The sequence below is a fragment of the Bacillus sp. SH7-1 genome (assembly GCF_008042405.1).
GTDB lineage: Bacteria > Bacillota > Bacilli > Bacillales > Bacillaceae_G > Bacillus_A > Bacillus_A thuringiensis_N.
Genome location: NZ_QNUD01000027.1, coordinates 57,672 through 100,514, shown reverse-complemented (window position 1 = coordinate 100,514; position 42,843 = coordinate 57,672). Strand labels below are relative to the sequence as shown.

The following is a 42,843-nucleotide window of genomic DNA, read 5'->3' as shown; positions in this document are numbered from 1 at the left end:
CCTCTTTTTTTAGTTTAATAAAGTATTTATTTATAAAATACTTCCAAAATAAAGGTGAAAATATGTTAATATTTTGTTATTGTAATTCAAAAACGTATATACCAATTTTAATTTTTATATTATTATTCGTGAATAGTTGTATAGTGTGCTCGAATTTCTATTTCGCTAGTAAAGTAAAGAGGTTAGATGTGGGCGGGATTAGTAGGAAACAATGGTCGTATAGAGCTAGTTATAAAGGAATGTAAGAGAATGGATAAGGTATAATAAAGTAAGGTAATTATAGCGATAAGAAACTACTATTTATAATTGAACCGGTATTATATTGCTTTTTATTACAAATAATATTATGTTATTTTAATCGTCATATTTCAAAATGTGATTTATGTAAAGGACGATTATTAGGAAATGAAATATCTCTATTTCTATGAAAAGAAACAAGTTGTGTTTTAGTCAGATAGGAAGCAAGGAGAGATGCGCATGCTAGAACAAAGAGGTCATGCATTATATGACTCTTCATTGCGAGATTTAAAGTTAGCATTAGATGAGTCTTCAATTGTTGCGATTACAGACCGAAAGGGTCTTATTACATATGTAAATGATAAGTTTTGTGAAATCTCCAAATATACAAGAGAAGAGTTAATAGGGAAAGATCATCGTATTTTAAATTCAGGATATCACCCGAAAACATTTTTTCAAATTCTATGGAAGCGCATTTTGAGCGGAAAAGTGTGGAGAGGTGAGATTCGAAATCAAGCAAAAGATGGGACATATTATTGGGTTAAAACAACAATTGTTCCATTTTTAAATGAAAAAGGAGAGCCATATCAATTTATTGCGATCCGAAATGATATTAGTAGTAGGAAAGAAGCCGAACGGAGGTTGCGGGTAAGCGAAAGTCGTTATAGGGAGCTTGCGTATCATGATGCTTTAACGAGTTTACCGAACCGATTGCAGTTAATAACGACTGTAAACGAGATGATTGCAGACAAAAAAGAATTTGGTATGATTTACTTTGATTTGGATCGTTTTAAATTAGTAAACGATACGCTCGGTCATATGATAGGAGATTTACTTTTAAGCGAAGTTGCTTCACGGTTGCATTATGTGCTAGGAGAGAAAGATGTTCTGGCTAGGCTGGGTGGCGACGAATTTGTGTTGTTAACAAAAAATCATACACAAGATGAGATGAGGCAGCTAGCGACATCTGTGTTGTCATGCTTTCAGGCACCATTTATGCTTGAAGGTCATGAGGTATACATTTCAGCTAGTCTAGGACTTTGCTCATATCCGCAAGATGGACAAGATGTAGAAACACTATTAAAAAATTCGGATTTAGCTATGTATAGCGCGAAAGAACAGGGCAGAAATGCAGCGTGTTTCTTTACAGATGAGTTACGTGCGAAAATAAATCGTAGAATGAAAATTGAATTCGCTTTGCAAAAGGCAATTCGTGATGAAGAGTTAGACGTGGTACTGCAGCCTATTATTGATTTGAAAACGAAGAAATATACTGGTATTGAGGCTTTAGCACGTTGTTCGACAGAAGAAGGGCCTATTTCGCCAGGCGAATTTATTCCAGTAGCTGAAGAATCTGGACTTATTATAAAATTAGGAGACTGGGTATTAGAAAAGTCATGTCGCTTGTTTAAAACATTGCCAAATTATCAAGAAGGATTAAAGTTATCTGTGAATTTATCTATACAACAATTAATGCAGAAACGTTTTATTTTGTCTGTACGTAGCATTTTAAAGAGAACTGGCTTTCCTCCGAATCGTTTAATTTTAGAAATAACGGAAAGCATTGCTGTTCGCCATTTTGATTATATTATTGCTACATTACAAGAATTAAGAAGTATGGGCGTTTTAATTGCTTTAGATGACTTCGGAACGGGCTATTCTTCCTTATATTATTTAAAACAACTACCACTAGATATAGTGAAAATTGATCGTAATTTTATTCGTGAATTTCATTATGATCACGCACAGCCAGAACGAACGATTGTAAAGTCTGTTATTGAAATTGCCCATAGCTTAAATTTAGCCGTAGTTGCTGAAGGGGTAGAAACAGTAGAGCAAGAAAGCTTATTACAATCTATGGGTTGTGATTATGTACAAGGATTTTATTATGCGAAACCTTTATCTGTAGGAGAGTTAAAAGAAAAGTTAATTACAGATTTTGAATAAAAAAAGAGAAGCCGGTAGCTTCTCTTTTTTAATTCACTTTTTGTGAGTCTTTCATTAGTACTGGATAAAGAATAAGACCTAATACGAATAATCCAATTCCTAAGAAGAATGTTTTTAAATCAGCAGTTCCCGTTTTGATAACCCAAATAGAGTATACAAATGCTAATGTAGTAATGATCCCATCCTTTATTCGAGAGCCAGGCATTATATCATACGTTTCTCCTGTAATAACCAATTTGAATTGGTACAGCGTCGAAACAAGGTATGGAATTAAATAAGCTAATGTTGCTACAACGATAGCAAAATTATAAGCTTCTGATACAGTACCAGAAATCGTTGAGAATAAGAAAATTTGCGTCATCACATTTGTAATAAATAATGATTTTGAAGGACTACCTTTTTTATTTGTTTTTGCGAACAACTTAGGGAAAAGTCCATTCTTTGCTGCCTGGTAAGGTACTTCTGAACTAACAACGATCCAGCCAACTGTAGATCCAAATAAAGATACAAGTGCAAGTAAAGCCATGATATATGCGCCTTTATTACCAATTGCTAAATTTAATGCGTCTACTAATGGTTTTTGAGATTCTTTTAAAGCATCTTGTGGAAGAGCTCCCATTGTAAGTAGCGTAATTGACATGTAAATAAGAAGAGCGATAATTAATCCGAAAATAGTAGCTTTTTTTACATCACGCTGAGATTTTGCGCGGTTAGAAAGCATTACGGCAGATTCAATACCGATAAATGCCCAAAGTGTTGCAATAGCAGCTGAATTGATTTGTCCACCTAACGAAATTGATTGTCCTGCTTCATTCATAAATGTTTGGCCGTCTCCGAAATTAGAGGCATTGAAAATGAATAATGTGATTACAATAAACATTGTAAATCCGATAATTTTTGCAATGGTAGCAAGCAGATTCATATTTCCAGCTCGGTCAATATTTTGAGAAAGAATGTATTGAATTCCCCATAACATAAGGCTACATACGAGGAAAGTTAATCCTTTTCCGAGTTCTAATGAAAATCCGTTCGTTGAAAAGAGAATTTGCTTACTTTGTAAAACTGGAAAGAATGTTGATAAATATCCAGCAAAGGAAATAATAACAGATGCTGTTGCAGCCCAGTTCGCAGCCCAATATCCCCAGGCCATGCTATATCCTGCAACTTTACCCGCTTTTTTTGAAGGGAACATTGCTTGAGCGTAACTTTGTGGTCCTGCTTTTAATTCTGGCTTGCGAATTGCTAAATTTCCAAATACGAGTGCAATCATAAATACGCCAAGTCCTGTAATACTCCATGCAAGTGTAGAACCCATTGGACCTGATACTTGTGCTAAATTTGCTGGAAGCATAAATACGCCACCGCCAACCATATTTCCGATAACAAAAGCTGTTAAAATCCATAATCCCCATTTTTTCGTTTCCATTTTTGTTAACTCCTTTGTAGTAAGATTTGCTTAAACATCATTTTTTACTAGCTTTTTGGCAATAAAAAAAGAGCCATGTAGATAAAAAATACCTACATGGCTCTTCGCCTAACGTAGGTACAACGGGAATAACCCTTGTACCTACGCGTAATTTTTCCGCTAGGTTTCAAGGGTTACGTATGATGATGATGTTTTTGTGCAAATGTAACTACAATTGTTGTATAAGTAAGCATAGTTCTTTGCTCCCTTTCTCCTCTGATTTTGAAGTTAGTATACTACATGTTTTTTTGAATGAAAAGAAAAATATAAAAATTTTTATAAAAATACGTTTTAGAGATTAAATATTTACCTGTATTTTTCCTATACTGGAAAATAAGTGAGAGATTGGCAGAAGAGTATAGCGTGGTATAATACATATAGAATTAGAAGGTGACAAGGGGCTATTGTAGATGATGAGTAAGTATGAGCAAATTTATACAGAAATCAGTAAGTCTATTGACAATAAACAATTAAAAGAGGGATGCAAAATCCCATCAGAAACTGAATTAATGAAGCAGTATGAGGCAAGTCGAGGTACTGTAAGAAAAGCAGTAGATTTATTGCAAGAGCGTGGATATGTTCAGAAAATACATGGAAAAGGTGTTTTTGTTTTAAAGCGAAAAAACATTGAATTCAACTTTGGTGGTATTGTAAGTTTCCAAGAAGAAAATGAACGTTTAGGACGTCATTGTATTACAGAAGTCGTAGAAATAGAGAAAGTAAAAGCGACAAAAGAAGTTGCAAAACTATTAAACGTGAAAGAAAAAACAGAAATAGATCATATTAAACGCGTACGAAATATTGATGGAGAAAAAGTAATTTTGGATATCAATCATTTTGTGTCGGAATATATTCCAGGATTAACGAGTGAAATTGCGACGGAGTCCATTTATAAATACATTGAAAAAGAACTAGGGCTTCATATTAGTTACTCACAGAGGGTAATTGAAGTGCAACCATGTACAGAGGACGATAGAAAGTATTTAGATTTAAATGGGACAGACTATGTTGTCGTTGTGAAAAACTTTACACATTTTTATGATGGAAGTCAGTTTGAATATACAGAATCACGCCACCGCTTAGATATTTTTCATTTTTCGGATGTGGCGCGGAGAAAGTAAAGAGGTGGAACAAACTATTGTTTCATCTCTTTTTTTATAAAAAAACACAAACTCGTATATACGAGTGTTGACTAACTTATATATACGAGTTAATATGTAAGTGTAAACGGTATCAAAAAAAGAAAAGAGGGACGGGAATATGGGGAAAGACTATCGTAAAACAGCAGAGGAAGTGTTGCAGTATATTGGTGGGAAAGACAATATTGAACAAGCTGCGCACTGTGTAACGAGGCTCCGTATCGCTTTAAAAGATGAAAGCAAAATAGATAACGATAAATTGCAGTCTGTTTCATTAGTGAAGGGAGCGTTTCATAACGCTGGGATATTTCAAATTGTAATCGGCCCGGGAGATGTTGATCGAGTATATGCCGAATTGATAACGCTTGCAGGTATGAAAGAAGCGACAGTAGCTGACGTAAAAGATTCTGGAAACCAAAAGTTAAATCCAGCTCAAAAGTTTGTAAAAGTATTTTCAGATGTATTTATGCCGATATTACCAGCAATCGTAACAGCTGGTTTACTAATGGGAATTAACAATCTATTAGGGGCAAAGGACTTATTTTTTGAAGGTAAAAATTTATTAGATGTGTATCCAAACTTAAGTGGGCTTTGGGATTTAATTAATATGATGGCGAATACAGCATTCGTATTCTTACCAGCACTTGTCGGTTGGTCAGCAACGAAGCGTTTTGGTGGTAGTCCGATATTAGGGATTGTTATGGGGTTAATGCTTGTGCATCCTGCCTTATTAAACGCGTGGGATTATGGAAAAGCAGCGACTGGTTTAGATGGACAAAAGATTGAGTACTTCGATATTTTAGGATTATTTCAAATTGAAAAGGTAGGGTATCAAGGTCAAATCTTGCCTGTCTTAGTAGCAGCATTTGTATTAAGTAAAGTGGAAATCTTCTTAAAGAAACATGTACCAAATGCAATACAATTATTAGTTGTACCAATTACAACGATTGTCGTAACAGGTGTGTTGGCGTTAGGGATTATTGGTCCAGTTACACGTCATATTGGAGATTTATTAACAGCTGGATTAGTAGGTGTATATGAAACTGTGCCAGTAGTTGGAGCAGTATTGTTTGGAGCATTATATGCACCGCTTGTAATTACAGGTATGCATCATATGTTTATTGCTATCGACTTACAATTAATTGCACAGCACGGTGGTACATTCATTTGGCCAATGATTGCTCTTTCTAACATTGCGCAAGGTAGTGCAGCACTTGCAATGTTCTGGATTTCTAAAAATCAAAATGATAAAAGCATGGCATCGACATCAGCGATTTCAGCATATTTCGGTATTACAGAGCCAGCTATGTTTGGTGTGAACTTACGAAATAAATTCCCATTCTATGCAGCAATTATAGGATCGGCTGTGGCAGCGATATTTATTACGTTAAATGGTGTATTAGCACCTGCTATCGGAATTGGCGGATTACCAGCATTTATTTCTATCATTCCGAAATCGATTCCAATGTTTATTGTAGGAATGGTTATCGCAGTTGTAATCCCGTTTACGTTAACGTGGTTATTTGCAAAACGAGTAAAACAGAAGTAGGAGGAAGTTAAACATGAAGGATTGGCATAAAAGTGTAGTTTATCAAATTTATCCGAAGAGCTTTAATAGCTATTACAATAAAGAAACCGGTGATATAAAAGGGGTTACAGAAAAACTAGATTATTTAAAAGAATTCGGAGTAGATTATATTTGGTTAACACCGATATACCAATCACCACAAAATGATAATGGATATGATGTAAGTGATTACTACAGTATTGATCCATCTTACGGAACGATGGAAGAGTTTGAAGAGCTTTTAGAAGAAGCAAAGGCACGTAACATTGAAATTATGCTGGATATCGTTGTAAATCATAGTTCGACGGAACATAAGTGGTTTAAGGAAGCGAAGAAAGATAAAAATAGTCCATATCGTAATTACTATATTTGGCGTGATGAAAAAAATAATTGGCAATCTAAGTTTGGTGGATCTGCTTGGAAGTATGATGAGAAGACAGAGCAGTATTTTTTACATCTATTTGATGAGACACAAGCTGATTTAAATTGGGAAAATGAAAAGCTTCGTGAAGAAGTATATGATATGATGCGTTTTTGGCTAGATAAAGGGGTAACTGGATTCCGATTAGATGTTATTAATTTAATTTCAAAAGATCAACAGTTCTTAAATGATGACGGAAGTACGGCGACAAGCGATGGTCGTAAATATTATACAGATGGTCCGCGTGTTCATGAATATTTACAAGAGATGAACCAAAATGTTTTTGAAGGGAAAGATGTCATTACAGTTGGAGAAATGTCATCTACGACAATTGATAATTGTATTAAATATTCGAATCCTGATCGTAATGAACTGAGCATGACATTTAGTTTCCATCATTTAAAAGTAGATTATCCGAATGGTGATAAGTGGACGAAGGCTAATTTTGATTTCATTAAATTAAAAGAGATTATGTCTAATTGGCAAATTGAAATGCAAAAGGGCGGCGGATGGAATGCGTTATTCTGGTGTAATCATGACCAGCCTCGTATTGTGTCACGCTTCGGTAATGATGAGAAGTATAGAAATGAATCTGCAAAAATGTTAGCGACAGCTATGCATATGTTGCAGGGCACACCTTACATTTATCAAGGCGAAGAAATCGGTATGACGAATCCTAAATTCGAGTCTATTGAGCAATATCGCGATGTGGAATCGTTAAATATATATGATATAAAGCTAGAAGAAGGATTATCAAAAGAAGAGATTATCGGGATTTTAAAACAAAAATCTCGTGACAACTCCCGTACTCCAATGCAGTGGAATGAAGAGATGAACAGTGGCTTTACAACAAGTACACCTTGGATTTCAGTTGCTGAAAACTTTAAAGAAATAAACGTAGAGAAGGCACTAGAAGATAAAGAGTCTGTATTTTATCATTATAAAAAACTAATTGAACTAAGAAAAACATATGATGTAATTACAGAAGGAAAATACGCTATTTTGGATGAAAATGATCCTAAAATTTGGGCATATACTCGTACTACAGAAAGTGAAGTGCTACTTGTTATAAATAACTTCTATGGAGAAGAAATAACGTACTCTGTACCAGCGAACGTTCAATTAGATGGAATGAAACAAGAAGTACTACTGTCGAATTATAAAGATTCCAGCAAGGATATTATAAAACTTAACTTAAGACCATATGAATCAATTGTGTATCGATATACGAAATAAGAAGGTTGTATGCCCGCGTGGCATACAACCTTTTATTTTAAGACACCGCTGTATAAAATATTTACTTCTACCTCTGGTTTGAATTTTACTTTTGCATAATCTTTATTCCAATTTTTTTTCTTCCATAAGTCAGGATGATAGGCGATAAGATGTCTTCCAATACCGAAAGCATCACAATTTGCCTTTTGTAGTTTGTTTGTTATTTTTTTCGCTTCTTTCGTGAGTTGTTTAGAAAGTTCTTTATTTAACTTTTCTCTGTCAGCCATTGTATACAGATTATCTCGCGGGGATTCAAGTGCTATCACTTTTAGTTGAAGCTTAATGTGAGCATAAACATTTCCTTTTTTATCTGTTGTTATTTGTAAGTCTCGTTTTAATTTTCGATTGCTAATTTCCATTGTTAAATAATCAGATGTTTTCTCTGATTCATCACTAGTAAGTTTTTGGGTTATACGGGCACTTGTTCCCATTTTTCCGGTTAATAACACGAATAAAACAGAGTGTCTCAAAGGTAAATGCCCAGTTAATTTATCATTGTTAAATAAAGCTAATCCGTTTGTAATTACTTCTTTTCCTTTTATTTTTATAGAAGGGAGGGTAAAGTCTTTACCGGGATCTAACATTTTTGTAGCAGCTGTTTCTAAAGTTTCTTTTGGAAATACACTCATATCTTCTAAGCTTTTCACTTTTTTCTTTAGAAAATCTCCAATTAGTAAATTTCCTACTTTCTTTTTTTCTAGTATCTCGGATGTTTCACCATCTACTGCAATAAGTTTTACTAAAGCAGTTGGGTTTGTTGGGTCCCGAAAGCTGACATCTAAATAGGGGAGTATACCTTTTTTTAGAATTTTGGTTCCTAGTAATTGAACACCATATTTGAAGTAGCGAATATTTCCAGTTACATTTTTTTTTAGGGCATCGCTTGTATCCCTTATGTTATGCCCGGTTGCTGAATGTATTTCATTTTCGAATGAAGATTGCTCTCCGCTTGAACTTTTTACGAGCTCGATTGTTTGCTGGAGTTTATTCTCTTCCGTAATATCAGATCCAATACTATAAGCTAACCTCGCCTCCCTTAATGGTTCTTGATCCCAGCATCCAGAAAGGAATGAACAAGCACATAATATAGAAAGTAATTTAACTCTTTTTTTGAACATACTGTTCTCCTTTCTTATTTCTTATTACTGAATAAAGTAGAAATAGAAGAGGGAGGACAACAATGAAAATATAGGTGAACTTATCAGTGAAAGTTGAAATTACTTTTAATTCTTCCGGTGTATCTATAAATAAGGCTACACTAAAAGTAATAATACCAACGATTGGAACAGCTTTTTTATGATTAGCAAGATTGAATATATGTCCAATTCCGATTGAAGCAGCACAATAATAACTAGCAATAGAAGCCACAACTGTTATCATCCATATTGGTATGAATAGTAAATCAGTCCGATCTATAATCCCGATATGTAGAGAACGCAATAAGTAAGCAACTGGCTCTGGAATAAGTTCAATTTGCTTTGGACTAAATACGATAAAGCAAATCCAAACAGTAAAAGTATAAAAAAGAGTTACAAATCCATTAGCGATAGAAATGGCCTTCAGTTTTGCGACAGAACTGCCATTTACTTTTGGGAAAGCGATAAGAATGATTTCAAAACCATACATGGCTGTAATTGTTTCCTTGGATGCTTGAATTATATTCCACCAGCCGGCTTCTGTAATGGGAAAAATATAAGAGAAATCAGCTCGGGAAAGCCCTAAGGCAATTAAAAGGGCCATTGGAATAATGAGGATAGAGGCCATGACATAAAATCGTACGATGACTTTAAAAGTGTTATAAGCTACATAACAACAAGCTATTGTAAATAGCATGAGAATGGCAGACCAAGGAGTAGCTTGTAATATCCAAACTTTAATGACATTACAAGCATTTAACATAACCGTCATACCGATAAGGGTGAAATAAAAAACATAAGCTAAGCCTAATAGTTTTCCAAACTTATTACCAAATAGCATACAAACACTTTCATACATATCTGCATCAGGAAATCGTTTTAAGAAAAGCCACATAAGTAAAATAATAAGTTGAATTGCAAGCCCGGCGATGAGGGCAGAAATCCATCCGCCACCTTTTGCTATCGGATGAAGACGGTTAGGTAGAGAAAGTATACCAACCCCAATTTGGCATTGAATAACGAAAAAGGTAAATTGAACAAGTGAAATTTTACTTTGCGTGTTTGTCACCGTCCTCATCCTCCCTCGCTACATGTTGGCGTTGCATTTTTTTCGGTTTTGGATCATGTGGCCGTTCCCAAAATGACCAAATTGGTAGTCTTACAAAAGAATCTTTCATATCTTTAATCCGCATTGGGGCAACAGGAGAAAGATATGGTGTATGAAATGAATGTAGCTGACATAAGTGAACGAAAGTTATAATTAGGCCGAACGATATTCCTACATATCCGAATAGGGCAGCAAGGAGCATTAACGGAAAACGGAGAATCCGGACTGCTGAGCTCATATCGTTTGATGGAACGAGAAAAGATGAGATTGCAGTTAAAGCTACAACGATAATCATTGTGTAAGAAACGAGTCCGGCTTTTACAATTGCATCACCAATTACTAAACCACCTACAATACCAATTGTTTGTCCAACTCGGCTCGGCAGACGAATACCAGCTTCTCGTAATAATTCAAAAATCAGTTCCATTAAGAGAGCTTCAAAAATAGGAGGGAGCGGTACTTTTTCTAATGAAGCTTTAATTGTATAAACGAGTTCAAGTGGCAACACATCAGGATGAAAAGCAACCGTTGCGATATATATAGCTGGTAAGAGAAAGGCTATTAAAAAACTCACTAAGCGAATCATTCGGACGAAAGAACCGACAATCCAGCGATTATTATAATCATCTGGTGATTGATAGAAAGCAAATAGTGTAACAGGTACGATGAGCGCTGTTGGATCTCCGTCAGATAGAATAGCAACTCGTCCTTCCATTAAATTTGCTGCGACTCTATCTGGACGCTCTGTATTTAATTGCTGCGGAAATGGTGAAAAAGACGTATCCTCTATAAATTCTTGTATATATCCCGGAGGCATAAGTGCATCTGTCTTAATCGTTTCTAACCTTCTTTTTACTTCTGTAACTAAATCGTCATTTGCTATGTTTTGCATGTAAGCAATTGCCACTTTCGTATGCATTTCTTCACCCAGTGTGAAATATTTAACGACGACGTTTGGACTTTTTATGAGTTTACGAATGGAAGCTAAATTGGTTGCTAAATCTTCTACAAAACCAGTATGTGGTCCACGTACAATGCCTTCATTATCAGGCTCTGCTATATCTCTCTTTAAAGATAAAGCTGTTTCGAAAATACAAAAACTGTCGACTTGTTCATGAAAATATAATGATTTTCCTTGTAATAAAAGCTGCACACCATACTTTAAATTCGTTTCTTTTTTCATATTTAATGTGGCAAAAACTTTACTTAAAGACAAATCCGACCGAGTTAATAAAGGATCAAGAGCTAATTGGTGAATTAAATTTGGGTCTGCTAAAGATTCGATATATAAGATTGTTCCTTTGCCACTTTGAAATGGGACATCTAATTTTTTTATATCATCTGAGTGACATAGCTTATTTTCAATGTAATTAATATTTTCCGGAAGTGATGGAAACATATGCTTTTTGTTATTATCTTGTTGTGAACTTTCCTGTTCGGTCATAATTTCCACCTCTTTTAAAGTGCAATTGTTTCTGTTAATTTTTGTCGTTTGTGAGAAATTTATGCTTGAATTATTTTTTTAAAAAGAGGGTTGAAAGTTACGTTACATTGTCTTTTGTATATTATTCAATTTTATAGCAGTACTTCTAACATTTTTGTCGAATTAAGAAGATATATAGGAGGGATACATATGGAAATAGCTGTAGAACGAGTTTTTACAAAAGAGATTTTAGCAAGAGCAGCAAAGGCATTTCATGTAACAGTGGAAGAAAAGCCGCTTGGAGATTTTGAGAATTATATTTTTAAGGCGAAGGATGATAATGAAGAAGACTATGTATTACGTTTAACACATTCTTCGCATCGCTCTAAACAAGAGGTAGAAGCTGAACTAGATTTTTTACGATATGTTGCGGAGAATGGGGCAAAGGTAGCAGGACCTCTTTACTCAACTTCTCAAAATCTTGTAGAAGAAATTGGAGCGGAAGATAGCACTGTCTTTTTTGCATCTTTATTTACATATGCAAAAGGTGAGCAAGTAAAAGGAGAAGAATCGCCTTATTGGGGAGAGACTTACTTTGAAGCGTGGGGAAAAGCAATTGGCCAACTGCATCGCCTAACAATGAACTACCCTAAAACAGGCTATCGTGATACGTGGGAAGAAGATGAGAGCGGGATTGTTAATGAATTAGAAGATGATCAAGTGAAAAAGATTGCAGCGATATTAATGGATGAAATAAAGGCTCTTCCAATTGAAAGAGAAACGTTCGGTCTTATGCACGGTGACATTCATCCAGGTAATTTTCATTATGATGGAAAAGAGCTAACTATCTTTGATTTTGATGATGCGGCCTATAATTACTTTATACACGATTTAGCGATGGTTCTCTATTACTCTGTTCTATTTACACCGTGGACAGCGGAAGAGAAGACAGACTTTGCTCGTAAACAGTTACAAGCGTTAAGGAAAGGCTATGAGTATGAGCACAGACTGGCGGATAGTTGGTATGAATCGATACCGTTGTTCTTACGTTTGCGTGACATAGGTCTATACGGCACGCTTCAAAAGAAGTTTAAAGGGAAAGATATGCCAGATAACTTCCGGAAATTATCTGAAGAATTATATAAAAGAATTGTAAGCAAAGAAGCAATTGTGAATATATAATACATTTTGTTCAAAACAAAGCATACAAAATAAATGTATGCTTTGTTTTTTTATACAAAAATATGTTTGTTTTATTAAAATAATATTGTTATAGATTCGGTATACACTTATAATTTTATATATATTCTGAATATTCTTTATAAAGAAGGGGGAGGAATGGTGGAAGCTTTCGTAAATTGGTTAAATAATATTGTTTGGAGTCCCGCACTTGTTTATTTATGTTTAGGAGTAGGTTTATACTTTTCCATTCGAACGAAGTTTTTACAAGTAAGACATGTAGGAGAAATGGTGAAGCTGACATTTCAAGGAGAAAAATCAGAGGCTGGTGTTTCTTCATTCCAAGCGTTAGCACTTTCGTTATCAGGGCGCGTTGGGACAGGGAATATAGCTGGGGTAGCAACGGCAGTTGCATTCGGTGGACCAGGAGCTGTATTTTGGATGTGGGCAGTAGCTTTTTTAGGAGCAGGATCAGCTTATGTAGAGTCGACACTCGCACAAATATATAAGACGAAACATCAAGGACAGTTTCGTGGTGGACCTGCTTATTACATTGAAAAAGGTTTAGGTGTGAAATGGTATGCTTTAGTATTCGTTGCAGCTACAATTCTGGCAACTGGGCTTTTACTACCAGGTGTGCAGGCGAATAGTATTGCTGTAAGTTTAGAAACGGCTTTTGGAATTGACACTACAGTATCAGGAGCTTTATTAGTAGTTGTATTAGCTCTTATCATTTTCGGTGGAGTAAAGCGAATTGTTAACGTTGCACAAGTTGTCGTACCGTTTATGGCTGTTGGTTATATTTTAGTAGCTTGCGTCATTGTTGCTATGAATATTGAAAAATTGCCAGAAGCATTTATGTTAATTATAAGAAGTGCATTTGCATTAGAAGCAGCATTTGGTGGTATTATCGGTTTAGCAATTTCTTGGGGAGTAAAACGTGGTATTTATTCTAATGAAGCAGGGCAAGGAACTGGGCCACATGCAGCGGCAGCAGCTGAAGTATCACATCCAGCTAAGCAAGGCTTAGTGCAAGCATTTTCCGTTTACATTGATACATTATTTGTTTGTTCAGCAACAGCATTTATGATGATTATTACAGGCATGTATAACGTATTTGATGCAAGCGGAAAAAACTTTATCGTAAATAAATTAAATGGTGCACAGCCAGGACCTGGATATACACAGGCAGCAGTAGAGTCTGTTTTCCCTGGATTTGGAAACGGTTTCGTTGCAATCTCGTTACTATTCTTTGCATTTACAACAATTATGGCGTATTACTACATTGCAGAAACGAATATCGCGTACTTAAATCGTGATAAAGACCGTCCGTGGTTGTCTATGGTATTAAAATTTGTATTTTTAGGAACTGTATTCTACGGTTGTATAAAAACAGCAGCAACGGCTTGGGCTTTAGGTGATATCGGTGTAGGGATTATGGCATGGGTAAATATCATTGCGATTTTATTGTTACAAAAACCTGCATTAGTTGCATTAAAGGATTATGAAAAGCAGAAGAAAGAAGGAAAAGATCCAGTATTTGATCCAGGGCCATTGGGAATTAAAAATGCTGATTTCTGGGAACATGAATACGGAAAAGATAAGAAAGAAGAAGTATCTTAACTTAATAGAATAGAAATGAAAAAGCAAAGGGAAAATGCCTTTGCTTTTTTTTATGGACAAAATGAGGCTGGAAGTTATTTTTTTGCCTATTTTTGAATATAAAAAGAATGTACATGCTTTGTTAGAGGGAGGGGGGAGTATGTTGATAGAATTTCGTAATGTAAATAAATATTATGGCAACTTTCAAGTTTTAAAAGATATTAATGTGCAAGTGAAAAAAGGTGAAGTGGTAGTAGTTGTTGGGCCTTCTGGATCAGGAAAAAGCACGTTGCTTCGGTGTATAAATCAATTAGAGACAATTACAGATGGAGAGTTAATTGTACAAGATACGGATGTACACAATGCCAAAACGGATATGAATGAATTACGCCGAAATATCGGGATGGTTTTTCAGCATTTTTATTTATATCCACATAAAACGGTTCTTCAAAATATTACACTAGCGCCTATTAAAGTAAATAAAGTTTCAAAAGAAGAAGCGGAGAAAACCGCAATGTTTTATTTAGAGAAAGTAGGGATTCCAGAGAAGGCTAGTGTATATCCGCATCAATTATCCGGAGGACAACAGCAAAGGGTGGCAATTGCTAGGGGGCTCGCAATGCAGCCGGAAATTATGCTATTCGATGAACCTACGTCTGCTCTTGATCCAGAGATGATCGGGGAAGTACTTGATGTTATGAAAACGCTAGCTAAAGAAGGGATGACGATGGTTGTTGTCACGCATGAGATGGGATTTGCGCGAGAAGTAGCAGATCGGATTTTATTTATGGATGATGGCAAGATTATTGAGGATACAACACCGGCGCAATTTTTTGCGAGTCCTGAACAAGAAAGAGCACGTTTATTTTTAAGTCGAGTGTTAAATCATTAAAGGAGGAATTTTATGATTAAAATGAAAAAGTTGTTTACCTTAATCGTATTTTCATGTTTATTCGTACTTGTCGTTGCTGGGTGCGGAAGTAAAAAAGATGAGGCGAAAGAAACGAATACGAAGCAAGGCGGGGCCATTGAGCAAATTAAGAAGCGTGGGAAACTAGTAGTTGGGGTGAAGAATGATACGAACTTATTCGGATTGAAAAACCCTTCAACAGGGCAGGTAGAAGGATTCGATGTTGATGTTGCAAAGGCGCTTGCGAAAAAAATTCTCGGAGATGAAAAGAAACTAGAATTAAAAGAAGTAACGTCTAAAACGCGTATTCCACTATTGAAAAACGGTGACATTGATGCAATTATCGCAACAATGACAATCACAGAGGAACGTAAAAAAGAGGTAGATTTTTCAGAGGTATATTTTAAAGCAGGGCAGTCGTTGCTCGTGAAAAAAGGGAGCGATATTAAAAGTATTGATGATGTGAAAAAGGGTGTGAAAGTGTTAGCAGTAAAAGGTTCAACATCTACAAATAACATTCGTCAAAAGTCACCGGAAGCGACTGTATTAGAATTTGAAAATTACAGTGAGGCATTTACGGCGTTAAAAGCAGGAAAAGGTGATGTTTTAACGACAGATAATGCAATTCTTTACGGCATGGCAAAACAAGATTCGAATTATGAAGTTGTAGGGAAAATTTTTACGGATGAGCCGTACGGGATTGCGGTGCAAAAAGGTGCGGATGATTTAACGAAAGAGATTAATAGCTTGCTAAAAGATATGAAGGCGAGTGGGGAGTACGACAAACTGTATGAGAAATGGATTGGGCAAAAACCAGAGAAGTAAAGTGAAACTTGATTTCTAGTGATAAATAGTAAAAGCGAGAGGATGAGAGTACTCATCCTCTTCTTGTAAAGAAAGAGGGGAGAGTATGTGCCTGATTTTTCTATATTAACGAATAACATTGATATGTATTTAGAGGGCTTTAAATATACAGTGTTGTCTAGTGTAATTGCATTAATAGGCAGTTTTATTTTAGGGGTAGTATTGGCGGTAATGCGTATTGCACCGATTCGCATTTTAAATTGGTTGGGAGCTGCTATTGTAGAATTTGTAAGAAATATTCCGCTCGTATTAATTGCATTTATATTCTATTTCGCTTTACCTGTAGTAGGAATTACTTTAAATGGTTTTGTAGCAGGAACAGTTACGCTTACGGTATATACTGCAGCATTTATTGCCGAAGTCATTCGCGCAGGTATTTTATCAGTCGCGAAAGGCCAAATGGAGGCAGCACGTTCTTCAGGATTGACTTATACGCAAGCAATGTACTATGTCGTTTTACCTCAAGCGATGAAAATCGTAATCCCTCCTTTAGGAAATCAATTTCTCAATTTAGTAAAAAACTCTTCCATACTCGGAATTATCGCTGGTACGGATTTAATGTATCAAGGAGATTTAATTTCAACGAAAACATTTGTTACGTTCGACGTGTATATATTTGTTGGGATGTTTTATTTAATATTAACGATTCCGCTCAGTATGCTAGTGCGTTATTTAGAAAAACGCTTGGCAAAGGAGGCGGTGTAAATGGATTTTAAGGGAGCAATAACAGGTGATCATATTCTCTTTTTATTAAAAGGATTGCTTATAACGTTAGAGGTAGCGCTCGTAGCAATTGTACTTAGTTTTATTATTGGTAGTGTAATAGGGATTGTGCGGTACACAAAAATACCGGTCGTCTCACAAATACTAGGTTTTATCGTTGAAGTGATTCGGAATTTACCGTTACTTTTAATTATATTTTTTACTTATTTTGCACTACCTGAAGCGGGCTTGAAATTAGAAATTATAACAGCCACAATTGTCGCTTTAACAATATTTGAAGCTGCAATGATATCTGAAATTGTTCGAAGCGGTCTATCATCTATCGAAAAAGGGCAAATCGAAGCAGCGAGGTCTTCCGGATTAACGTATGTTCAAGCGCTATGGCATATTATTTTGCCACAGGCATTAAGAAGAATGGTTCCGCCGCTTGTTAGTCAGTTTATTTCATTACTGAAAGATACGGCGCTCGCAGTTGTTATATCATTACCAGAACTTATGCATAACGCTCAAATTATTAGCGGACAGAATGTAAATTATATGATTCCGACTTTTATAGTAGTAGCTTGTATGTACTTTATCGTAAATTATAGTTTATCAATTTTATCGAGAAGATTAGAACTTCGTTAACCCTTACAAAATATGTAAGGGTTTTTCCTTGTTTACCCTTATTTTCCTCTAAATAGAATCTGAATCTTACAATAATTCGATTTTTTATATTATTTTATCAGAAAAGTTTTAATTTTATATAGAAATTGTAACCGCTTTCGTGTATATTTTTATTATCAGAAAATTTTAACAAGATATAGGGGTATTGGTAGGGGGAGGATTTAGATGCAGCAACCAACGAACGAGCAATTACATCGTACGATGAAGAGTAGACATTTATTTATGATCGCACTAGGTGGTGTAATCGGGACTGGTTTTTTCTTAGGTTCAGGTTACACCATTAATCAGGCTGGACCAGGGGGAGCCATCCTTTCATATTTAGTAGGCGGATTTATTATGTATTTAACAATGCTTTGTCTTGGCGAATTAACGGTAGCGATGCCAGTTTCAGGTTCTTTCCAAAAGTATGCGACGAAGTTTATTGGACCAGGAACGGGCTTTATGATCGGCTGGCTATATTGGCTTGGCTGGGCAGTAACAGTAGGACTAGAATTAACGTCAATCGGTTTAATGATGAAAAGATGGTTTCCGAATGTTGATGTTTGGGTATGGTGTCTCGTATTCGGCGTTATTCTATATGCGTCAAATGCAATTTCGGCGAAAAGTTATGCTGAATTAGAATTTTGGTTCTCTAGTATTAAAGTGGTTACAATTCTTGCATTTGTTGTTCTAGGTGGTAGTGCATTACTAGGGTTTATATCATATGACGGAAAAGAAGCAGCACCTCTTTTCTCTAACTTTGTAAGCGATGGTGGATTATTCCCGAATGGACTAGCTGCTGTATTACTTACGATGATTACAGTTAACTTCTCGTTCCAAGGAACAGAGTTAATCGGGATTGCAGCAGGAGAAAGTGAAAATCCAGAAAAAACAATTCCACGTGCGATTCGTAATACAGTATGGCGTATTATGTTATTCTTCATTTTAACAATGACAATTTTAGTAGGATTAATTTCTTGGAAAGAAGCAGGCGTAATTGAAAGTCCATTCGTAGTTGTATTTGATAAAATCGGTATTCCATATGCAGCTGATATTATGAACTTCGTTATTATTACTGCTTTATTATCTGTAGCGAACTCAGGATTATATGCAGCAACTCGTATATTATGGTCACTTGCAAATGAAGGAATGGCACCAACTTCCTTCAAGAAAGTAAATAAAAGAGGTATTCCAATTACAGCGCTAGTCGTAACGATTGCGGTAGCTGGTCTTTCTTTATTCACAGGTTTCCTTGCAGAAGATACAGTATACATGTACTTATTATCTATAGCTGGTTTATCGGCTGTATCAAGTTGGATCATTATTGCTCTATCGCAACTGCGCTTTAGAAGTCAGTATATAAAAGGCGGAGGAAAGTTAGAGGACTTAAAGTATAGAACACCGCTATATCCGATTGTTCCTATTTTAGCTTTAATTACAAATAGTATCGTTGTTATTAGTTTAGCGTTTATTCCTGAACAACGAATGGCGTTATATTGTGGTATTCCATTTATCATTTTCTGCTATATATATTATTATATGAGTAAGAAACGGCAGAAACCGATGAAAGTGGAGATGGAAAAAACAAATGAAACTAACAATCAAACACGATGATATAGAGGCAAATTTATCGTATGATCAATTAGCAATTGGAAAAGAAAACGGATATTCACCGTTACAATTACTCGTTTCCTCTATCGCAGGATGTAGTGCAATTGTCTTTCGCACAATTTTAGAAAAGAAACGTATTCCATACGATACGTTTACAATTGAAACTGAAATTGGGAGAAGTGAAGCTTTATCGAAACCAGTTGAAAGTATTCATTTGCACTATAAAATTAAAGCACAAAACATTACAGAAGAGCAGTTGGACAAGGCGTTGCAACTTGCAGTGAAAAATTGCACGATTGTTCAATCTGTAAAAGATAGTATAAAAGTTACGGAAACAATTGAACTAATAAAGTGAAATATAAAAACGTGAGAATATAGCTCTCACGTTTTTATGTTTTTAATAAAAGGGGAAAGTATGATGGAATGTTTAGGTTGTAAATTAGCAAACGAAGAAGAAAAAATATATAAAGTATATGAAGATGAATATGTAACATGCTTTTTAGATCATGAACCTTTTTATCCAGGCCATACTTTAATTGTGCCGAAGCAGCATGTTGTAGAAGTAGACGAATTAGATGATATTGTAGCGAAATCCATTATGGATGCTTCTAAGATTATTACAAAAGCGATTAAGGCATTATATAAACCAGATGGAATTACAATTTGCCCCGCATTAACGGGCAGTAAGACCCCATATCTCAAAATTCAGTGAAAACAAAGAAGTTAGTTTGGGGATCCAACTGCCCGTAAAAGCCCGATTGGTTCAACTAATAATCAGTGGGGGATGAACAAAACCCCCACTGATTAAAGTTTCACTTTATCAAAATGGTGGAATCTTTAACGAACTAACGCACTATCATATGCATGTCGCACCAAAGTATAAAGAGCGCTCGTTTGCTGAGTTTTATACAGTACAACCGGGAGAGAAGGAGAGTCATAACTTAGAAGAGACAAAGAATTTGTTAAAAGAAGCGATAGAGCAAATACTGCTTACTGAAAAGACATAAGTGGGATGTTCTTAATGGAACAGTCAGGAAAATTCTAATAAACAAAAGCCCAATTTCTCAGTTAAAATAGAGAAATTGGGCTTTTGTTTATTCTATTATTAAATTTTATCTATAAAAAGATTTTGCATTGTCACTTAAAAATTGGGCTTTTGTTTATTCTATTATTAAATTTTATCTATAAAAAGATTTTGCAGTGTCACAAAGTATAGCGCTCATTCGTTATATAGAGTGAGAGGAGGAATTATATGAAGGTTACAAACAACGATTATGAAAAGATGGAAGAGCTATATGAGTTGTATGAACAAAAAATTTATTATGTAGCTTATTCTATTTTAAATAATATTCAACAGGCTGAAGATGCGGTTCAAGAGACGTTTATTACTCTTTATAAGAACTTGGAAAAGCTCCATAGCTTGAGCATTGAAGAGCTTAAACGTTACATTTTGAGGGTCGCGAAAAACAAGGCAATTGATAGTTACCGGAAAAATAAACGACATGAAACATTCTTAGAAGAATATGAAAGAGAATCAACAGAAGCAGTAGATGAAAATATAGAAGAGTGGGAAAAACGTGTAATGTCCGAGGATCAAATTGATGCATTGCTAAAAGAGTTAAATGAGTCTAACAGACAGGTGTTAAAGTACAAAGTCTTTTATAACTTAACGTATCAAGAAATTTCAAGTGTCATGGGAATAACGGAGGCAAATGTCCGCAAACAGTTTGAACGCGCTCGAAAGCGAGTTCAAAATATGATAGGAGGTATACAACATGACGAATTCAAAGAACTCCAAAGAAATATATGAACTTGCTGAAAAAATTGCTTTAGATGATTTTGATAAATCCGAAGAACAACATGAATTTTCACATACATATACGCGCAAAAAGAAATTGTTTATGGAGGAAATGAAGCTGAAAGATGGACAACCACAGAAAAAGCGTAAAAGACATCGTATGTTAATCGCTGCTGCCTGCTTATTGATTGGTATGCCGACAACCGTTTTTGGTGCAGTAAAAGTCTATAATATGATTGTTCAAAAACAAAATTATGAAGTAAATGTGTCGGCAACAAATAAGGACACGAAAAAGGCTGATAAGTGGTATAAGCTGAAAATCGATAAATTACCAGAAAATATGGAAGCAATTGATGACAGTGCTATGAAATATTCATTTAAAGATAACTACGCACTAGGTGGATTTTCATTTGCTCTTTGGAGAGTAGGGGGGAATTCAGATTTTCCAACTCTGTACTCGAAAAGTTATGAAGAACAAGAGATAAATGGTAAGAAGGCAGTAATTATCCATAGAGAAACTGGTAATAAAGATTTAATGTTTAATAGAGTGATTTTTCTCTATTTTGAGGAAGAGGGAATTATGTTACAAAGTTATATTGGAAACGATATAAACGAAGAACAAATGATAGATGTGTTAGGGAGCATTTCACTTGAGCCCACGTCAAAAGAAAAGTCATCACATATAAGTGATTATGATAAAAAGTATTTTAGCCAAGAAGGTAAAACAACTAAGGTGATTCCTTTGAAAAAAGATAGCAAACGACTATTTCATATAGGACAAAAGGTTCCAGTAACGATATCTATGGATCAGAGCCAAATTGAATATGTGATAGAAAAAGTTGAAGTTTTTGATTCGATCAAAGATTTTAAGCAAGAAAACTTTAATGAAATGGGATTAGGAAGACTAAGCGAGAATCAAGCTTTGGATCAAGCGAGACAATTGATACCATATAGACGGGATGAATATAAAGTTGGAAATGGTAAAGATTCAATTGATAAACTAGTAGAGTCAAAATTAATTCATCCTAAATTTGTCTACCTGACAACAACAGTGAAAAATATAGGTAAACAGGAGACAGAAGAAATTTATATGCATCCATCCATACAAGTGCTTAAAGGTAAAGGAAATGTATGGAATTATGCTGGGAAAGATGGAATTGCAGAAAGAAATATTATGACGGGTGAAGTGGATTATTTAGAACCTCACGGAGGTGGAAAAAGCTTTTACAATATTGGCAGTATCACACCAGGACAAACCGTAAAGGTTAATCTAGGTTATTTTGTAGATGAGGATAAACTAGATTCAATCTTTTTGGATGCTCTCAATTACAGAGGGACTGGCGACACTGAAAATATGAATGCGAAACATCGTTGGTGGTTTGATATTCGTCAATAGTAACAACTGAACAAAAAAGCTGCTTATATTTAGCAGCTTTTTTCGTCTTCATACATATGTAAAACTTCTTTTGCGCGTATACGTAAACCATCTATCAATTCTTTCGGTTCTAAAACTTTTGCATCTTTTCCAAGTCTATAAAATAAAGGAGTAATAAAGTTAATCTCACCTTTATCAATTGTTGAATTTATATATCCTGTCCCATCCTCGTTTACTATAACGAATTCCTCAAGATAAGGAACGCTTTTACATTGGCGTACGCCTTCTGTTGTCAGTAAAACATGTAACTGAGTAGGACTGTGTACTACGTTAGAGTTAGAGGCAAACCACTCTTCTAAATTCATGAATGTATCCTCATTTTCTTCCGTTGATAATATAGAAAGAATACGATCGATGCGATACAGTAATACTTTTTTCCTGCCATAGTCATAGGACGGTAAGTACCATAGCCCGTCATGAGAATATACACCGATAGGATGAACATGTTTTGTTTTTATCCCCGATTTAGATTCGTATTGAAAGTGTAAATTTTTATTTTCAATAGCCGCTGTTAACACTTCGTTTAAAAGTGGGGTCTCAATTGTTCTCTTTGGATTCCAAAAGGCGATATAAGAACGTATTTTATCAACTTTCGCTTTCGCCTCATGTTGTAGAGAGCTATATAGTTTATGAGTGACAGAATTGATTTCTGTATTAAAAGGCAAGTCTCTGTAGTAGCTTAAAGATTGAAAAGCAAAAAAGATGGAGACTGCTTCTTCTTCCGTAAATAAGATAGGTGGAATGATTCTATTCGTTAATACTTTATAGCCTCCGTTACGACCTTGTTCTGCGTAAATGGGTAATCCCATATCACTTAAATCTAAAATGTATCTATGGACAGTACGAACGGAGATATTAAATTCATCAGCTATTTCTTGAGCTGTAAATGTCTTTTTGGCAGAAGCAAATATAAGAATATCTAATAAGCGTTTAGCTTTTGACAAATGTATCACCTTTTTCTTTTTAACATGACATAAAGTGTCATGTTTTATTGTTAGTATATTGTTTACATCATATGTTATCAAGATGAGATGCAGGGAGGAAAAGATATGTCACGTGAAATAGTTTTATTTATTGCGGCGAGCTTAGATGGATATATTGCGAAAGAAAATGATGATTTACAGTGGTTAATGGAAACGGAAGGAGAGGGAGATAACGGTTATACAGAAATGTACGAAACGATTGATACAATAATAATGGGAAAGAAAACGTACGATTATGTAGTAGAGCATACGGAAACATTCCCGTACTTAGATAAAGCATGTTATGTTTTTTCTCGTTCAGAAAAAGGTTCAGACGGAAACGTGGAGTTTGTAAATGAAGATGTAGTGGAGTTTACAACAAGGTTAAAAGCACAAGATGGATCTAAAATATGGATGGTCGGTGGAGGAGAGCTACTGAGAGAATTCTTTAAGAATAATCTAATTGATGAATATATTGTTACGATTACACCGCATATATTAGGTTCTGGAGTTCCGTTATTTCAAGACAAGAACCCGGAAATTAATTTAACTTTAACGGATACGAAACGTTTTGGACAATTTGTAAATTTATATTATAAAGTAAAATGATAAAGAAACACGACTACTGATGGTAGTCGTGTTTCTTTATAGATGGTAATGAAATTATAAAACAAGATCCATGATCAACTTTACTCGTGACAGTAATCGTCCCGCCATGTAGTTCTACGATTTCCTTCACGATAGAGAGCCCTAAGCCAGTTCCACCTGTAGCGCGTGTTCTTGCTTTATCGACGCGGTAAAAGCGGTCGAAAATGTGAGGGAGGTCTTCAGGCGGAATACCTTCGCCTTCATCTGCAATTGTAATGGAAATACGTTTATGTTCTTCTGTAACAGAAATATTTATATGAGAATGCTCTTGTGAATGTCTATAAGCGTTATTTAAAATGTTTACCACAACTTGTTCAAATCGCTGTTCATCTAAGTTTATTAGCAGTGTAGGAGGACAAGAGAAAGAAACTTTAATGTATCTTTCTTTATACATGGCATTTATTTTTTCGGCTATGCGAGTAAGGAAGGTGTGTAAATATACTTCCTTTACTTGAATAGAGAAGTTATGTTGTTCCATTTGTGCAAGTGAAAATAAATCTTGAACTAAGTTCGTAATATAATCAGACTCATCTTTTATAATAGATAAATATCGCAAACGTTGCTCAGGAGATGTGTTTTCCTTTAAAGCAATGTCAGCATAACCTCTTACGTATGTTAACGGTGTTCGTAATTCATGAGCAACGCTTGCTAGAAATTCACTTCGCTCTGTTTTCATATAATGTAAATCATTAGCAAGCGTTTGAATAGACGATGCTAGTTCACCAATTTCGTCATTTCGAGTAGTCGTTAACGAAACAGATAAATCGCCTTTACTCATTTTTTCAGTGGCATGTTTCATGTGTAACAATGGCTTTGTTAACAACCGTGATAATAGAAAGATAGTGATGACTGTTAATAGAAACGTAAAGACTCCGGCAATAATGAATTGTCTTGTTAGCCCGTTAACCATTTCCTCGATTGATTCTGTTCCGAGAAACATATATACGTAGCCTTCCGTTTTTCCAGCCACTACAATGGGGCTAACTGTACATATATAATTAGATGTTTTCCAATGATTTTCTATAATTGCTCCATCATGATCTGTCCGTGTTTGCATCTTTTCAATATGCTTTTTTATAGTAGTATTTATTTCGTTGGATTTAGCTAGTACATCCTTATTTGCATTTGTAATAACGACAGTGGTTTCGGCTTCGGATTCCATTAGTGCAACATGGGAGATTGTTTGCTTATCAAAATACTTTTCAAGGACATCTCGGTGACTATTTCCGCGCTTTAATAAAGCTGTCATTTCTTCATTTACTCTATTGTTGACAAGGCTATAATAAAGCAAGACAAATAGAACACTTTCGATTAAAAGTGTAACAATCAAAAAATAAAATCCGAGCTGAATAGAAATTCGCTTCATTGCTTTGCTCCTTAATCTAGAGTATCAACCCATCGATATCCGACTCCGTAAACAGTTTTTAAATGGTGATCAATAGGGAAATTTACTTTTCGTAATTTATCACGCAAATTACGAATATGTGAATCAACTGTTCTATCTTCTGTATTTGTATTTAATCCCCAAATTCGTTCAATGAGCTGATCACGGCTTAATACGTAGTTCACATGACGTAAAAATAATCCGAGTAAAGAGAATTCGATTGGAGTGAGAAGAAGTTCTTCATTATAGACGGAAACGAAATGCTTTGCCTCATCCCATAAAATACCGTGATATTGGATTTGCGCATCTTGATTCGTACGCCGTAAAACAGCTTCAATTCTTGCGAAAAGCTCCTCTTCATGGAAAGGTTTTGTTATGTAATCATCTGCCCCGAGTTTTAATCCTTGGACGACATCTACTGTTTGATCACGGGCAGTTACCATAATAATAGGAACGTTACTAAAGGAACGAATTCTTTTACATGTTGCCCATCCGTCCATTTTTGGCATCATAATATCGAGTAAAACAAATTTAAAATTTTGGTTTTCTATATGTGAAATAGCTTCTTCACCAGATACTGCACATACGCAGTTATATCCAATTGGGGTCAGATAAAGCATTAATAATTCAAGCATTCTCGGTTCATCGTCTACGAGCAGTATATCAATCATAGAGAGCCCTCCATAGTTATAATCGTTACTTAAAGTTTAATGCAAAATCATGAAGAAATGGTGCAGATTATGATGCATCTGCATAATTTCTTCAGAATTTCTTGTTATTGTAAAGTTGAAATTCCATTTTAGGTAATGATATTGGCTCGAAAATGATTCATACGGAGGCGGTATAGTGAAAAGAATGACCCGAGTTTTGGGGATAACAATAGTTACAGCAGTTGGTCTTGCGGCATGTGGACAAACAAATACAGATCATAAAAACCATGAATCTAAAGAAGAGAAGAAAACAGAGCAGAAGGAAATGAAAATGAAGCAGGAGGTAACTGCGCCGAAAGAAATGAATCAAGGTGCATCGAATGATTTATTAACGACAAGTTTAAAAAATGTAACGAGGTTAAACACAAATGATCCATTGCAAATGGCTGTATTAACTTCACAAACGATATGGCCAGCAACTCATAAAGAGAATCAGCCAGGCGCTGTTATTTTAGTGCCAGTGAGCGAGTGGCAATTAGGGATTGCAAGTGCGGATCTTATTCATCATCCGAATAACGGGGCGATCTTATTTATAGAAAAAGAAAAGGTACCTGAAATGACGTTAAAAGAAATAAAACGGCTAAATCCGCTCGGAACGAAAGATGGAACACAAATTATGGTGATGGGAGATGTCGGTGCATCAATCCTGGAGCAATTAAAAGATTATAAAGTAAAGCAAATAAAGGAAACGGATCCAGCTATATTTGCAAAAGATGTTGATAAAGAGTACGCGGATATAACAGGAAGTTATCCAAATAGCGTCATTATCGGCTCATCCGAAGAGGAAGGACGTTTATATACAACACCAGCTGTAAATTGGATTTCTCATATGCCAGAACCACTACTCTATACAGAAAAGAATAAAGTGCCAGAAGCGACGATAGAGGCATTAAAGATGAGAAAAGATAAAGCAAATATATATGTACTAGGACCAGAAAAAATCGTTTCAAAAGAAGTAGAAAAAGAGTTAAGCAAATACGGGAAAGTAACGCGTATTAGTGGAGAGACTCCAGTAGAAAATTCTATTGCATTTGCAAAGTTTAAAGATGAAAAAACAAAATTTGGATGGGGATTCACGAAACCAGGCCATGGTGTATCATTTGTTTCAAACAAAACACCAGACTTAGCAGTTGCAGGAGCACCATTTTCACATATGGGTAAACATGCGCCTGTTATCTTGTTAGAAGCAGGAAAAGCTTCACAACCAGTGTATGACTTCCTTGCTACTATTCAACCGAAGTTTAAAGATGACCCAACACTTGGACCATATAACCACGGTTTCTTATTAGGAAGTACGAGTGATATTTCATTTGAAACACAAGGTATATTGGATGAGAGATTAGAGATTGTGCAAGAAAGTGGTCAAGGGCACGGTGGACACTAATAAAGTGAAACTTTAATCAGTGGGGGTTTTGTTCTTCCCCATTGATTATTAGCCCGCACCAATCGGGCTTTTACGGGCAGTTGATCTCCACCTAACTTTTTTTTGAGGCGGAGTCTTACTGCCCGTTAACGGGGTAAAAGGAGCAAAGGCGCTACTAAGGTAGGGTCTTTTTCTTTAGGAAACTTTTACATAGCAAAAATCTCTCTACTCGTTATATAATAGCCTTCGTGCAGTCGGCTTAGATTTTCTTATGGAGAAAATCAAATGATAAAAGAGTAGAGGAGTGGTATTTTGTTTCAAACGATAAAAAATGATTGGTTTTCCAATGTGAGAGGGGACGTACTATCAGGAATTGTTGTTGCTTTAGCGTTAATTCCTGAAGCAATTGCTTTCTCTGTTATTGCAGGTGTGGATCCGACGGTTGGGTTATACGCAGCCTTTTGTATTGCAGTTACCATTTCATTTGTTGGTGGAAGAACTGGGATGATTTCAGCTGCAACAGGTGCAATGGCATTACTAATGGTAACGCTTGTTAAAGATCACGGTTTGCAATATTTATTTGCTACAACAATATTAACAGGTATTGTCCAAATTATTTTTGGCGTGTTCAAACTGAGCTCATTTATGAAGTTTGTTCCGAAATCTGTTATGAGTGGTTTTTTAAATTCACTTGGAATTTTAGTTTTTACAGCGCAATTGCCGCATTTTAAAAATGCAACTTGGCAAATGTATGCACTTGTCGCATTAGGACTTGTAATTATATATGTATTTCCACGTATTACGACGGCCGTACCGTCTACACTTATTTCAATTATTATTGTGACGAGTATTGCAATTATGAGCGGATTACAGTTGAAAACAGTAGGGGATATGGGAAGCTTACCGAAAGAATTACCGTTCTTTAGCATTCCTGACGTGCCTTTTACACTTGAGACATTAGGGATTATTTTACCGTACGCAGTTATGCTTGCAATTATCGGTTTACTAGAGTCATTATTAACAGCTTCGGTTTTAGATGATATGACGCATACGGAAAGTAATAAACATAAGGAAGCACGTGGGCAAGGTATTGCAAACATTGTCGCTGGTTTCTTCGGAGGAATGGCAGGATGTGCAATGATTGGTCAATCTGTTATTAATATTAAATCAGGTGGACGCGGCCGATTATCAACATTTGTAGCGGGCGGATTTTTAATCGTATTACTATTTGTTTTAGGTGATTATGTCGTTCATATTCCGATGGCAGCTTTAGTTGCAGTTATGATTATGATTTCAATCGGAACATTTGATTGGAACTCTGTAACAACGATTCATAAAGTACCAAAAGGAAACGCATTTGTTATGATTGTAACAGTTATGATTGTCCTAATCACACATAATTTAGCATTAGGTGTAATTATCGGAACAGTAATTAGTGCGGTTTTATTTGCATTCAATATGGCAAAGATTCACGTGAAACATTTATATATTGAAAATAAGAAAATATACGAAATTCACGGTCAACTTTTCTTTGCATCTACAGCAGATTTTATAAATAATTTTTCATTTAATGAAGATATAAAAGAAATTGAGTTGAATTTTACTCACGCACACGTATGGGATGATTCAGCAGTAGCTGCAACTGATAAAGTTATCATGAAGTATGAACAAAGTGGCGTGAAAGTAAGTATAACGGGATTAAATGAACGAAGCTTGAAGATTATTTCAAATTTAGCTACTTATAATAAAAGAATTGCTAGTTAGAAGCCTCCTTTTTAGGGGGCTTTATTATATAATACGAGTAGGATAACGAAAAGGGGATTCAGCATATGTACAAACAAATTATATTAGCATGTGACGGTTCTGAACATGCACTTCGAGCAGCGGAACATGCAACATATATTGCGAAATGTAGCGAAGAAACAAATGTTGAAGTTGTGTACGTAGTAGATAATAGAACGGCAAAATCAGATATTATACAAGGTCAAACAGATCTAGAAACAATATCGGCTAGTCGAAAAGATAAATTAAAAGAGATTGAAGGTTTATTAAAGAAAGAGAACATTTCTTATAAAATTACGATATTACATGGCGATCCAGGAGATACGATTGTTCAATATGTAAATACAGGAGATATAGATCTTGTTATTGCTGGAAGCAGAGGATTAAATACATTACAAGAAATGGTGCTTGGTAGTGTCAGTCATAAAATAGCAAAGCGTGTGAAATGTCCGGTGATGATTATTAAATAAATTGAGTGAGATATTCTGTAGTGTAAGCAAGACCTTGATATAATTCGAGGTCTTTTTTGCGTATAAAGTGAGAGAGTGTGGACATAATAGATATATAAGTTTAAAGAGAAATTGTTAACTTACAAATTTGTAAGTTTGTTGTCAGAAAAATCGATGTTATAAAAATTATTCCATTGGTAAAATAAAAATAACGAAGGGGAGATAGGGAGGATGAAAAAGATGAAAGCACTTCAAAATTTATCATATAGCCAAGGTGTCGGTCTTATTTGTTTAGGAGGATTTGCTGCGTCTGTTACGTTAGCTGTTGTAATAAAGATGATTCATCAAATCTTTTAATCTTAGAGTAGGGAAGGAATTGGTTGTTATTAATAGTAAGAGAAGGATGGTAAAGAAAAAATAGCTCCTAGCATGTATGTAGATGCCAGGAGCTATTTTCTTATTTCTCTGTTTCTGCTTTATCGCTTGTTACGCTAACTTTACCCCACTTGTATTGATCTTCTGGTGTGTATTTATAATCTTTTACGCGATTATTTACACCTTTTAAGTCAAATTTATAATGAAGTGGAATTAATGGTACTTCATCGTGAACTAATTTTTGCCATTTATCGTAGACATCTTTACGGTATTTTTCATCAGCAGCTTCTGGAGAAATGCCTTGTTTTAATAATTCTGTGTTTTTGTCAGTAGCCCAACGTGGGTAATTGAATGCTGCATCTTTAGCCCAAATACCAGAAGGGTCTGGGTCAGATCCAGTTCCCCAAGCTGCCGCGAAAAGATCAACTTTTGGATCATCTTTTTTAATCATATCGTAGAATGAATTAAATTCATGTAAGCGACCATCAAGAAGCTCTACTTTTAGGCCGATGTCTTTCCAAGATTGAATAAAGAATTTTGCAAGTGGTTCACTTACATCGCTACCACTCATTGATAAGAAATTAGCTTTAAACTCTTTACCATTCGGATCTTCACGGAATCCATCTCCGTTCGTATCTTTATAGCCCGCTTCATCTAATAACTTTTTAGCTTTCTCTACATCTTTATCATAGGAACCAGCTTTATTGTTATGATATTTTGGTAGGGATGGTGGGATTGGTGAGTTAGCCGGATAACGTAGGCCGTGATATAATTTTTCACCAATTTCTTTTCGATCGATAGCATACGCCATTGCTTGACGTACACGAACATCTTTAAATTTCTCTTTATCCATTACTACTTCTTCTTTTTCTTTATCCATATGTCCTAATTTAAAACCGATATAACTATAGTATAAATCAGTTTTACCGACTAATTGCGCATTTTTTAATTTACTTACATTTGGATACTGATCTGCACTTACTTCAGCAATGTCAATATCACCATTTTTTAAGGACGCGTTAACAACGGACGGGTTAACAACTTTTAAAACCATACTTTTCAGTTTTGGTTTTCCACCATAATAATCATCAAAACGTTCAAATTCAACAGCTTCACCTGGCGTAATTTTCTTCACTTTAAAAGGTCCAAAACCAATTGGGTTTTTACGGATTTTATCAGATTCTGCTAATTTATCGATTGGTACATCTCCTAAGTATTTCTTATGAAGAGGGTATGTCCAAAGCCCAGTTTTCACTGAAGGGTTTGGTGTTTTAAACGTAATCGAAATTGTTTTTGGATCCGTTACCTTTATACCTGAAATTTTTTCGGCTTTTCCATTATGGTAATCTTCCATACCTTCAATCATTTGCATTTGAGTGTCATAGCGAGAACCGGCATATTTTTTACTACCAATCACTAGATAAGAGTATTCTAAATCCTCAGCAGTAACAGGGTTTCCATCATGCCACTTTACATTATCTTTAATTTTTAGTGTAATTGTCTTTTTATCTTTAGAAATTTCATATGTAGCAGCGCCATCATTCGTGTATTCCCAGTTTTCGTCATTTGATAATAGAGATTCATCGAAAATTGTAATGACTTGGTTATCAGGATCCCCTTCATATACAGCGAAATTTAAAAGTCCTTCAAATGGTGTGTTAGAAACAAGACCATATGTCAATGAACCATCTTTAATTTCTTTTTTATCATTTTTAACAGATGCACTAAATTTATTTGTATCTACTTTTTTTGTGCTGCTCGTTTTTTCACTACCACCACTGCCCCCACATGCTGAAAGTAGTAATGTTGAAACCGCAAGTGTACTTAATACTTTGAAAAACTTTGGCTTATTTGTCATTTCTTCCACCCCTTATCCTTTTCTTTGTCTTGCGTCGGCCGAACGACGTAGCGCTTGACCAATAAAATTTATACACAGCATCAATGTTAAAATCATGATTGATGCGGGTAACCAAATCCACCATTTCTCTTGTAATACATCTGGATTTCTAGCATAACTAACAAGTGTACCAAGGCTTGGTGTACTCTCTGGTAGACCAAAACCTAAGAAAGTTAAACCAGATTCAATACCGATGTTTCCAGCAAGATTTAATGTAACGCTAACAATGATAATTGAACTTAAGTTAGGTAGTACTTGGAAAAGAATGATTTTCCAGTTGGGTGTTCCTAAAGTTTTAGATGCAGAGACATAATCTAGTTCTTTTTCAGTTAATACTTTTGAGCGAATTAATCTGGCCTTTCCGGTCCATAAGAACACGCTCATAATTAAAATGAAAGTGAAAATATTGAATGTAGGAACAAGTGTAATAAATACAATTACAAGCATTAAAAATGGTAAAACCATAACAAAGTCGATAATGCGCATAATGATATTATCAATAGTTCCTCCAAAATATCCGGCAATTAATCCAATGGAAAGACCAATTAAACAAGAAAGGATAGTAATTGCTAATCCAATTGTAAATGAGTTACGCGTACCAATAATAAGTTGACCGAAAATATCGCGTCCTCCGTAATCTGTTCCTAACCAATGTTCAGCAGAGGGAGGAGCATAAATAGCGAATAAATCAACTCGTACAATATCTTCTTGTTTCATAATAAAAGATGTTGCGTAGACTGCTAGTAATAAGATTGCTAGGAAAACAAGTGAAAACATTGCCAATTTATCTTTACGAAGTTCTCGCCACATAATAGAGAAACCAGAAGGGCTTTTTTCGTAATGAATAACTTCAGTTTGTTTTTCAGGGTTTGCTAACATAACGTCATCTCCTTTCTTTAATCAATACGAATACGTGGATCGACGATGCTTAGAATAATATCTGAAAGGAGAGTTCCAAGTAACGTTGCAAATCCAGTAAACATAACGAGTGCAGTTATTACACTAAAATCACGTTGAGAGATAGATTGTATAAATAGTTGTCCAATTCCTGGATAGCTAAAAATACTTTCTAAAAAGATGGCACCGCCAACTAATCCCGTAATTTCATAGCCTAAGAAGGCCGCGATTGGTAAGAATGAATTTCGTAAAATATGTCTAGAATAGATTTTTGATTCTGGGACACCTTTTGCTCTTACTGTACGCACAAAATCTTTATGTTTCGTATCAATAATTTCGCTTCGTAAATATTGAACAGTACCAACTGTTGCAATTAATGCCCCGGACAAAGCTGGTAGTAGCATGTGATTCAATTTGCTTAAATAGTAAGCAAATGTACCTGTTGCAACTTGAGGATCTACGCTACCGCCGGTTGGGAATATTGCAAACTTAAATCCGAATAGGAAGAGCATAATTAATGCAAATATAAATAGTGGTGTAGCAAATCCTAGATAGTTGTAAATGGTAATGAGTCGATCAGCCCATGTATCATTCCACCGCCCACTTATAACTCCTAGTGGTATGGCAATTAGATAAGTAAGAATAAGAATGACAAGTGCTAAAGATACTGTATTTCCAAGTCGTTCTCCAATTAAATCGGTTACTTTCATTTTATGTGCATAGGAAATACCGAAGTCACCTTGCACTGCATTTTTAATCCAGCGAACATATTGTGTTGTAACTGGGTCATTTAATCCAAGCTTTTCACGTTGTTCTTCAATTACTTTTGGATCCGCTTTTGGATTTATTGCTCTGCCGGTTAAGGCATCGCCTGGCATTGCCTTAGCTAATAGAAAGACAAGTACACTTAACACGAATAATTGCGGGATCATCACTAAAAATCTCCGTAATATAAACTTCCACATGTTTTATCACTCCCTTATGGTAATGCCACCCGGTGCGTTGGCGAGATTGGTTTTAAATCATAAGCCCGACCGTTTTCATTGAAATAATTTTCGTATGATTTCTCGTATTCAGAGCTTACTTGTTGACGGAGCTTACGCTGTCTCTCTCTGTTTTCAGGACGAATATCAGGAATTGCTGATATTAGGCGCTTCGTATAAATGTGTTGTGGATTACTATAAATTTCTGCACTAGTTGCTTCTTCGACGATGCGCCCGCGGTACATAACACCGATACGGTCACACATATGACGAATTACACCTAAATCATGACTAATGAATAAGTATGTTAGTCCGAGCTCAGCTTGTAAATCTTGCAAGAAGTTTAATACTTGTGCCTGTACAGAGACGTCAAGCGCAGATACTGGTTCATCCGCAATAATAAGCTTCGGCTTTAAAGTAAGAGCGCGTGCAATACCAATCCGCTGCCTTTGACCACCGGAAAATTCATGTGGATATTTATAAATAGACTCTGGATTTAGACCAACTTTATCGAGATATTCTTGAACTGCTCTCCGTTCTTCATCAGGTGAGAGCTTTTCAAAATTTCGAAGAGGCTCCGCAATAATGTCGAGAACACGTTTCTTCGGATTTAGCGATGAATACGGATCTTGGAAAATCATTTGAATATCTTTTCGTTGTTCACGTAGCTCAGAGCGACTTAACTTTGTTAAATCTCGATTATTAAAATGAATGCTACCCTCTGTTGCTTTCGTTAAATGCATAATTGCTTTACCTGTTGTTGATTTACCACTTCCTGATTCACCAACAATCCCGTATGTTTCACCAGGCTGTAATTCAAAACTTACACCATCTACAGCACGTACATAATCTAATGTGCGCCCAAAGAACCCACCTTTAATTGGGAAATGTACTTTTAAATCTTCTACTTTAAGCAGTGCCATGAGTTACGTCATCTCCTTTCTTATCTTGGAAGTTGAAATGCTTGTAGCAAGTACAACGTACCCAATGGTCTGGTTTTACTTCATGTAAAATTGGATTTTCCTCGTGCTGATCAGGTCTAATCCATGGAATTCGAGCTTGGAAACGGCAACCTGTGCGAGGAAGTTTCGCTAACGAAGGAACCACCCCTTGAATTACATGCAATTTTTCTTTTTCAGCATACGCAGATGGAATGGAGTTTAATAGAGAACGAGTATATGGGTGAAGAGGGTTGTTAAAAATTTCTTCAACTTTTCCTGTTTCTACAACTTGTCCAGCGTACATAACGACGATACGATCGGCTGTTTCTGCGACAACACTTAAATCATGAGTAATTAAAATGATGCCCATTTTCGTTTGTTCTTGAATAGATTTTAGTAAGTCTAAAATTTGTGCTTGGATGGTTACGTCAAGAGCCGTTGTTGGCTCATCAGCAATAATGAGTGCTGGGTTACAAGCAATTGCAATTGCGATAACAATTCTTTGTCTCATTCCGCCAGATAATTCGTGTGGGTATTGTTTATATGTAAGTTCTGGTTTTGGAATACCAACTTGATGAAGTAGTTCTAAGGTGCGTTCTTTCTTTTCAACTTTTGAAAGGCTTGTGTGGTAGTCTAAGTTTTCTTCGATTTGTTTTCCAACTGTCATAAGAGGATCGAGTGCTGTAAGAGGTTCTTGGAAAATCATGCCGATGTTTGATCCGCGTACTTTATTCATTTCTGCGGTCGACATAGTTAGTAAATCCTTATCTCTATAGTAAAGTTGCCCTTGTAATTTTGTATTTGCTTCATTATGCAGTCGCATAATAGAAAGGGCAAGTGCACTTTTTCCGCAACCAGATTCACCAACTATCGCGACAATTTCATTCTCATGGACAGTTAACGAAACGTTATCAACTGCTGCATGATATTGATCTTGTATGCGAAAGGAAGTCTGTAAGTTTTCAATGCGAAGAAGTGGATTCTTCATGGCTATCCCTCCATCTTTCTGAAAAGACTAAATATTTTGTATGTTGTTGTTATTTTAATATAAATTGACAATGTTTGACAAGCATAAGTTGAAAAAATATTCAAAAATCTTTTTATACAGAGATTGAATGCTGTTATATAAAGGATTGAAGTTATTTGAAAACGCTAACATATAATGAGAGGAAGATAAATCTTTTGTAAGAAAAAAGATTTATATGTAGAAAAAAGAGAGATGTTCTCGAAAGAACAGTCTCTCTTTTTTTGATAAGAATAATATTAGTGCTTAAGCTTGCTTTTGTTTTACTGACCCTGTATTTAAAGTAAGAGCAAGGAAGAACATTGCAAGTACGCAAGATACAAGTAATAAGATGAATCCGCCATCCCATCCGAATGCATCTACGATAAAGCCCATAGCGGCACTAGCGAAAGCAGCTCCGCCTAAGTAACCAAAGAATCCAGTTAAGCCTGCTGCAGTTCCAGCAGCTTTCTTTGGTGCTAAGTCAAGAGCGTGTAGACCAATTAACATAACCGGTCCGTAAATTAAAAATCCAATCGCGACAAGTGCGATACTATCAACCATTGGATTACCAGGAGGATTTAACCAGTAAACAAGAACTGCGATAAATACACCAACCATAAATAAAATACCAGCAGGTGCGCGGCGTCCTTTAAATAGTTTATCACTCATCCATCCGCAAAGAAGTGTACCTGGAATACCAGCCCATTCATATAGAGCGTAAGCAGTACGTGAGCTACTATGAGTAAAGCTTTTTTCTTCTACTAAATAAGTAGGAGCCCAGTCTACAACACCGTAACGTACGAAATATACGAAAACGTTCGCAATAGCGATGTACCACAAAAATTTATTGTTTAGTACGTATTTAAATAAAATTTCCTTTGCCGAAAGTTCGCGTTCGCGATCTTTTATTTTCTCATCTGGTGGATATTCTCCAGTATGCTCTTCAATAGAAGGTAGTCCACAAGATTGAGGTGTATCTTTCATTGTAATTAATACATAAATACCAACTAAAATTGAAAGAATACCTGGGAAGTAAAAAATACTTTTCCAGTCATCTGCGAAGAAGTATAAGCCTAATGTTACAAGAGAAGGCATAAGCGCGCCGCCGACATTATGAGCGACGTTCCAAATAGACATTTTTGTACCACGTTCGCTAATAGAGAACCAGTGAACCATCGTACGACCACAAGGAGGCCAGCCCATACCTTGTACCCATCCATTTAAAAACTGAAGTACAAACATAAGTATAATGCTCGTTGTAATGAAAGAAAATGAGCCGAAAATAATATTAATGATACCTGATAAAAATAGCCCAGCTGCTAAAAAGTAGCGAGGATTACAACGATCGGATACGATACCCATAAGAAATTTACTTAATCCGTAAGCAATAGAAACTGCTGAAAGGATAACCCCAAGTTCCCCTTTACTAAAGCCTTGTTCGATTAAGTATGGCATTGCTAGTGAAAAGTTTTTTCGAACAAAGTAGTAGCCTGCATAACCGATGAAGATACCTAAGAATACTTGTAAACGTAATTTACGGTATTCGCTATCAACGCGATCAGCTGGTAAGCGTTCCGCGTGGGGCGCAGGTTTAAATAATTGTGTGAAAAACATAAAATGAAAATCCTCCCCTAATTAATTCGAAGCGTTTTAAGACAGAGAATATAAAAAGGCCATGAAATATAAAAAAGTTTCCTTTTTTATGATTCATAGCCGTGTACTCCGATTCTCCGTGACTGTCAATATTAACTTCGTCGAAAATTATACAACTTTGTGACAAAAATGTAAACGTTTTTATAAATAAAAACTATTGACGGATTTTGTTCGTGGGATTAATATTTAAATACGTTAAATATTTTATTGTTTAAATAAGAGGTGGATAACATGCCAAATGATATGACGCACATCGATAAAATTCAAGCTCTTGCCTTTTCGATTGGAAAGAAAATGCAGACAGAGTTATTAGAACAAATGCAAGCAACAGGACTTACACCACCGCAGTTTTATATTTTAAAGATTTTAGATCATTATGGAGCTTCAAGGGCAACAAAATTAGCAAAAAAGATGTATGTAAAGCCTAGTGCAATTACAGTGATGATTGATCGCTTAATTGACCAAGAGCTTGTAGAGCGCTATCACGACAAAGATGACCGTCGTGTTGTCGTCATTGAGTTAACAAAAAAGGGGAAAACTAGGGTAGAAGAGGCAATGACCGCTCGTAATGAGCACATTGCAAAATATTTCTCACATTTAGAATTACAAGAAAGAGAAGATTTGTTACGTCTCTTTGAGAAGTTAGAAACAATTATTTGCGGGACACAAGAGAAAAAAGAGAATAACTAAGAGGAATTGAGGAGATTACATGGAGCAACAAGAAAATATAAATAGAAAGTTGCTGTTAATCGGTTTAATAATCGCGATGCTATTTGCTGCATTAGATGGAACAATCGTTGGTACAGCAATGCCGCGTATCGTCGGTGAACTAGGCGGATTAAGCTTAATGACGTGGTTAACAACAGCTTATATGTTAACATCAACGACAGTTGTACCAATTGCAGGTAAATTAGCAGATTTACTTGGCCGTCGTAACGTATATATAACAGGACTAGTTATTTTTATGGTTGGTTCAGCGTTATGTGGTATGGCAAATGGTATGACAGAATTAATTATTTTCCGTGGTATTCAAGGTCTTGGTGGCGGTATTATGATGCCAATGGCTATGATTATTATCGGAGATATGTTCACGGGAAAAGAACGTGCGAAATGGCAAGGTATTTTTGGCGCGTTATACGGTCTTGCTTCTGTAATTGGACCACAAGTTGGTGGTTGGATTGTAGACGCAGTGAACTGGAGATGGGTATTCTACATTAACTTACCAGTTGGTATTTTAGCGACAATCTTTATTGCAATGGGATTAAAATCACATAAACAAACGGGACCAATTAAAATTGATATCGCTGGAATCTTTACGATGATTCTCGGTGTTGTAAGTTTATTACTTGCATTAACGTTTGGTGGAAAAGATTACCCATGGGATTCTTGGCAAATTATCGGGTTATTTGCATTAGCTGTAATTGGTATCGTTAGCTTTGTTATCGTTGAAACGAAAGCAGAAGAACCAATTTTACCGATGCATTTCTTTAAAAATCGCACATTTACATTACTAAATGCGATTGGATTCTTTATGAGTATCGGAATGTTCGGTGCTATTATGTTCGTACCGTTCTTCATGCAAGGAATTGTAGGAGTAAGTGCTGCTGAATCAGGTACAATTATGACGCCAATGATGATTACAATGATTGTGATGAGTATTATCGGCGGGCAACTTGTATTAAAAGTTGGTGTAAAACCACAAATTATTACAGGAATGCTTATTATGGCTGGAGGATTCTGGTTATTAACAACGATGGATATGCACACAACTAAACTAACTGCTACTTCTTATATGATGGTTATCGGTTTAGGAATGGGTCTCGTAATGCCAACATTAACATTAGCGTTACAAGAAAGCTTCCCGAAAAAAGATCTTGGTGTCGTAACATCATCAAGTCAGTTTTTCCGTCAAATCGGTGGAACATTTGGTATTACAATTCTAGGATCAATCATGAATAATACTTCAGGTACAACATTAACAAAGAATTTAGTACCTGTATTAGATACATTCCCGAAAGAAGCGGGACAAATGGTAACAAAATTTAAAGATATGATTCATACAGATCCACAAGGTTTATATTCGATGTTATTTAGTCCAGAGGCATTAAAGCAAATGCCAGAAGCATTCGCTAACAGCATTGTACCAATTTTGAAAAACTCTTTAGTAGACTCACTTCATACTGTATTCTTAACAGGATTAGTATTCATTGTAGTGGGTGCCATCTTTACGATTTTCTTACAGAAGATTAAACTATCAGATCGTAAAAAAGGCGCTGAAGAGCCTACTGTAGAAGAAAAAGAACAAACTGTATCATATTCGTAATGAAAAAGCATCGCCTTATGGCGGTGCTTTTTTTGAGTATAACCTTAAAAGCTTTTTCGTGAGAAATGATTGACGTATTTCTAGAAATAAGTTATATTATTTTCTGTAAACGGTTACATGAAATGGAGAGGGAAAAGAATGAGTACGATTAAAGACGTTGCAAAATTAGCGGGAGTATCTGTTGCGACCGTTTCCAGAGTATTAAATAAAAATGGATACGTTCATGAAGATACATTAAAAAAAGTAGAACGAGCAATTGAGATGTTAGATTATAAACCTAGTACAGTAGCACGTTCACTGTATAATAAAAAATCTCGTTTAATTGGCTTAGTTGTTCCAAATATCGTGAATCCATTCTTTCCAGAAGTTGCACGTGCCGTAGAAGATGTAGCGCATAAGCAAGGGTACACAGTTGTACTTTGTAACTCTGATGAAAGTTTAGAGAAAGAAAAGCAATATATTGATGTACTTAGGCAAAATAATGTGGATGGATTTATTGTAGCAACAAATCCACAAAATAGTGTTAATTACATGAATTTGTCAGTACCGGTCGTTGCGATTGACCGTATGTTTAATGAGCGGATACCCGCTGTGTATGCAGATAACTATGCGGGAAGTCAGGCCGCGACAAAGTTATTAATAGATAAAGGCTGTAAACATATTGCACATATCCGTGGACCGCGTGACGTAAGCACAGCGAATGAACGTTTTGAAGGCTTTGTAGACGTTATTACGCAAAATAATCTTTCTTATATGATTGCAGAGAGTACATTTGATCCAGCTAATAGTGAGCGTGTAGCGGTGGAACTATTAGAAGAATACCCACATATTGATGGAATTGTTGCTGGGAATGATTTAATTGCAATAGGTATCGTAAAGGCTGCGCTTCAAAAGGGGATTTCTATTCCGGATGATTTACAAATTATCGGATTCGATGGGATTTCTTTAACAGAGATGATGTATCCATCTATTACAACTGTTGCACAGCCAATTTATGAAATGGGGAAAATTGCAACAGAACTACTGTTAGAGCAGATGGAAGGAAACATATTAGAAGAGAAACACTATCGTTTACCGATTGAAATTATAGAACGAAATACAACGAAGTAAGGAGATGAAACAGATGCCAAATATTGCAGTAGTAGGTAGTATTTCAATGGACTTAGTGGCCGTTTCAAAAAAACGTCCGAAAGCAGGGGAAACAGTAATTGGTGAAGCATTTCATACAATTCCAGGAGGGAAAGGAGCCAACCAAGCGGTTGCTGCAGCTAGATTAGGCGCAAATGTAGCGATGGTTGGTGCGGTAGGAGACGATAATTATGGAACTGTAGTTAAGAAAAATTTAGAGAACGAACGTGTTTTTATCGACTATGTGGTACCGGTTACAGATACGGCGACAGGAATTGCTCATATCGTTTTAGCAGAAGAGGATAACAGTATTGTTGTTGTGCAAGGGGCGAATGCTCTTGTAAATGAGCCGGTTGTAGATCGTTCAAAAGATCTTCTTATAAAAGCAGATATGGTTGTTCTTCAACTAGAGATTCCACTTGAAACAGTGGAATATGTATTGGCTATTTGTGAGGAGCATAATATTCCAGTTATGTTAAATCCAGCGCCAGCACAAGTGTTATCAGAAGATATTTTAGAAAAGGCAACTTATATTACGCCAAATGAACATGAGTGCCGCATCGTATTAGATGATTTCACATCACCAATTGAAGAGTTACTGGCTAAATATCCAAACAAACTATTGATGACAGAAGGTTCTAACGGTGTTCGTTTCCATAATGGCACGGAGATTGTACATGTTCCTAGCATTGCTGTTGATGTAGTAGATACGACTGGAGCTGGTGATACATTTAATGGTGCATTAGCAGTTGCGCTTTCTGAAGGAGAAACACTTCAAAAAGCAATTCGTTTTGCAAATATTGCTGGTGGTCTTTCTGTAACGAAGCTTGGGGCGCAAGGCGGCATGCCAACGAGAGATAAAGTACGTGAAGTGCAGGTGATTGTCGGATGAAAAAGCATGGTGTATTAAACAGTGAGATTGCATCAGTCCTTGCTTCACTTGGACATACAGATACAATTGTAATCGCAGACTGCGGGTTACCGATTCCTGACGGAGTAAAACGAATTGATTTAGCTGTTGAGATTGGAAAACCTAGCTTTTTAGACGTATTGCAAGTGGTAGCTGATGATATGGCAATTGAAAAAGTAACGTTAGCAGAAGAAGTCATTAACAATAATGCAGAAGTAAATAAAGAGATTGAGCTGAAATTAATAGAGCCAGCATTTGAATATGTATCTCATGAACAATTTAAAGAGCATACAAAGAAAGCGAAGGCGATTATTCGTACAGGAGAGGCTACTCCTTATGCAAATGTAATTTTACATGCAGGCGTGATTTTTTAATAAAGGGAAGTGATGAGAATGCGTATTGAAATGAAAAATATTTCAAAGGCGTTCAATGGCAATCCTGTTTTGAAGAATGCACAATTTATGATTGAAACAGGAGAAGTCCATGCATTGATGGGGGAAAATGGAGCGGGTAAATCAACGCTCATGAAGATTTTAACAGGTGTATACAAAAAAGATGGTGGAACAATCACGATTGATGGACAAGAACGAACTTTTAAAAATGCGAAAGAAGCTGAAGAGTACGGTATTGCATTTATACATCAAGAATTGAACATATTATCGAACTTAACAGTAGCTGAAAATATGTTTCTCGGTAAAGAGTTAATGTATGGAAAGACAGGTATTTTACGTACGCGTCAAATGAACGCGATTGCGCAGCAGCAACTAGCGGAGTTAGGGTTACATGTAAAAGGCGCTATGTTGGCAGGAGAGTTATCGGTTGGACAACAGCAAATTATCGAAATTGCGAAAGCGTTAATGACAAACGCGAGCGTTATTATTATGGATGAACCAACAGCTGCATTAACAGATCGTGAAATTGAAACGTTGTTTACTGTCATTAATAAA

The 42,843-nt window shown here is 35.8% G+C and carries 38 protein-coding genes and 2 pseudogenes (1 of these 40 cut by a window edge); 27 read left to right on the top strand and 13 right to left on the bottom strand.

What is annotated here, in order from left to right:
- Positions 1-477 precede the first annotated feature (477 nt).
- Positions 478-2,184: a putative bifunctional diguanylate cyclase/phosphodiesterase gene (locus DN390_RS21225; RefSeq protein WP_147808355.1), complete on the top strand. Its 1,707-nt coding sequence runs from the start codon at positions 478-480 to the stop codon at positions 2,182-2,184.
- A gap of 28 nt (positions 2,185-2,212) precedes the next feature.
- Here DN390_RS21225 and DN390_RS21220 read toward each other — a convergent pair whose 3' ends face one another.
- Positions 2,213-3,610 (bottom strand): amino acid permease, encoded by a 1,398-nt coding sequence (locus DN390_RS21220; RefSeq protein ID WP_147808354.1) that lies wholly within the window; start codon positions 3,608-3,610, stop codon positions 2,213-2,215.
- 449 nt (positions 3,611-4,059) lie between these two features.
- Between DN390_RS21220 and treR the strand changes: the two genes are divergently transcribed.
- The 3 genes from treR to treC all read left to right on the top strand — a co-directional run bounded on the left by treR (position 4,060) and on the right by treC (position 8,012).
- Positions 4,060-4,770, top strand: coding sequence for a trehalose operon repressor (gene treR / locus DN390_RS21215; RefSeq protein WP_147808353.1), 711 nt, complete (start codon positions 4,060-4,062; stop codon positions 4,768-4,770).
- A 139-nt stretch (positions 4,771-4,909) separates the two neighbouring features.
- Positions 4,910-6,337, top strand: coding sequence for a PTS system trehalose-specific EIIBC component (treP, locus tag DN390_RS21210; protein WP_147808352.1), 1,428 nt, complete (start codon positions 4,910-4,912; stop codon positions 6,335-6,337).
- A gap of 13 nt (positions 6,338-6,350) precedes the next feature.
- Complete coding sequence (treC, locus tag DN390_RS21205; RefSeq protein ID WP_147808351.1) at positions 6,351-8,012, top strand: alpha,alpha-phosphotrehalase; 1,662 nt, start codon at positions 6,351-6,353, stop codon at positions 8,010-8,012.
- Between the two features lie 32 nt (positions 8,013-8,044).
- Here the strand turns inward: treC and gerKC are convergent, their stop codons facing one another.
- From gerKC to gerKA, 3 genes are read right to left on the bottom strand one after another with little or no spacing between them, the layout of a single operon-like run.
- Positions 8,045-9,169: a spore germination protein GerKC gene (gene gerKC / locus DN390_RS21200; RefSeq protein ID WP_147808350.1), complete on the bottom strand. Its 1,125-nt coding sequence runs from the start codon at positions 9,167-9,169 to the stop codon at positions 8,045-8,047.
- Positions 9,150-10,256, bottom strand: a complete 1,107-nt coding sequence (locus DN390_RS21195) for a GerAB/ArcD/ProY family transporter (RefSeq protein WP_147808349.1) — start codon at positions 10,254-10,256, stop codon at positions 9,150-9,152. Before DN390_RS21195 ends, gerKC begins: the two co-directional genes overlap by 20 nt.
- Positions 10,237-11,739: a spore germination protein GerKA gene (gene gerKA, locus DN390_RS21190; protein WP_147808348.1), complete on the bottom strand. Its 1,503-nt coding sequence runs from the start codon at positions 11,737-11,739 to the stop codon at positions 10,237-10,239. Before gerKA ends, DN390_RS21195 begins: the two co-directional genes overlap by 20 nt.
- A gap of 189 nt (positions 11,740-11,928) precedes the next feature.
- Here gerKA and DN390_RS21185 point away from each other — a divergent pair, with 189 nt between their 5' ends.
- From DN390_RS21185 to DN390_RS21125, 12 genes and pseudogenes are all read left to right on the top strand, one after another.
- Positions 11,929-12,900: a phosphotransferase enzyme family protein gene (locus DN390_RS21185; protein WP_147808347.1), complete on the top strand. Its 972-nt coding sequence runs from the start codon at positions 11,929-11,931 to the stop codon at positions 12,898-12,900.
- 159 nt (positions 12,901-13,059) lie between these two features.
- On the top strand, positions 13,060-14,520 hold the full coding sequence (locus DN390_RS21180; RefSeq protein WP_147808346.1) for an alanine/glycine:cation symporter family protein: 1,461 nt from the start codon (positions 13,060-13,062) through the stop codon (positions 14,518-14,520).
- A gap of 142 nt (positions 14,521-14,662) precedes the next feature.
- Positions 14,663-15,391 carry an amino acid ABC transporter ATP-binding protein gene (locus DN390_RS21170; RefSeq protein ID WP_147808357.1) on the top strand — a complete coding sequence of 243 codons (729 nt, stop codon included), beginning with the start codon at positions 14,663-14,665 and terminating at the stop codon, positions 15,389-15,391.
- Between the two features lie 12 nt (positions 15,392-15,403).
- Positions 15,404-16,234 carry a glutamine ABC transporter substrate-binding protein GlnH gene (gene glnH / locus DN390_RS21165; RefSeq protein WP_147808345.1) on the top strand — a complete coding sequence of 277 codons (831 nt, stop codon included), beginning with the start codon at positions 15,404-15,406 and terminating at the stop codon, positions 16,232-16,234.
- An 87-nt stretch (positions 16,235-16,321) separates the two neighbouring features.
- A complete protein-coding gene (locus tag DN390_RS21160; RefSeq protein ID WP_097950489.1) occupies positions 16,322-16,978 on the top strand; it encodes an amino acid ABC transporter permease in 657 nt (218 codons plus the stop codon).
- Complete coding sequence (locus DN390_RS21155; protein WP_147808344.1) at positions 16,979-17,623, top strand: amino acid ABC transporter permease; 645 nt, start codon at positions 16,979-16,981, stop codon at positions 17,621-17,623.
- A 204-nt stretch (positions 17,624-17,827) separates the two neighbouring features.
- Positions 17,828-19,255, top strand: a complete 1,428-nt coding sequence (locus DN390_RS21150; protein ID WP_147808343.1) for an amino acid permease — start codon at positions 17,828-17,830, stop codon at positions 19,253-19,255.
- Positions 19,230-19,607 (top strand): OsmC family protein, encoded by a 378-nt coding sequence (locus DN390_RS21145; protein ID WP_147808342.1) that lies wholly within the window; start codon positions 19,230-19,232, stop codon positions 19,605-19,607. The genes DN390_RS21150 and DN390_RS21145 overlap by 26 nt, the downstream gene beginning before the upstream one ends.
- 63 nt (positions 19,608-19,670) lie before the next feature.
- Positions 19,671-19,919: pseudogene (locus tag DN390_RS21140) on the top strand (HIT family protein); the annotation flags it as partial.
- A 154-nt stretch (positions 19,920-20,073) separates the two neighbouring features.
- Positions 20,074-20,259: pseudogene (locus DN390_RS21135) on the top strand (HIT family protein); the annotation flags it as partial.
- Positions 20,260-20,504: 245 nt separating this feature from the next.
- Positions 20,505-21,062, top strand: coding sequence for an RNA polymerase sigma factor (locus tag DN390_RS21130; RefSeq protein WP_147808340.1), 558 nt, complete (start codon positions 20,505-20,507; stop codon positions 21,060-21,062).
- Positions 21,028-22,446 carry a DUF4367 domain-containing protein gene (locus DN390_RS21125; RefSeq protein ID WP_147808339.1) on the top strand — a complete coding sequence of 473 codons (1,419 nt, stop codon included), beginning with the start codon at positions 21,028-21,030 and terminating at the stop codon, positions 22,444-22,446. The genes DN390_RS21130 and DN390_RS21125 overlap by 35 nt, the downstream gene beginning before the upstream one ends.
- A 29-nt stretch (positions 22,447-22,475) precedes the next feature.
- Here the strand turns inward: DN390_RS21125 and DN390_RS21120 are convergent, their stop codons facing one another.
- Complete coding sequence (locus DN390_RS21120; RefSeq protein ID WP_370513481.1) at positions 22,476-23,429, bottom strand: helix-turn-helix transcriptional regulator; 954 nt, start codon at positions 23,427-23,429, stop codon at positions 22,476-22,478.
- 105 nt (positions 23,430-23,534) lie between these two features.
- Between DN390_RS21120 and DN390_RS21115 the strand changes: the two genes are divergently transcribed.
- Positions 23,535-24,056: a dihydrofolate reductase family protein gene (locus tag DN390_RS21115; RefSeq protein ID WP_147808338.1), complete on the top strand. Its 522-nt coding sequence runs from the start codon at positions 23,535-23,537 to the stop codon at positions 24,054-24,056.
- A 13-nt stretch (positions 24,057-24,069) separates the two neighbouring features.
- Here the strand turns inward: DN390_RS21115 and DN390_RS21110 are convergent, their stop codons facing one another.
- Both DN390_RS21110 and DN390_RS21105 read right to left on the bottom strand, forming a co-directional pair.
- Positions 24,070-25,461, bottom strand: coding sequence for a sensor histidine kinase (locus tag DN390_RS21110; RefSeq protein WP_147808337.1), 1,392 nt, complete (start codon positions 25,459-25,461; stop codon positions 24,070-24,072).
- An 11-nt stretch (positions 25,462-25,472) separates the two neighbouring features.
- On the bottom strand, positions 25,473-26,150 hold the full coding sequence (locus DN390_RS21105; protein ID WP_097950480.1) for a response regulator transcription factor: 678 nt from the start codon (positions 26,148-26,150) through the stop codon (positions 25,473-25,475).
- Positions 26,151-26,325: 175 nt separating this feature from the next.
- Between DN390_RS21105 and DN390_RS21100 the strand changes: the two genes are divergently transcribed.
- The 4 genes from DN390_RS21100 to DN390_RS21085 all read left to right on the top strand — a co-directional run bounded on the left by DN390_RS21100 (position 26,326) and on the right by DN390_RS21085 (position 30,140).
- Complete coding sequence (locus DN390_RS21100) at positions 26,326-27,573, top strand: cell wall-binding repeat-containing protein (protein WP_147808336.1); 1,248 nt, start codon at positions 26,326-26,328, stop codon at positions 27,571-27,573.
- A gap of 291 nt (positions 27,574-27,864) precedes the next feature.
- Complete coding sequence (locus DN390_RS21095) at positions 27,865-29,316, top strand: SulP family inorganic anion transporter (RefSeq protein WP_147808335.1); 1,452 nt, start codon at positions 27,865-27,867, stop codon at positions 29,314-29,316.
- 65 nt (positions 29,317-29,381) lie between these two features.
- A complete protein-coding gene (locus DN390_RS21090) occupies positions 29,382-29,804 on the top strand; it encodes a universal stress protein (RefSeq protein ID WP_000277996.1) in 423 nt (140 codons plus the stop codon).
- Positions 29,805-30,014: 210 nt separating this feature from the next.
- Positions 30,015-30,140 carry a DUF4027 family protein gene (locus tag DN390_RS21085; protein WP_000738299.1) on the top strand — a complete coding sequence of 42 codons (126 nt, stop codon included), beginning with the start codon at positions 30,015-30,017 and terminating at the stop codon, positions 30,138-30,140.
- A gap of 100 nt (positions 30,141-30,240) precedes the next feature.
- Here DN390_RS21085 and opp4A read toward each other — a convergent pair whose 3' ends face one another.
- The 6 genes from opp4A to glpT form a co-directional block, all read right to left on the bottom strand.
- Entirely contained in the window at positions 30,241-32,016 is a 1,776-nt protein-coding gene (gene opp4A, locus DN390_RS21080; RefSeq protein ID WP_000182626.1) for an oligopeptide ABC transporter substrate-binding protein, read from the bottom strand.
- A 12-nt stretch (positions 32,017-32,028) separates the two neighbouring features.
- Positions 32,029-32,934: an ABC transporter permease gene (locus tag DN390_RS21075; protein ID WP_000880736.1), complete on the bottom strand. Its 906-nt coding sequence runs from the start codon at positions 32,932-32,934 to the stop codon at positions 32,029-32,031.
- Positions 32,935-32,951: 17 nt separating this feature from the next.
- Positions 32,952-33,917 carry an oligopeptide ABC transporter permease gene (opp4B, locus tag DN390_RS21070; protein ID WP_097950476.1) on the bottom strand — a complete coding sequence of 322 codons (966 nt, stop codon included), beginning with the start codon at positions 33,915-33,917 and terminating at the stop codon, positions 32,952-32,954.
- A gap of 14 nt (positions 33,918-33,931) precedes the next feature.
- Entirely contained in the window at positions 33,932-34,858 is a 927-nt protein-coding gene (locus tag DN390_RS21065) for an ABC transporter ATP-binding protein (protein ID WP_001196373.1), read from the bottom strand.
- Entirely contained in the window at positions 34,845-35,864 is a 1,020-nt protein-coding gene (locus DN390_RS21060; protein WP_060629547.1) for an ABC transporter ATP-binding protein, read from the bottom strand. The genes DN390_RS21065 and DN390_RS21060 overlap by 14 nt, the downstream gene beginning before the upstream one ends.
- A gap of 282 nt (positions 35,865-36,146) precedes the next feature.
- On the bottom strand, positions 36,147-37,496 hold the full coding sequence (gene glpT / locus DN390_RS21055; protein WP_147808334.1) for a glycerol-3-phosphate transporter: 1,350 nt from the start codon (positions 37,494-37,496) through the stop codon (positions 36,147-36,149).
- Positions 37,497-37,766: 270 nt separating this feature from the next.
- Between glpT and DN390_RS21050 the strand changes: the two genes are divergently transcribed.
- The 6 genes from DN390_RS21050 to rbsA all read left to right on the top strand — a co-directional run.
- Complete coding sequence (locus DN390_RS21050; RefSeq protein ID WP_060629549.1) at positions 37,767-38,225, top strand: MarR family winged helix-turn-helix transcriptional regulator; 459 nt, start codon at positions 37,767-37,769, stop codon at positions 38,223-38,225.
- 19 nt (positions 38,226-38,244) lie between these two features.
- Positions 38,245-39,858, top strand: coding sequence for an MDR family MFS transporter (locus DN390_RS21045; RefSeq protein ID WP_097950474.1), 1,614 nt, complete (start codon positions 38,245-38,247; stop codon positions 39,856-39,858).
- Between the two features lie 138 nt (positions 39,859-39,996).
- Entirely contained in the window at positions 39,997-40,968 is a 972-nt protein-coding gene (gene rbsR, locus DN390_RS21040) for a ribose operon transcriptional repressor RbsR (RefSeq protein ID WP_097950473.1), read from the top strand.
- 13 nt (positions 40,969-40,981) lie between these two features.
- On the top strand, positions 40,982-41,878 hold the full coding sequence (gene rbsK / locus DN390_RS21035) for a ribokinase (protein ID WP_097950472.1): 897 nt from the start codon (positions 40,982-40,984) through the stop codon (positions 41,876-41,878).
- Positions 41,875-42,270 carry a D-ribose pyranase gene (gene rbsD, locus DN390_RS21030; protein WP_000716160.1) on the top strand — a complete coding sequence of 132 codons (396 nt, stop codon included), beginning with the start codon at positions 41,875-41,877 and terminating at the stop codon, positions 42,268-42,270. The genes rbsK and rbsD overlap by 4 nt, the downstream gene beginning before the upstream one ends.
- A gap of 18 nt (positions 42,271-42,288) precedes the next feature.
- Positions 42,289-42,843, top strand: partial view of a ribose ABC transporter ATP-binding protein RbsA gene (gene rbsA, locus DN390_RS21025; protein WP_147808333.1) — the 5' end (the start) only. The gene runs 930 nt beyond the window's last position; only the first 555 of its 1,485 coding nucleotides appear in the window; it begins with the start codon at positions 42,289-42,291; the stop codon falls past the right edge of the window.

Excerpts from the sequence above, each read along its gene's own strand:
- DN390_RS21225 (WP_147808355.1), top strand. The coding sequence starts at position 478 with ATGCTAGAACAAAGAGGTCATGCATTATATGACTCTTCATTGCGAGAT.
- DN390_RS21220 (WP_147808354.1), bottom strand. The coding sequence starts at position 3,610 with ATGGAAACGAAAAAATGGGGATTATGGATTTTAACAGCTTTTGTTATC.
- treR (WP_147808353.1), top strand. The coding sequence starts at position 4,060 with ATGATGAGTAAGTATGAGCAAATTTATACAGAAATCAGTAAGTCTATT.
- treP (WP_147808352.1), top strand. The coding sequence starts at position 4,910 with ATGGGGAAAGACTATCGTAAAACAGCAGAGGAAGTGTTGCAGTATATT.
- treC (WP_147808351.1), top strand. The coding sequence starts at position 6,351 with ATGAAGGATTGGCATAAAAGTGTAGTTTATCAAATTTATCCGAAGAGC.
- gerKC (WP_147808350.1), bottom strand. The coding sequence starts at position 9,169 with ATGTTCAAAAAAAGAGTTAAATTACTTTCTATATTATGTGCTTGTTCA.
- gerKA (WP_147808348.1), bottom strand. The coding sequence starts at position 11,739 with ATGACCGAACAGGAAAGTTCACAACAAGATAATAACAAAAAGCATATG.
- DN390_RS21185 (WP_147808347.1), top strand. The coding sequence starts at position 11,929 with ATGGAAATAGCTGTAGAACGAGTTTTTACAAAAGAGATTTTAGCAAGA.
- glnH (WP_147808345.1), top strand. The coding sequence starts at position 15,404 with ATGATTAAAATGAAAAAGTTGTTTACCTTAATCGTATTTTCATGTTTA.
- DN390_RS21155 (WP_147808344.1), top strand. The coding sequence starts at position 16,979 with ATGGATTTTAAGGGAGCAATAACAGGTGATCATATTCTCTTTTTATTA.
- DN390_RS21150 (WP_147808343.1), top strand. The coding sequence starts at position 17,828 with ATGCAGCAACCAACGAACGAGCAATTACATCGTACGATGAAGAGTAGA.
- DN390_RS21145 (WP_147808342.1), top strand. The coding sequence starts at position 19,230 with ATGAAACTAACAATCAAACACGATGATATAGAGGCAAATTTATCGTAT.
- DN390_RS21130 (WP_147808340.1), top strand. The coding sequence starts at position 20,505 with ATGAAGGTTACAAACAACGATTATGAAAAGATGGAAGAGCTATATGAG.
- DN390_RS21125 (WP_147808339.1), top strand. The coding sequence starts at position 21,028 with ATGACGAATTCAAAGAACTCCAAAGAAATATATGAACTTGCTGAAAAA.
- DN390_RS21115 (WP_147808338.1), top strand. The coding sequence starts at position 23,535 with ATGTCACGTGAAATAGTTTTATTTATTGCGGCGAGCTTAGATGGATAT.
- DN390_RS21110 (WP_147808337.1), bottom strand. The coding sequence starts at position 25,461 with ATGAAGCGAATTTCTATTCAGCTCGGATTTTATTTTTTGATTGTTACA.
- DN390_RS21105 (WP_097950480.1), bottom strand. The coding sequence starts at position 26,150 with ATGATTGATATACTGCTCGTAGACGATGAACCGAGAATGCTTGAATTA.
- DN390_RS21090 (WP_000277996.1), top strand. The coding sequence starts at position 29,382 with ATGTACAAACAAATTATATTAGCATGTGACGGTTCTGAACATGCACTT.
- DN390_RS21085 (WP_000738299.1), top strand. The coding sequence starts at position 30,015 with ATGAAAAAGATGAAAGCACTTCAAAATTTATCATATAGCCAAGGTGTC.
- opp4A (WP_000182626.1), bottom strand. The coding sequence starts at position 32,016 with ATGACAAATAAGCCAAAGTTTTTCAAAGTATTAAGTACACTTGCGGTT.
- DN390_RS21075 (WP_000880736.1), bottom strand. The coding sequence starts at position 32,934 with ATGTTAGCAAACCCTGAAAAACAAACTGAAGTTATTCATTACGAAAAA.
- opp4B (WP_097950476.1), bottom strand. The coding sequence starts at position 33,917 with ATGTGGAAGTTTATATTACGGAGATTTTTAGTGATGATCCCGCAATTA.
- DN390_RS21065 (WP_001196373.1), bottom strand. The coding sequence starts at position 34,858 with ATGGCACTGCTTAAAGTAGAAGATTTAAAAGTACATTTCCCAATTAAA.
- DN390_RS21060 (WP_060629547.1), bottom strand. The coding sequence starts at position 35,864 with ATGAAGAATCCACTTCTTCGCATTGAAAACTTACAGACTTCCTTTCGC.
- glpT (WP_147808334.1), bottom strand. The coding sequence starts at position 37,496 with ATGTTTTTCACACAATTATTTAAACCTGCGCCCCACGCGGAACGCTTA.
- DN390_RS21050 (WP_060629549.1), top strand. The coding sequence starts at position 37,767 with ATGCCAAATGATATGACGCACATCGATAAAATTCAAGCTCTTGCCTTT.
- DN390_RS21045 (WP_097950474.1), top strand. The coding sequence starts at position 38,245 with ATGGAGCAACAAGAAAATATAAATAGAAAGTTGCTGTTAATCGGTTTA.
- rbsR (WP_097950473.1), top strand. The coding sequence starts at position 39,997 with ATGAGTACGATTAAAGACGTTGCAAAATTAGCGGGAGTATCTGTTGCG.
- rbsK (WP_097950472.1), top strand. The coding sequence starts at position 40,982 with ATGCCAAATATTGCAGTAGTAGGTAGTATTTCAATGGACTTAGTGGCC.
- rbsD (WP_000716160.1), top strand. The coding sequence starts at position 41,875 with ATGAAAAAGCATGGTGTATTAAACAGTGAGATTGCATCAGTCCTTGCT.